Source organism: Pseudomonas sp. P5_109 (assembly GCF_034009455.1).
In the GTDB taxonomy this organism is placed as follows: Bacteria; Pseudomonadota; Gammaproteobacteria; order Pseudomonadales; family Pseudomonadaceae; genus Aquipseudomonas.
In genome coordinates this window covers 5,982,501-6,038,989 of the sequence record NZ_CP125380.1, presented here as the reverse complement: position 1 = coordinate 6,038,989, position 56,489 = coordinate 5,982,501, and the positions used below count along the sequence as shown (strand labels likewise).

52 protein-coding genes and 4 tRNA genes (2 of these 56 cut by a window edge) are annotated in these 56,489 nt (G+C 59.5%); 25 read left to right on the top strand and 31 right to left on the bottom strand.

What is annotated here, in order from left to right; all coding sequences use genetic code 11:
• Both QMK54_RS26805 and QMK54_RS26800 read right to left on the bottom strand, forming a co-directional pair.
• Positions 1-94 carry the start of a PP0621 family protein gene (locus tag QMK54_RS26805; protein WP_110657271.1) on the bottom strand. 140 nt of this gene lie to the left of the window's left edge, so the window shows 94 of its 234 coding nt (coding positions 1-94); it begins with the start codon at positions 92-94; its stop codon lies off the left edge, out of view.
• A gap of 200 nt (positions 95-294) precedes the next feature.
• Positions 295-1,317, bottom strand: coding sequence for an outer membrane protein assembly factor BamD (locus QMK54_RS26800; RefSeq protein WP_110657273.1), 1,023 nt, complete (start codon positions 1,315-1,317; stop codon positions 295-297).
• Positions 1,318-1,468: 151 nt separating this feature from the next.
• Between QMK54_RS26800 and rluD the strand changes: the two genes are divergently transcribed.
• The 7 genes from rluD (at position 1,469) to QMK54_RS26765 (ending at position 6,562) form a co-directional block, all read left to right on the top strand.
• Positions 1,469-2,431: a 23S rRNA pseudouridine(1911/1915/1917) synthase RluD gene (gene rluD, locus QMK54_RS26795; RefSeq protein WP_008052092.1), complete on the top strand. Its 963-nt coding sequence runs from the start codon at positions 1,469-1,471 to the stop codon at positions 2,429-2,431.
• Entirely contained in the window at positions 2,428-3,153 is a 726-nt protein-coding gene (gene pgeF / locus QMK54_RS26790) for a peptidoglycan editing factor PgeF (protein ID WP_320401602.1), read from the top strand. The genes rluD and pgeF overlap by 4 nt, the downstream gene beginning before the upstream one ends.
• A gap of 130 nt (positions 3,154-3,283) precedes the next feature.
• Positions 3,284-5,848: an ATP-dependent chaperone ClpB gene (clpB, locus tag QMK54_RS26785; RefSeq protein WP_320401601.1), complete on the top strand. Its 2,565-nt coding sequence runs from the start codon at positions 3,284-3,286 to the stop codon at positions 5,846-5,848.
• A gap of 300 nt (positions 5,849-6,148) precedes the next feature.
• A tRNA-Asn gene (locus tag QMK54_RS26780) sits at positions 6,149-6,224 on the top strand.
• Between the two features lie 9 nt (positions 6,225-6,233).
• Positions 6,234-6,310, top strand: a tRNA-Pro gene (locus QMK54_RS26775).
• 5 nt (positions 6,311-6,315) lie between these two features.
• Positions 6,316-6,391, top strand: a tRNA-Lys gene (locus QMK54_RS26770).
• A gap of 94 nt (positions 6,392-6,485) precedes the next feature.
• Positions 6,486-6,562: transfer RNA gene (locus QMK54_RS26765), tRNA-Pro, on the top strand.
• Positions 6,563-6,734: 172 nt separating this feature from the next.
• On the opposite strand, the gene QMK54_RS26760 is transcribed toward QMK54_RS26765, so the two are convergent.
• From QMK54_RS26760 to QMK54_RS26745, 4 genes are read right to left on the bottom strand one after another with little or no spacing between them, the layout of a single operon-like run.
• Positions 6,735-8,033 carry an NAD(P)/FAD-dependent oxidoreductase gene (locus QMK54_RS26760; protein WP_223594588.1) on the bottom strand — a complete coding sequence of 433 codons (1,299 nt, stop codon included), beginning with the start codon at positions 8,031-8,033 and terminating at the stop codon, positions 6,735-6,737.
• A 60-nt stretch (positions 8,034-8,093) separates the two neighbouring features.
• Positions 8,094-8,267, bottom strand: a complete 174-nt coding sequence (locus tag QMK54_RS26755) for a DUF3094 domain-containing protein (protein WP_007970531.1) — start codon at positions 8,265-8,267, stop codon at positions 8,094-8,096.
• A 53-nt stretch (positions 8,268-8,320) separates the two neighbouring features.
• Positions 8,321-8,848 (bottom strand): MOSC domain-containing protein, encoded by a 528-nt coding sequence (locus tag QMK54_RS26750; protein WP_110657281.1) that lies wholly within the window; start codon positions 8,846-8,848, stop codon positions 8,321-8,323.
• The gene (locus QMK54_RS26745) at positions 8,845-9,471 is read right to left on the bottom strand and encodes a DUF1780 domain-containing protein (protein ID WP_007970534.1); all 627 of its coding nucleotides are present in this window, start codon (positions 9,469-9,471) and stop codon (positions 8,845-8,847) included. Before QMK54_RS26745 ends, QMK54_RS26750 begins: the two co-directional genes overlap by 4 nt.
• Before the next feature lie 219 nt (positions 9,472-9,690).
• Between QMK54_RS26745 and QMK54_RS26740 the strand changes: the two genes are divergently transcribed.
• Genes QMK54_RS26740 through QMK54_RS26730 form a run of 3 tightly spaced genes read left to right on the top strand, consistent with a single transcriptional unit; the run spans position 9,691 to position 13,543 of the window.
• Complete coding sequence (locus QMK54_RS26740; protein ID WP_223594584.1) at positions 9,691-11,034, top strand: aromatic acid/H+ symport family MFS transporter; 1,344 nt, start codon at positions 9,691-9,693, stop codon at positions 11,032-11,034.
• Between the two features lie 3 nt (positions 11,035-11,037).
• Positions 11,038-12,264 carry a benzoate/H(+) symporter BenE family transporter gene (locus QMK54_RS26735; protein ID WP_223594582.1) on the top strand — a complete coding sequence of 409 codons (1,227 nt, stop codon included), beginning with the start codon at positions 11,038-11,040 and terminating at the stop codon, positions 12,262-12,264.
• Positions 12,265-12,274: 10 nt separating this feature from the next.
• On the top strand, positions 12,275-13,543 hold the full coding sequence (locus QMK54_RS26730) for an OprD family porin (RefSeq protein ID WP_110657287.1): 1,269 nt from the start codon (positions 12,275-12,277) through the stop codon (positions 13,541-13,543).
• Between the two features lie 8 nt (positions 13,544-13,551).
• Here QMK54_RS26730 and QMK54_RS26725 read toward each other — a convergent pair whose 3' ends face one another.
• On the bottom strand, positions 13,552-13,794 hold the full coding sequence (locus tag QMK54_RS26725; RefSeq protein ID WP_223594580.1) for a DUF2790 domain-containing protein: 243 nt from the start codon (positions 13,792-13,794) through the stop codon (positions 13,552-13,554).
• 121 nt (positions 13,795-13,915) lie between these two features.
• On the opposite strand from QMK54_RS26725, the gene QMK54_RS26720 reads away from it, so the two are divergent.
• Positions 13,916-14,848: a LysR family transcriptional regulator gene (locus QMK54_RS26720; RefSeq protein WP_110657291.1), complete on the top strand. Its 933-nt coding sequence runs from the start codon at positions 13,916-13,918 to the stop codon at positions 14,846-14,848.
• A gap of 71 nt (positions 14,849-14,919) precedes the next feature.
• A complete protein-coding gene (locus QMK54_RS26715) occupies positions 14,920-15,609 on the top strand; it encodes an energy-coupling factor ABC transporter permease (protein ID WP_223594705.1) in 690 nt (229 codons plus the stop codon).
• A gap of 34 nt (positions 15,610-15,643) precedes the next feature.
• Here QMK54_RS26715 and yacG read toward each other — a convergent pair whose 3' ends face one another.
• The 4 genes from yacG to QMK54_RS26695 are packed head-to-tail and all read right to left on the bottom strand — an operon-like array spanning position 15,644 to position 18,552.
• On the bottom strand, positions 15,644-15,844 hold the full coding sequence (yacG, locus tag QMK54_RS26710; protein ID WP_007970539.1) for a DNA gyrase inhibitor YacG: 201 nt from the start codon (positions 15,842-15,844) through the stop codon (positions 15,644-15,646).
• Positions 15,841-16,464 (bottom strand): dephospho-CoA kinase, encoded by a 624-nt coding sequence (coaE, locus tag QMK54_RS26705; protein WP_223594578.1) that lies wholly within the window; start codon positions 16,462-16,464, stop codon positions 15,841-15,843. Before coaE ends, yacG begins: the two co-directional genes overlap by 4 nt.
• Positions 16,461-17,333, bottom strand: coding sequence for an A24 family peptidase (locus tag QMK54_RS26700; protein ID WP_320401600.1), 873 nt, complete (start codon positions 17,331-17,333; stop codon positions 16,461-16,463). Before QMK54_RS26700 ends, coaE begins: the two co-directional genes overlap by 4 nt.
• A 1-nt stretch (position 17,334) precedes the next feature.
• The gene (locus QMK54_RS26695) at positions 17,335-18,552 is read right to left on the bottom strand and encodes a type II secretion system F family protein (protein ID WP_110657299.1); all 1,218 of its coding nucleotides are present in this window, start codon (positions 18,550-18,552) and stop codon (positions 17,335-17,337) included.
• 227 nt (positions 18,553-18,779) lie between these two features.
• Between QMK54_RS26695 and QMK54_RS26690 the strand changes: the two genes are divergently transcribed.
• Together QMK54_RS26690 and QMK54_RS26685 are read left to right on the top strand one after the other, a co-directional pair.
• Complete coding sequence (locus tag QMK54_RS26690; RefSeq protein WP_320401599.1) at positions 18,780-19,199, top strand: pilin; 420 nt, start codon at positions 18,780-18,782, stop codon at positions 19,197-19,199.
• Between the two features lie 301 nt (positions 19,200-19,500).
• Positions 19,501-19,857, top strand: a complete 357-nt coding sequence (locus QMK54_RS26685; protein ID WP_223594573.1) for a BON domain-containing protein — start codon at positions 19,501-19,503, stop codon at positions 19,855-19,857.
• Between the two features lie 268 nt (positions 19,858-20,125).
• On the opposite strand, the gene QMK54_RS26680 is transcribed toward QMK54_RS26685, so the two are convergent.
• The 16 genes from QMK54_RS26680 to dksA form a co-directional block, all read right to left on the bottom strand.
• Positions 20,126-20,422: a DUF2845 domain-containing protein gene (locus tag QMK54_RS26680; protein ID WP_223594571.1), complete on the bottom strand. Its 297-nt coding sequence runs from the start codon at positions 20,420-20,422 to the stop codon at positions 20,126-20,128.
• Positions 20,422-23,385: a DUF748 domain-containing protein gene (locus QMK54_RS26675; protein ID WP_320401598.1), complete on the bottom strand. Its 2,964-nt coding sequence runs from the start codon at positions 23,383-23,385 to the stop codon at positions 20,422-20,424. The genes QMK54_RS26680 and QMK54_RS26675 overlap by 1 nt, the downstream gene beginning before the upstream one ends.
• A gap of 93 nt (positions 23,386-23,478) precedes the next feature.
• The gene (locus tag QMK54_RS26670; protein ID WP_320401597.1) at positions 23,479-24,495 is read right to left on the bottom strand and encodes a class I SAM-dependent rRNA methyltransferase; all 1,017 of its coding nucleotides are present in this window, start codon (positions 24,493-24,495) and stop codon (positions 23,479-23,481) included.
• A gap of 180 nt (positions 24,496-24,675) precedes the next feature.
• A complete protein-coding gene (locus QMK54_RS26665; RefSeq protein WP_320401596.1) occupies positions 24,676-25,545 on the bottom strand; it encodes an oxygenase MpaB family protein in 870 nt (289 codons plus the stop codon).
• Between the two features lie 116 nt (positions 25,546-25,661).
• On the bottom strand, positions 25,662-27,599 hold the full coding sequence (gene acs, locus QMK54_RS26660; RefSeq protein ID WP_110662500.1) for an acetate--CoA ligase: 1,938 nt from the start codon (positions 27,597-27,599) through the stop codon (positions 25,662-25,664).
• Positions 27,600-27,783: 184 nt separating this feature from the next.
• The gene (pgi, locus tag QMK54_RS26655) at positions 27,784-29,448 is read right to left on the bottom strand and encodes a glucose-6-phosphate isomerase (protein ID WP_223594561.1); all 1,665 of its coding nucleotides are present in this window, start codon (positions 29,446-29,448) and stop codon (positions 27,784-27,786) included.
• A gap of 224 nt (positions 29,449-29,672) precedes the next feature.
• Complete coding sequence (panD, locus tag QMK54_RS26650; protein ID WP_008153310.1) at positions 29,673-30,053, bottom strand: aspartate 1-decarboxylase; 381 nt, start codon at positions 30,051-30,053, stop codon at positions 29,673-29,675.
• A 177-nt stretch (positions 30,054-30,230) separates the two neighbouring features.
• Positions 30,231-31,091 (bottom strand): pantoate--beta-alanine ligase, encoded by an 861-nt coding sequence (gene panC / locus QMK54_RS26645; RefSeq protein WP_110661772.1) that lies wholly within the window; start codon positions 31,089-31,091, stop codon positions 30,231-30,233.
• Positions 31,088-31,888 (bottom strand): 3-methyl-2-oxobutanoate hydroxymethyltransferase, encoded by an 801-nt coding sequence (panB, locus tag QMK54_RS26640; protein ID WP_110661771.1) that lies wholly within the window; start codon positions 31,886-31,888, stop codon positions 31,088-31,090. Before panB ends, panC begins: the two co-directional genes overlap by 4 nt.
• 365 nt (positions 31,889-32,253) lie before the next feature.
• Complete coding sequence (folK, locus tag QMK54_RS26635; RefSeq protein ID WP_110661770.1) at positions 32,254-32,739, bottom strand: 2-amino-4-hydroxy-6-hydroxymethyldihydropteridine diphosphokinase; 486 nt, start codon at positions 32,737-32,739, stop codon at positions 32,254-32,256.
• A gap of 3 nt (positions 32,740-32,742) precedes the next feature.
• Complete coding sequence (locus QMK54_RS26630) at positions 32,743-34,143, bottom strand: polynucleotide adenylyltransferase PcnB (protein ID WP_223594559.1); 1,401 nt, start codon at positions 34,141-34,143, stop codon at positions 32,743-32,745.
• A gap of 804 nt (positions 34,144-34,947) precedes the next feature.
• A complete protein-coding gene (locus tag QMK54_RS26625) occupies positions 34,948-36,387 on the bottom strand; it encodes a sigma-54-dependent transcriptional regulator (RefSeq protein WP_223594558.1) in 1,440 nt (479 codons plus the stop codon).
• Between the two features lie 22 nt (positions 36,388-36,409).
• Positions 36,410-39,364, bottom strand: coding sequence for a sensor histidine kinase (locus QMK54_RS26620; RefSeq protein WP_165798740.1), 2,955 nt, complete (start codon positions 39,362-39,364; stop codon positions 36,410-36,412).
• Entirely contained in the window at positions 39,348-39,524 is a 177-nt protein-coding gene (locus QMK54_RS26615; RefSeq protein WP_003176118.1) for a hypothetical protein, read from the bottom strand. Before QMK54_RS26615 ends, QMK54_RS26620 begins: the two co-directional genes overlap by 17 nt.
• A gap of 76 nt (positions 39,525-39,600) precedes the next feature.
• Entirely contained in the window at positions 39,601-40,494 is an 894-nt protein-coding gene (gene gluQRS, locus QMK54_RS26610) for a tRNA glutamyl-Q(34) synthetase GluQRS (protein WP_320401595.1), read from the bottom strand.
• A gap of 216 nt (positions 40,495-40,710) precedes the next feature.
• Complete coding sequence (gene dksA / locus QMK54_RS26605; protein ID WP_110658678.1) at positions 40,711-41,151, bottom strand: RNA polymerase-binding protein DksA; 441 nt, start codon at positions 41,149-41,151, stop codon at positions 40,711-40,713.
• Between the two features lie 333 nt (positions 41,152-41,484).
• On the opposite strand from dksA, the gene QMK54_RS26600 reads away from it, so the two are divergent.
• Positions 41,485-42,657 (top strand): pyridoxal phosphate-dependent aminotransferase, encoded by a 1,173-nt coding sequence (locus tag QMK54_RS26600; protein ID WP_320401594.1) that lies wholly within the window; start codon positions 41,485-41,487, stop codon positions 42,655-42,657.
• Entirely contained in the window at positions 42,657-43,370 is a 714-nt protein-coding gene (gene sfsA / locus QMK54_RS26595; RefSeq protein ID WP_110658674.1) for a DNA/RNA nuclease SfsA, read from the top strand. The genes QMK54_RS26600 and sfsA overlap by 1 nt, the downstream gene beginning before the upstream one ends.
• Here the strand turns inward: sfsA and QMK54_RS26590 are convergent.
• The 4 genes from QMK54_RS26590 to QMK54_RS26575 all read right to left on the bottom strand — a co-directional run bounded on the left by QMK54_RS26590 (position 43,367) and on the right by QMK54_RS26575 (position 46,656).
• Positions 43,367-43,684 (bottom strand): Rieske (2Fe-2S) protein, encoded by a 318-nt coding sequence (locus QMK54_RS26590; RefSeq protein WP_223594553.1) that lies wholly within the window; start codon positions 43,682-43,684, stop codon positions 43,367-43,369. The two genes, sfsA and QMK54_RS26590, sit on opposite strands and share 4 nt — an antisense overlap.
• 468 nt (positions 43,685-44,152) lie before the next feature.
• Entirely contained in the window at positions 44,153-44,425 is a 273-nt protein-coding gene (locus tag QMK54_RS26585) for a TfoX/Sxy family protein (protein ID WP_007971093.1), read from the bottom strand.
• A 239-nt stretch (positions 44,426-44,664) separates the two neighbouring features.
• The gene (locus QMK54_RS26580) at positions 44,665-45,009 is read right to left on the bottom strand and encodes a pentapeptide repeat-containing protein (protein ID WP_110658670.1); all 345 of its coding nucleotides are present in this window, start codon (positions 45,007-45,009) and stop codon (positions 44,665-44,667) included.
• Between the two features lie 90 nt (positions 45,010-45,099).
• Positions 45,100-46,656, bottom strand: coding sequence for a bifunctional aminoglycoside phosphotransferase/ATP-binding protein (locus QMK54_RS26575; RefSeq protein WP_320401593.1), 1,557 nt, complete (start codon positions 46,654-46,656; stop codon positions 45,100-45,102).
• 116 nt (positions 46,657-46,772) lie between these two features.
• Between QMK54_RS26575 and mrcB the strand changes: the two genes are divergently transcribed.
• The 9 genes from mrcB to msrQ all read left to right on the top strand — a co-directional run.
• Positions 46,773-49,091 (top strand): penicillin-binding protein 1B, encoded by a 2,319-nt coding sequence (gene mrcB, locus QMK54_RS26570; protein WP_110658666.1) that lies wholly within the window; start codon positions 46,773-46,775, stop codon positions 49,089-49,091.
• 16 nt (positions 49,092-49,107) lie between these two features.
• The gene (locus QMK54_RS26565) at positions 49,108-49,845 is read left to right on the top strand and encodes a tetratricopeptide repeat protein (protein WP_110658664.1); all 738 of its coding nucleotides are present in this window, start codon (positions 49,108-49,110) and stop codon (positions 49,843-49,845) included.
• On the top strand, positions 49,845-50,180 hold the full coding sequence (locus QMK54_RS26560) for a YqcC family protein (protein WP_104451440.1): 336 nt from the start codon (positions 49,845-49,847) through the stop codon (positions 50,178-50,180). The genes QMK54_RS26565 and QMK54_RS26560 overlap by 1 nt, the downstream gene beginning before the upstream one ends.
• Positions 50,181-50,663: 483 nt before the next feature.
• Entirely contained in the window at positions 50,664-52,388 is a 1,725-nt protein-coding gene (locus QMK54_RS26555; protein ID WP_110658681.1) for an acetolactate synthase 3 large subunit, read from the top strand.
• A gap of 2 nt (positions 52,389-52,390) precedes the next feature.
• The gene (gene ilvN, locus QMK54_RS26550) at positions 52,391-52,882 is read left to right on the top strand and encodes an acetolactate synthase small subunit (protein WP_003176102.1); all 492 of its coding nucleotides are present in this window, start codon (positions 52,391-52,393) and stop codon (positions 52,880-52,882) included.
• A 45-nt stretch (positions 52,883-52,927) separates the two neighbouring features.
• Positions 52,928-53,944, top strand: a complete 1,017-nt coding sequence (gene ilvC / locus QMK54_RS26545) for a ketol-acid reductoisomerase (protein ID WP_003228216.1) — start codon at positions 52,928-52,930, stop codon at positions 53,942-53,944.
• Positions 53,945-54,089: 145 nt separating this feature from the next.
• Positions 54,090-54,944 (top strand): CDP-diacylglycerol--serine O-phosphatidyltransferase, encoded by an 855-nt coding sequence (gene pssA / locus QMK54_RS26540; RefSeq protein WP_320401592.1) that lies wholly within the window; start codon positions 54,090-54,092, stop codon positions 54,942-54,944.
• Between the two features lie 58 nt (positions 54,945-55,002).
• Positions 55,003-56,016 (top strand): protein-methionine-sulfoxide reductase catalytic subunit MsrP, encoded by a 1,014-nt coding sequence (gene msrP / locus QMK54_RS26535; protein WP_223594550.1) that lies wholly within the window; start codon positions 55,003-55,005, stop codon positions 56,014-56,016.
• Positions 56,016-56,489, top strand: partial view of a protein-methionine-sulfoxide reductase heme-binding subunit MsrQ gene (gene msrQ / locus QMK54_RS26530; RefSeq protein ID WP_223594542.1) — the 5' portion only. The gene runs 147 nt beyond the window's last position; 474 of the gene's 621 nt are visible here — the first part of the coding sequence; it begins with the start codon at positions 56,016-56,018; its stop codon lies beyond the right edge, outside the window. Before msrP ends, msrQ begins: the two co-directional genes overlap by 1 nt.

Genomic DNA, 56,489 nt, shown 5'->3' with positions numbered 1-56,489 from the left:
CAGGGGACCTGGGGTTGGAAGCCTGACCCTTGAATTTGCGCCAGAACCATACTGCAGCGGCAATCAGGGCAATCCAGAACAATAGACGAAGCATGGTGAGCTGCTTTTTGATTGATGAAGCGGCAGTTTAGCCAAGGACATGGCCAGCGCACAGTCTAATAGCTTATGTAGGAGCGAGCTTGCCCGCGATGGTCTCAAGGACGACGCGTTTATTCAGACAAAGCGCGTTAACGTTGACGTCCATCGCGAGCAAGCTCGCTCCTACAAGTCACCCTTTTTGCACAACCCGATGTGTCAGTCGAACACACCGAAGGTCATGTAGCTGAACCACGAGCGGTCACTGTTGTTGCCTTCCGCTTCGTGATTTTCTTCTTCGATCGCGTCGCCATTGCCGTCTTTAGGCTTGAGCTCGGCCGGGATTGCGTCCTTGGCGTCCTGGAACTGCTTCTGTACGTCCTGGTTGGCGCGGGTTTCGCCCGGTGGCAGTGGCGGACTGGACTCGATCAGGCCCAGGGTCGCCTTGCTCAGCCACGAACGGTTGTCGGCTTCGGCCACGGTCGGTACGAACTGACCGTCCACCAGCGTCGGGTGGTTCGGGTAGTTGAGCTTCAGGGTTTCCAGGCTGGTGGCAGCCAGTTCATCCAAGTGCAGGCGCTGGTAGGCCTCGGTCATCACCGCCAGGCCGTCGCCGACCGAAGGGGTTTCCTGGAAGTTTTCCACCACGTAACGACCACGGTTCGCCGCGGCGACATAGGCCTGACGGGTCAGGTAGTAGTCGGCTACGTGAATTTCATAGGCCGCCAACAGGTTGCGCAGATAAATCATGCGCTGCTTGGCGTCTGGCGCGTAGCGGCTGTTCGGGAAGCGGCTGGTCAGCTGGGCGAACTCGTTATAGGAGTCGCGGGCGGCGCCCGGGTCACGCTTGGTCATGTCCAGCGGCAGGAAGCGAGCGAGCAGGCCGACGTCCTGGTCGAAAGAAGTCAGGCCCTTGAGGTAGTAGGCGTAATCGACGTTCGGATGCTGTGGGTGCAGGCGAATGAAACGCTCCGCAGCGGACTTTGCAGCCTCTGGCTCGGTGTTCTTGTAGTTGGCGTAGATGAGCTCGAGTTGTGCCTGATCGGCATAACGACCGAACGGATAACGCGATTCCAGAGCCTTCAGCTTGGCGATGGCACTGGTGTAGCTACTGTTGTCCAGGTCATTTTGAGCCTGTTGGTACAGCTCGACTTCACTGAGGTTTTCGTCTACGACTTCCTTCGATGAGCAAGCAGCGGTCAATGCGAGGATGGCGATCAGCAGCAGGTGTTTCACTTGCATGGCGGCTTGCGTCCCTATGACGGCCGCTGTCTTGGGCGTGGCCGTCCTGTTATGATGAGCGCCCCGTTGAATAGCCTCGGGGCAAAAGACGCCGTATTTAACCACAAGCGCGCAGCCGAAACCAAAGGCTGTGCCGACGCCTAGTCTGAGCATGTCCGATAAAATTGAACTTCGCGCAGAGGTGCCGTCCGAATTGGGCGGCCAACGCCTCGATCAAGTCGCCGCACAATTATTCGCTGAGCACTCGCGCTCGCGCCTTTCCGCCTGGATCAAAGACGGCCGCCTGACTGTGGATGGGGCGGTTATCCGCCCGCGAGACATCGTCCATGGCGGCGCCATCCTTGAGTTGACTGCCGAGCAGGAAGCTCAGGGCGAATGGGTCGCTCAAGACATTGCCCTGGACATCGTCTACGAAGACGACGACATCCTGGTGATCAACAAGCCTGCGGGCCTGGTGGTGCACCCGGCTGCCGGTCATGCCGACGGCACCTTGCTCAACGCCTTGCTGCACCACGTGCCGGACATCATCAATGTGCCCCGCGCCGGTATCGTGCATCGCCTGGACAAGGACACCACCGGTCTGATGGTGGTGGCCAAGACCATTCAAGCGCAGACGCAGCTGGTTACACAGTTGCAGAGCCGCAGCGTCAGCCGGATCTACGAGTGCATCGTGATCGGTGTGGTGACAGCCGGTGGCAAGATCAACGCGCCGATCGGTCGTCATGGCCAGCAACGCCAGCGCATGGCCGTGATGGAAGGTGGCAAGCAAGCCGTCAGCCATTACCGCGTGCTCGAGCGTTTCCGCTCCCACACCCATGTGCGGGTGAAGCTGGAAACCGGCCGTACGCACCAGATTCGCGTGCACATGGCGCACATCAACTACCCGTTGGTCGGAGATCCTGCCTACGGTGGTCGTTTCCGTATCCCGCCGGCAGCCAACCCAACCATGGTCGAGTCGCTGAAAAACTTCCCGCGTCAGGCGCTGCATGCGCGTTTCCTGGAACTGGATCATCCGACCACCGGTCAGCGCATGAGCTGGGAGTCGCCATTGCCGGAAGATTTCGTCTGGTTGCTGACCCTGCTCAAGCAAGACCGTGAGGCGTTCATCGGATGAATGACTGGCTGATTCCTGACTGGCCCGCGCCGGCCGGGGTCAAAGCCTGCGTCACCACCCGTGCGGGCGGCGTCAGTGTGGCGCCGTTCGACAGCCTCAACCTCGGTGATCACGTCGACGACAGCCCTGAAGCTGTTGCCGAGAATCGCCGTCGTCTTACCGATCATTTCTCGATTCAACCGGCCTGGCTGCAGCAGGTCCACGGCATCGTCGTGGCCCATGCCGACCCTGGCCGGGTGGATACGGCTGATGCCAGCTGGACATCAACGCCAGGCGTCGCCTGTGCGGCGATGACCGCCGATTGCCTGCCTGCGCTGTTTTGCGACCGTGCCGGCACCCGCGTCGCTGCAGCTCATGCCGGTTGGCGCGGGTTGGCGGCTGGTGTGCTGGAAGCCACCCTCGACAGTCTGGTGGTGCCACCTGCCGAGGTATTGGTCTGGCTCGGCCCGGCCATCGGTCCGCAAGCCTTCGAAGTCGGCCCGGAAGTTCGCGAAACCTTCGTGCAGCAGTTGCCGCAAGCGGCTGAAGCCTTCGTGCCGAGTCAAAACCCCGGCAAGTTCATGGCCGACATCTATATGCTGGCGCGTCTGCGCCTGGCAGCTCGTGGCGTCACAGCTGTCTACGGTGGCGGTTTCTGCACCGTGACCGATCCACGTTTCTTTTCCTATCGCCGCGCCCCTCGCACTGGCCGATTTGCCTCTCTTATCTGGCTCGCCCGCTAAGCTTCCCTGACCTGCATCAACGTCACGACGCTTGAAACTCCCAGAATCGACCACATCTATTGTGGTATCTGGCAGGTTTCTTCATTCAGGATGTTTTATAGGTCCGGCCTGCTCAAAAGGAAGGTGACCCATGCGTATAGACCGTTTAACCAGCAAATTGCAGTTAGCGTTGTCCGATGCCCAATCCCTGGCTGTCGGCCTCGATCATCCGGCCATTGAACCGGCGCACTTGATGCAAGCCTTGCTCGAACAGCAGGGCGGCTCGATCAAGCCCCTGCTGATGCAGGTGGGCTTCGACGTCAACAGCCTGCGTAAAGAGCTGACCAAAGAGCTCGACCAGCTACCGAAAATCCAGAATCCGACCGGTGACGTGAACATGTCGCAGGATCTGGCGCGGCTGCTCAACCAGGCCGACCGTCTGGCCCAGCAAAAGGGCGACCAGTTCATCTCCAGTGAGCTGGTGCTGCTCGCGGCCATGGACGAGAACAGCAAGCTCGGCAAGCTGTTGCTCGGCCAGGGTGTGAGCAAGAAAGCCCTGGAAAATGCGATCAACAACCTGCGTGGTGGCGAGGCCGTCAATGATCCGAACCACGAAGAAGCGCGACAGGCGCTGGATAAGTACACCGTCGACCTGACCAAGCGCGCCGAAGACGGCAAGCTCGATCCGGTGATCGGCCGTGACGACGAAATTCGCCGGACCATCCAAGTGCTGCAACGTCGCACCAAGAACAACCCGGTGCTGATCGGTGAGCCTGGCGTGGGTAAAACCGCCATCGCCGAAGGCCTGGCCCAGCGCATCATCAATGGTGAAGTGCCGGACGGCCTCAAGGGCAAGCGCCTGTTGTCCCTGGACATGGGGGCGCTGATCGCCGGTGCCAAGTATCGCGGTGAGTTCGAGGAGCGCCTGAAATCCCTGCTCAATGAACTGTCGAAGCAGGAAGGGCAGATCATCCTGTTCATCGACGAACTGCACACCATGGTCGGCGCCGGTAAGGGCGAAGGCTCGATGGATGCGGGCAACATGCTCAAGCCGGCATTGGCGCGCGGAGAGCTGCATTGCGTTGGTGCGACCACGCTCAACGAGTACCGCCAATATATAGAGAAGGACGCCGCTCTCGAGCGACGCTTCCAGAAAGTGCTGGTGGATGAGCCTAGCGAAGAGGACACCATCGCCATCCTGCGTGGCCTCAAAGAGCGCTATGAGGTTCACCACAAGGTGGCGATCACCGACGGCGCGATCATTGCCGCGGCCAAGCTCAGTCATCGTTACATCACTGACCGGCAGCTGCCCGACAAGGCCATCGACCTGATCGACGAGGCCGCCAGCCGCATCCGCATGGAGATCGACTCCAAGCCGGAAGTGCTGGACCGTCTGGAGCGTCGCCTGATTCAGTTGAAGGTGGAATCCCAGGCGCTGAAGAAAGAAAGCGACGACGCGGCGAAGAAGCGTCTGGAAAAATTGCAGGAAGAAATCGCTCGTCATGAGCGTGAGTACTCGGATCTCGAAGAAATCTGGAACTCGGAAAAAGCCGAAGTCCAGGGTTCTGCGCAGATCCAGCAGAAAATCGAACAGTCCCGTCAGGAGCTGGAAGCGGCCCGTCGCAAAGGCGACCTGAACCGCATGGCCGAGTTGCAGTACGGGGTCATCCCGGACCTGGAGCGCAGCCTGCAAATGGTCGACCAGCATGGCAAAGCCGAAAACCAGTTGCTGCGCAGCAAGGTGACTGAAGAAGAGATCGCCGAAGTGGTGTCGAAGTGGACCGGTATTCCGGTGTCGAAGATGCTCGAAGGCGAGCGCGACAAGCTGATGAAGATGGAAAGCCTGTTGCACCAGCGTGTGATTGGCCAGGATGAAGCGGTCGTGGCGGTCTCCAACGCGGTGCGGCGTTCCCGCGCCGGGTTGTCCGACCCGAACCGGCCGAGCGGCTCTTTCATGTTCCTCGGCCCGACCGGTGTCGGTAAAACCGAGCTGTGCAAGGCCCTGGCCGAATTCCTCTTTGATACTGAAGAGGCGATGGTGCGGATCGACATGTCCGAGTTCATGGAGAAACACTCCGTGGCTCGCTTGATCGGTGCGCCACCAGGCTACGTGGGGTATGAAGAGGGCGGTTACCTGACCGAGGCCGTACGTCGCAAGCCGTATTCGGTGATCCTCATGGACGAAGTCGAGAAGGCGCACCCGGATGTGTTCAACATCTTGCTGCAAGTGCTCGAGGATGGTCGTCTGACCGACAGCCATGGCCGCACGGTGGATTTCAAGAATACCGTGATTGTCATGACTTCCAACCTGGGGTCGGTGCAGATCCAGGAGCTGGTCGGTGACCGTGAGGCGCAGCGTGCAGCGGTGATGGATGCGATCTCCACGCACTTCCGGCCGGAGTTCATTAACCGGGTCGACGAAGTGGTGATCTTCGAGCGGTTGGCGCGGGATCAGATTGCCGGTATCACCGAAATCCAGCTGGGTCGTCTGCGCAGCCGCCTGACCGAGCGCGAGCTGAAGCTCGATCTCAGCCCTGAGGCGATGGACAAGCTGATCGCGGTCGGTTACGACCCGGTATACGGCGCACGGCCGCTCAAGCGAGCGATCCAGCGCTGGATCGAGAACCCGCTGGCGCAGTTGATCCTGTCCGGTCGATTCATGCCGGGCGATACCGCTCACGGTGTGGTGGAAAACGACGAAATCGTCTTCGTCTGATCCATTACGGCGGCAAAATCGAAAAGGCCTCGCATAACGAGGCCTTTTTTTCGTTAGGCTGTTGAACTCAAAGGAAAAGGCTTGTAAAGTGCGCCCCGCAGTAAGTCACCCGCCAGGGTTTCCGCTCCCCAAGCAGGAATCCAAAATAAGTTGCAAATCATTAACTTGAAAGCAATTTAGGGGGTTGACAGAGGTGCTGAAGATTGTAGAATAGCGCGCCTCAGACACACGAACGCAGCGATGCGAACGGGTCGAAGAGAACGCAGTAAAGCTTCAAAGTTGTAAATTGAAATGTGTAGTTCCGTGATAGCTCAGTCGGTAGAGCAAATGACTGTTAATCATTGGGTCCCAGGTTCGAGTCCTGGTCACGGAGCCAATTTCAAACCGGGGTATAGCGCAGTCCGGTAGCGCGCCTGCTTTGGGAGCAGGATGTCAGGAGTTCGAATCCCCTTACCCCGACCATTTTTGGGTCGTTAGCTCAGTTGGTAGAGCAGTTGGCTTTTAACCAATTGGTCGTAGGTTCGAATCCCACACGACCCACCATTTTTGAAACCAGTTAACGCTGGAATCGAATCTTAAGATCAGAGGCCAAAAGCGCTGATCGAAGAAGGCGCCTTCAAGGGTGCCTTTTTTTTACCGGGGTATAGCGCAGTCCGGTAGCGCGCCTGCTTTGGGAGCAGGATGTCAGGAGTTCGAATCCCCTTACCCCGACCATATTAAAAATCCTCGTATCGAAAGATACGGGGATTTTTTTTGTCCATAGGAAACTCAAGAACGCCGCAAAGCCAATGTGGGAGCGGGCTTGCTCGCGAAGGCAGTGTGTCAGTCGACATAAAGTTGAATGACACGGCCTCTTCGCGAGCAAGCCCGCTCCCACAAGGTTCGTTTAGTGCAGTTTCAAGCGTGGCTCAGTCCCGCGCCCAATCTTGCTGCCCAGCATCAGCATTGCCGTGCGGAACGGCCCGTACAACGCCATCTGGTGCATGCGGTACAGCGACACGTAGAACATCCGCGCCAGCCAGCCTTCGAGCATCACGCTGCCGGTGAGGTTGCCCATCAAGTTACCCACAGCCGAAAAACGCGACAGCGAGATCAGCGAGCCGTAGTCGGTGTATTTGTACTCCGGCAGTGCCTTGCCTTCGATGCGCAGTTTCAGCGATTTGGCCAGCAACGACGCCTGTTGATGCGCGGCCTGGGCACGTGGCGGCACATTGCGGTCGGTGCCTGGTTGCGGGCAGGCGGCGCAGTCACCGAATGCAAAGATATTTTCGTCACGGGTGGTTTGCAGGGTCGGCAGCACCTGCAGCTGATTGATGCGGTTGGTTTCCAGGCCATCGATGTCCTTGAGGAAACCCGGTGCGCGAATCCCCGCGGCCCAGACCTTCAGGCTAGCGTTGATCACTTTGCCATCGGCGGTGATCAGGCTGTCGGCCGTCACTTCGCTGACCGCAGCATTGGTCATGACGTTGACCCCGAGTTTCTCCAGGGTTTTATGCACAGGTCCGCCAATCCGCTCGGGCAGCGCCGGCAGGACGCGTGGACCGGCTTCGATCAGGGTGATGTGCATGTTTTCCGGTTTGATCCGGTCCAGGCCATAGGCTGCCAATTCATGGGCGGCGTTGTGCAGTTCGGCGGCCAGTTCGACCCCGGTGGCGCCGGCGCCGACGATGGCCACGCTGATTTGCTCGATCGTGTCGGTCTGACCAGCGTGAGCGCGTAAATAGTGATTGAGCAGTTGCTGGTGGAAGCGCTCGGCCTGTTTGCGGGTGTCGAGGAACAGGCAGTGCTGCGCCGCGCCCTGGGTGCCGAAATCGTTGGTGGTGCTGCCGACGGAGATCACCAGCGAGTCGTAAGGCACTTCACGGGCCGGCACCAGTTCCAGGCCGGCTTCGTCATAGGTTGCGGCCAGCTGGATTTTTTTCTTCGCGCGATCGAGCCCGCTCATGCGCCCCAGCTGGAACTCGAAGTGGTTCCATTTGGCCTGGGCCACATAGTTGAGTTCGTCTTCGGAAGAGTTCAGGGAACCGGCCGCCACTTCGTGCAACAACGGTTTCCAGATGTGGGTCAGGTTCGCGTCGACCAGCATCACACTGGCCGTGCCGCGTTTGCCCAGAGTCTTACCCAGACGGGTAGCCAACTCCAGACCGCCGGCGCCGCCGCCGACAATGACAATACGATGGGACATGGGGATAACTCGCAAGGCTAAAGGAAATCGGTACAGTTACCCAAGCGAGCGCAAGGCAGCTCATAGCGTCAGGTAACTGATAAGTCGGCTCAACAGGCCCAGACCAATGGTCACTGCCAATACCAGTACAAGGAGCATCCACGGCCGGAAAGGCCGGCGCTCGACTTGGTGCTGGGACAACTGCAGGTACTCTTCGACATGCTTTTGGTCGTCGGGGTTCAGGCGGCTGGTCATATCGGGCCTCGTCAGGGGTAGACGTTGCTGAATGTGTAGAAGCTACAGTGTTTTTATCCGGGGTTGAACGCAGCATAGCCGCTGTCCGCAATGGGTTCGACGCTGACGATATCGTCCAGGCGAATGATTCCACTTTGTAACACCCGGGCGGTGATTCCGCCATGTCCGCGCACGGCCTGAAAGGTGCCGATGCCCAGGTTGCTTTCAAGGCGTGCACAGGGTTGGCACCAGCCAGTGGTTTCGAACGTTGCCTGGCCAATCCGGAAGCGACGGCCCTTGAGGCTGAATAGATTGATGCCACTGATAACGAGATTGCGCCGCAGATCTTCAGGCCGGACCGGATGATCCTGCGCTCGCCCCATCAATGAGCTGATCACGGCCAGGTGCTCCCACTGAATCAGCGTCACCTGCCGCGCATTGCGCACGCCGGCGCGGGCGTGGTCGCCGGTCAGGCCGGCCTCCAGGCGCGCTTCCACGGCATCGAGTTCAAGCATCTGCGAACGTGATTGCGGGCGCACGCCGATCCAGCGCACACGGCCTTGTTGCGGCACCTCGGCGATCAGTTCCTGCAGCGGGCTCACAAACTGATCCCGACGTCGAACACAATGCTGCGCCCCAGGTTGCTGCGCAAGAAGTCCGGTGCATCCGGGTGGGCGAACAGCACGCGGGCGAAGGTCGGTCCGACCAATGACAACGAACGCCAGCCCTGGCGCAGGTATTCGGTCGGCGGCGGGAAATGGCTGTTGAGATCCAGCACTTCGCGTTTGAGGCTGGCGAAGGCAATGATGTCCAGCTCACCCAGATCCATGCCGCGTTCTTTGTAGTTGTGCGCTTTTTTGCGCAAGGTCGGCGCCAATCGCAGCAAGAACTCGTTGGCGGGGATGCGTCGGGGCTTGGCCTCTCGGCGCACCAGCTGGCTCAGGGAAAAGGCGCTGCGGCGGCGCTGCAGTTCGTCGCGCCATTCGTCGTTGAGGCGCCGGCCTTCGTCGAGGACGAAGAACACCTCGAAACTGGCATCGCGAAACAGTACGTCCGGTGGCTCCCCGGCGGGGGCGAACTCATCGGCACGGTAGGGGATGTTCAAGCCTTGCAGCAGGCGCTGGCACACCCAACGCTCCCGCTCCCATTTGCGGGCATTGGACAGGAAGGCGTTGGCTTGCTCGGCCGCGATGGTCAGCAGGCGTAAGTAATCTGAGTCATCCATAGGCCCAAGCTTAGCGTTCAAATGTGATCGCAAAGAAGACAATTTGTCGGAGAGGCTCATGGCCTTCCGTTCCCATGCCCGTTCCAGGGCCCTGCACAAAACGGATAGTGATCTGCGCGCACTGGCTATTGCCACGTGTCGGGCGGCTCTACCCTCGGCTGTACGGACGTAAGCCGTGTTACCGACGCTCTAAAAAAACAACAACAAGAGATATATGCCATGCGCAAGATCGACGTACATGAGGTTATCGATAACGCTCGTTTCAACCGCTTTCACTGGATGGTGCTGTTCTGGTGTGCCCTGATCATCATCTTCGACGGTTACGATCTGGTGATCTACGGCGTGGTCCTGCCGATGCTGATGAAAGAGTGGGGGCTCAGTCCTTTGCAAGCGGGTGCATTGGGCAGCTATGCACTGTTCGGCATGATGTTCGGCGCGCTGTTCTTCGGCCCGTTGTCGGACAGGATCGGTCGCAAAAAAGCCATCACGATCTGCGTGATGCTCTTCAGTGGCTTCACCGTGCTCAACGGTTTCGCCCGCAACCCCACCGAGTTCGGACTGTGTCGCTTCATTGCCGGGCTCGGCATTGGCGGCGTGATGCCTAACGTCGTGGCACTGATGAACGAGTACGCGCCGAAAAAAATCCGCAGCACGCTGGTCGCGATCATGTTCAGCGGTTACTCGGTGGGCGGCATGCTGTCCGCCGGCCTGGGCATTGTGCTGATCCCGAGTTTCGGCTGGCAGTCGGTGTTTTACGTGGCGATCCTGCCGTTGCTGTTGTTGCCTCTGATCATGTATTTCCTGCCCGAATCGGTGGGCTTCATGTTGCGTCAGGGGCGTAATGAAGAGGCGCGCAACATTCTTCAGCGCATCGATCCGGCCTACGTCGCGCAAACCTCTGATCAATTGCACATGGCCGAAGTGAAAGGCACCGGCACACCAGTGTTGCAGCTGTTCCGTGAAGGCCGTGCGCTGCGCACGCTGATGTTGTGGCTGGCGTTTTTCTGCTGCCTGTTGATGGTGTACGCGCTGAGTTCCTGGTTGCCGAAACTGATGGCCAACGCCGGTTACAGCCTGGGTTCGAGCCTGTCGTTCCTGCTGGTGTTGAACTTCGGGGCGATCTTCGGCGCGGTCGGTGGCGGGGTGCTGGGTGACAAACTCAATCTGCCGCGGGTGCTGTCGGTGTTTTTCGCCATGGCAGCGGTGTCGATCACGCTGTTGGGCTTCAACAGCCCGATGCCGGTGTTGTACCTGCTGATCGCCATTGCGGGTGCCACCACCATTGGCTCGCAGATTCTTTTGTACGCCTGCGCCGCGCAGTTTTATTCCATGACGATTCGTTCTACCGGCCTGGGCTGGGCGTCGGGCATTGGGCGCAACGGGGCCATCGTCGGTCCGCTGCTCGGTGGTGCCTTGCTCGGGATCAGCTTGCCCTTGCAACTGAACTTCATGGCGTTTGCCTTGCCCGGTGCGGTGGCGGCCCTGGCCATGACCGTGTTCACCATCAGCAGCCGACGCAGCGCTGCTGGCGTCAACCCAGCGTTGTCAGCGACCGGTGCCTGAATCATGAAAGCGTTTTTCCAGGACTTCTCGTTGTCAGCCGCCGTGGCTGGATTGATTGCCGCGGTGATTTCCTATGCCGGCCCGTTGGTGATCATCTTTCAGGCGGCAGAAGCGGCACATTTTTCGCGGGAAGTGTTGTCGTCCTGGATCTGGGCGATCTCCATTGGCAGCGCCGTGCTCGGTATTGGTTTGAGCCTGCGCTACCGCGTTCCGGTGATCATCGCCTGGTCGGCACCGGGCTCGGCGTTGCTGGTGACGCTGTTGCCGGACATCTCCATGGCAGAGGCGGTGGGGGCATATCTGGTCAGCAGCCTGATCATTTTCGTGGTTGGCGTCTCGGGGGCCTTCGACCGGATCATCAGCAAGCTGCCCGCCGCCATCGCGGCGGCGATGCTGGCGGGGATCCTGTTCAGTTTCGGCAGCGGCTTGTTCGTGTCGATGCAGCACAAGCCGTTGCTGGTCCTGGCGATGTTTGCCTGCTACCTGATCTGCAAGCGTGTGATGCCACGTTATGCAGTGATGATGGTGCTGCTGGTGGGGTGTTCGATTGCCGCGTTCACCGGTGAATTGCATCGTGAAGCGCTGGTGATCGGCCTGGCCACGCCGGTGTGGATCGCGCCCGAGTTCAGCCTGGGTGCGATCCTGAACATCGCCTTGCCGCTGGTGATGGTGGCGCTGACCGGTCAGTTCGTGCCCGGCATGGCGGTGCTGCGCGCCAGTGGATATCCAACGCCGGCGAGCCCGATCATCGCCAGTAGCGCGCTGGGCACGGCACTGCTGGCACCGTTCGGGTGCCATGGACTGAATCTGGCGGCCATCACCGCTGCGATCTGCACCGGTCGCGAAGCCCACGAAGATCCTCGCAAACGCTACGTGGCCGGAGTTGTCGGTGGCCTGTGCTATCTGCTGTTGGGGATCTTCGGCGCCACGCTAGTCTCGCTGTTTTCAGCGTTCCCCAAGGAGTTGATCGCGGCGCTGGCCGGGCTGGCCTTGTTCGCCGCCATTGCTGGCGCGTTGACGGGCGCGATGGCGGTGCCGAGCGATCGCGAAGCCGCGCTGGTGACCTTCCTGGTCACGGCTTCGGGCATGTCGTTGTTCGGTTTGTCCGCAGCGTTCTGGGGGCTGATTTTCGGCATGGTCACCCATGTGCTGTTGAGCGCCCGTCGTCCCGTTCCCCTTCGAAAATCCACTGCAACTGAAGTCCTTCAACCCGTCGATCAAAAACAATAAGAGAAAAACGATGAAACAGATTCTCCCAACAACCGGTTCGGTGTTGTCCCTGGCTGTCGTCTCGAGTTTATCCACAGGCACGATGGCCGCTGAAAAAGGCTTTGTCGAAGACACCACCGCGACGTTGCAGGCGCGCAATTACTACTTCAGCCGCGACTATTCCGACATCGTCGGTGCCAACCAGCAATCGAAGGCTGAAGAGTGGGCCCAGGGTTTCATCCTCAACGTGAAGTCCGGATACACCCCGGGCACCGTTGGGTTTGGAGTGGACGTCATCGGCTTGCTCGGCCTTAAGCTCGACAGCGCTCCGGACCGGACCAATACCGGTTTGCTGCCGGTGCAGGACGACGGCCGCGCGGCGGACAACTACAGCCGCCTGGAAGGCGCGTTGAAGATGCGCTACTCCAAAACCGAGCTGAAAGTCGGTGAGCTGCAACCCAACCTGCCAGTGTTGGCCTTCAGCGATATTCGCTTGCTGCCACCGAGTTATCAGGGCGCAAGCATCACCTCCAACGAGATCAATGGCCTGACGCTGCAGGGTGGTCACTTGAGTTCGACCAGCCTGCGCAACGAGGCTGGCGACGAAAAGATGCAAGCGATGTTGGGCCATGTGCCGCAGCGCCAGGTCAGCAGTGACGGTTTCAATTTTGCCGGCGCTGATTATGTCTTCAACGACAAGCGCAGCTCGGTCAGCGCCTGGTACGGGCAACTGGAAGATATCTACAACCAGCGTTTTCTGGGTTTAAAACACAGTGAGCCGGTGGGCGACTGGGTCCTCGGTGCCAACCTCGGTTACTACGATTCGCGCGAGGACGGCAAGAAACTGCTGGGCAACATCGACAACCAGGCGTTCTTCTCGTTGCTGTCGGCCAAGCGTGGCGGCCATACGTTTTACGTCGGCTATCAGGGCATGTTCGGTGACAGTGCGTTCCCACGGGTGTTTGCCAACATCTCGCCACTGGGCAACGAAGTGCCGACCTACGAGTTCGCCTTCACCGATGAACGTTCCTGGCAGGCGCGCTACGACTACGACTTCGCGGCGCTCGGCGTACCTGGGCTGACCAGCACCGTGCGCTACATCAGCGGCAATAACGTCGATACCGGCAAGGGCTATGAAGGCAAGGACCGCGAGCGAGACCTGGACATCGGCTATGTGTTGCAGAGCGGCAGCCTCAAAGGCCTGGGCATCCGTGTGCGCAACGCGATGGCGCGTTCAAACTATCGCAGTGATATCGACGAGAACCGCTTGATCCTCAGCTACACGTGGACCTTGCTGTGAGCCATTGATCACAGGTTGCTGGTGCAATCACCCATGACGTTGTAGGTCACGCGGTGGGTCTGGCCCTGATGATCGACATACACCATGGTTGCCGGCACGACTCCGCACGCGGTCGCGGTGTCCGACACAGAAACCACGCTGGCGATGTCCAGTGGCTGCTCCGGGTTGTACAGGACCGCGAGGGGTTCGTTGTCGGCGGCCATGGCCGAGGTGGCGATAACGGTCAGCAACAGACTGATCAACGTTTTCATGTTGGCGTGCTCCGTGTCGGTTTTGATGTCTGAATTTTAGTCTTTGCCACCGAGGGATAAAGGGGCGAACGGCGGATGCAGCCTTACATAAAACGTAACAGTGATCGCCCGAGGGGGGCTTATGGACGTGCTTAATAACTTGCGCGTATTCATCCGCGTGGTGGACTGCGCCAGTTTCACCGGGGCTGCCGATGCGCTGGATCTGTCGACCGCGCAGGTCTCCCGATTGGTCGCGGATCTGGAGGAGCATGTTCAGGCGCGTCTGCTGCAACGCACCACGCGGCGCTTGAGCCTGACCGACGCCGGCGAGCGCTTCCTGCTGCGCAGCCGGCAAATCGTCGACGCCATGGATGAGGCGACGGCCGAGGCCCGTGGTGCTCATATCAATCCGGCCGGACGCCTGCGGGTGCACAGCATGAACGGCCTGGGTGTGCTGCTCACGCCCTTGATCGCCCGCTACAGCGAGCTTTATCCCGATGTGGTGTTCGAGCTGACCTTGTCGCAGCGCAATCCCGACCCGCTGGAAGAGGGGCACGATGTGGTGATTTCGATCGCTCCCGAACTGGCCGACTCGCAAATGGTTGCGCAAGCCGTCGGGCAGATCTACAGCGTGCCCTGTGCCTCCCCGGACTATCTGCAGCGTCGGGGCGTGCCGCAGCAGCCGCTGGCGCTGAGCGATCATCAATGCCTGCGCATGCTCGACCCGTTGTACAGCGATCAATGGCTTTTCCAGGACGAGCACGGCGAGCACGCCGTCTGCCCGGCCAAGACCTTTCAGTGCAATGTTGCCGAGTCGATGGTCAAGGCTTCGGAAGCGGGCATGGGCATCAGCCTGCTGCCGTTCTACACCGCGACGCGGCCCTTGAGCGACGGCACTTTGCTGCGCGTGTTACCAGCATGGCGCCTGCGCGAACGCAATGTGTATGCGCTGTATCCTTCGCGACGCTTTCTCGATGCCAAGGTGCGCACCTGGGTGGACTTTCTCAAGTCAGAGCTACCGAAGCTGTTCGCCGAACATGACGCGGTGATGAACGATTCGCGGCATTGGGCTTGAAGTCGAAGGGCAGGCGAGCGGCGGTGTAGACTGAGTGCCTGTTGTCTTTCGCCAAGGAGTCGCGCGTAGCCATGATCGGTGCAGAGTTGCTGTCATCGCAAACCCTTGCGGTCGGCTGGCTGATCTATGTGCCGGTGTTGATCTGGGCGATCTGTCGCGCGCCGTGGGTTGAACTGTTCACCGACAGCCGCCGTCAGCATCTGCTGTTCGGAACGGTGTTTGCGCTGTTTTTGCTGTGGCTGGTGCGGCGCGACTTTGATACCGGCGTGTCTTACCACTTCATCGGCATGACAGCGGTAACGCTGTTGCTGGACTGGCCGCTGGCGCTGATGGGCGGCTTGGTGGCGCAGATGGGGCTGGTGTTGCTCGGCCGACAGGATCTGGCGGCGGTCGGGGTCAATGGCGCGCTGTTGATTGCCCTGCCGGTGCTGGTTACCGAGTGCTGCGCCATTCTGGTGGAGCGCGCGCAACCGCGAAATCCCTTCGTGTATATCTTCGTTTCCGGATTTTTCGCCGCCGCGCTGTCGGCGCTGCTGTGCCTGCTGCTGGCACTGTGGTTGCTGTGGTTCGATGAGCGTTTCGAGATGCCGTATTGGCTGGAGGATTTTGTCGGTTACCTGTGGCTGATCATTTTCCCCGAAGCGTTTATCAACGGCATGATCGTCAGTGCGCTGGTGGTGTTCTGCCCGGAATGGCTGGAGACGTTCAACCGCACCCGCTACCTCTCGGCCCCCTGGAAAGATGACGATCCCAAGCCTTGATTCGCATCAAGGCCTGGCATCGCCATGATCGGGATCAGTGACGCGGGTCGAAGTCACCGCTGAACATCTCGTCCTCGGCATCGGGAGCCACTGGAATCTTGTGTTCTTCGGACGCCCAGGCGCCCAGGTCGATCAGTTTGCAGCGGTCGGAGCAGAAGGGCCGGAATTTGCTCTCGGCGGTCCATTCCACGGGGGCGCCACAGGTAGGGCATTCGACGGTTGTTGGTTGGCTCATGACTGGCCTCCACGCAAAGTAAGATAAAAGTGATGCAGGCGTTCGACCTCGCTGTGCAGCCAGGCAAGGTCGCGGTCATTGACCACGACGTCGTCGGCATGGCTCACGCGATCCTGGCGGCTGGACTGGGCCTTGAGGATCGCCTGGACTTGCTGTTCGCTGGTCTGGTCTCGTTGCAGGGTGCGTTCAATCTGCAATTGTTCCGGGGCATCGATCACCAGCACCCGTTGGGTCATGGCGTATTGTCCGGACTCGATCAGCAGCGGCGAAACCAGAATCGCATAAGGCGATTTTGCCAGCGCCAGGTGGTGAGCGATTTCCTCGCCGATCAGTGGATGCAGGAGGGCCTCCAGCCAGCGGCGCTCTTCAGGCACTTCGAAGATCAATTTGCGTAGCGCGGCGCGGTCCAGTTGCCCGTCGACCTGCAACACGCCTGGGCCGAAGTGCCCGGCGATTTGTGCCAGTGCCGGGCGACCAGGTTCAACTACCCAGCGCGCGGCATGGTCGGCGTCGACCACATGCACGCCCAGGTCGATGAAGTGTTGGGCGGCGGCACTTTTGCCGCTGCCGATGCCGCCGGTCAGGCCGAGAATCCAGGGTTTTTCCACAGGGGTATTCATTTCAAACCGACAAACTGCCAATAGAGATCGGTTATTTGACCACCCCAGAGCAACGCAATCCAGCCGGCAATGGCCAGATAGGGACCGAAAGGGATCGGCGTCGAGGTTTTTGCATTGCGCCAGCGCAGCATCATCAAGCCGATAATGGCACCCACCAGCGAAGACAGCAGGATGGTCAGCGGCAAAATCTGCCAGCCACCCCAGGCGCCCAGCATCGCCAGCAGCTTGAAATCACCGTAGCCCATGCCGTCCTTGCCCGTGATCAGCTTGAACAGCCAGAACACCGCCCACAGCACGCTGTAGCCGGCAATCGCCCCCCAAAGCGCCTCGTGCAACGACGCGAATAGGCCGAAACTGTTGATGATCAACCCCAGCCATAGCAATGGCAGCACCAGCACGTCTGGCAATATCTGATGTTCGGCGTCGATCAGGCTCATCGCCAGCAAACCCCAGCTCAGGACCATCACCAGGCAGGCTGGCCAACCGAAGCCGAAGTGCCAGGCGACAAACGCCGATAGCGCGCCACAAGCCAGTTCGGTTAACGGATAGCGCGGGCTGATCGCCGCCGCGCAGGCTGAACAGCGGCCGCGCAAAAACACATAACTGAGCAGCGGAATGTTTTCCCAGGCGCGGATCCGGTGAGCGCAGTGCGGGCATTGGGAATGGGGCAGCAGCAGGTTGTAGGTGGGCACCGGCGTTTCGCCAGACAGCCCGAGAATGTCATGAGCCTGCTCACGCCAGTCGCGTTCGAGCATTTTCGGCAGGCGCCAGATCACGACATTGAGGAAACTGCCGACCAGCAGGCCGGTGATGCCTGCGAGAAGGACAAAGGCCAGCGGAAAGTGGGTCAGAATTTCATTCAAGGGCATGTCAGATCGCTGAGCCAAGTTGGAAGATGGGCAGGTACATGGCAACTACCAGTCCACCGACGATAACACCCAGCACCACCATGATGAACGGTTCCATCAGGCTGGTGAGGTTATCGACCATGTTATCGACGTTGTCTTCGTAGAACCCCGCGACTTTGTCGAGCATAGCGTCCAGGGCGCCTGACTCTTCGCCGATGGCGGTCATCTGTATCGCCATGTTCGGAAAGACGCCGGAGGTACGCATGGCGAAATTCAATTGCATGCCGGTCGAAACGTCCTGGCGGATGCGCAATACCGCACGCTTGAAAACGATGTTGCCGGTCGCGCCGGCCACTGATTCCAGGGCCTCTACCAGTGGCACGCCGGCCGCGAAAGTAGTCGACAGCGTACGGGCGAATCGGGCCACGGCGGACTTGTACATCAATGTGCCAACCAGCGGCAGTTTAAGCAGCCAGGTGTCCGTCCGGTCACGGCAGGCCGGGGATGTCCTGAGGGCGTGACGCATGCCGAAGGCCATCGTTACCAGCGCGCCGAGGACCACCCACCACCAGGCCTGCATGAATTGCGACAGGCCAATGACCATCACGGTGAAGGCCGGCAGTTCGGCGCCGAAGCCTTTGAACACCGACTCGAACTGCGGCACGACATTGACCAGCAGAATCCCGGTGACAATCGCCGCGACGAACACCACCACCAGCGGGTAGGTCATGGCTTTCCTGATCCTGGCCTTGAGACTTTCGCTTTTTTCCTTGTAGGTCGCGACCCGCTCCAAAAGGGTATCGAGGGCACCGGCCTGCTCGCCGGCATCCACCAGGTTGCAATACAGTTCATCGAAATACCGGGGTTTCTTGCGCAGGGCGGCGGCGAAACTGCTGCCTGCCGCGACTTCCTGTTTCAGTTCGTCCACCAGCGTGCGCATGGCCGGATTGTCAAAGCCTTCGCCGATGATGTCGAACGACTGCAGCAACGGCACGCCGGCCTTCATCATCGTCGCCATTTGCCGGGTGAACAGGGCAATGTCCTGGGCCTTGATGCGCTTGCCCATGTTGAAAACCGACTGGTTCTTTTTGCGAACCTTGCCGGGACTGATGCCTTGCCTGCGCAGTTTCGCCTTGATCAGCGCGGGGTTTTGAGCGCTGAGCTCACCGGTTACCTTTGTGCCTTTGCGGTCAATGCCTTCCCATGCATACACGCTGATTTTCGCTGCCTTGACCGCCATGTTCAGTCCTGGGTAATCCGCTTGAGTGGGTCTTATAGCCTAGTCAAACGATGGAGCCAAACCGGCAAGGGTGAGGTGACAAAAAACGTCAGATAGTGCTGATCCTAGTTGTGGGAAAGGGCTTTGCAGCCGCCCAGCCCCCTGCCAACAGGGGCTTCTGGCCTTGGCACAGGCTGTGCTGCCATGGGGCAGGTCATGAGCCTTCGACTCATGCATGGAGTCTGTATATGAATCAAAAAGGTTTTACCCTGATCGAGTTGCTCGTCGTGGTGGCGATCATCGGGATCCTGGCCACGCTGGGTTTGCCGATGTATTCCAAATACCAGGCTCGGGCCAAGGTCACTGCGGCGCTGGCCGAGCTGACGGCGATGAAGGTGCCGTTCGAGGATGTGATCAATCAGGGGGACACTCCGACAATTGCCAACGTGGCGCCTGCCGGCGAGACCTCAACCAACCACTGCGCCCTCGCTGTCACGGCTACAACTGCGGCCGGAGGGGGATCAATCGTTTGTACGTTGCACAATGCCCCGGGGGTGGTCCAGGGCAAAACCGTCACCCTGACACGGGACGAAACCAAAGGCTGGTCATGCAAGAGCAGCGTTTCCGTGGATTACTTGCCTAAAGGGTGTTCCGGTTCTGCGGCATGAATGGCTGAATCAAATCCCCGCTTTGGCGGGGTTTTTCCTGTTTGTCGACCCATCGTCAAATGCCGCAGACAAAGCTCAGAAATTTCAGCATCTTAGGAACTTTCCATAAACCCGCAACTTGCATGCAGTGTTTGTGCTTCTCGTGCATTTTGCATGATTTCGAAAATTGACTGATTTTATAACTTATTGATTTATAAGGCTTTATCTTTTGTTTCAAAGTTGGCACAGCGTTCGCAATATCCCTGGTAACCCTGCCGACATGACACCCGGCAGACTTTTCAGAAAAACAGGAGTTACTCGTATGAAGAAGTTCGCTATCGCTGCCGCTACTGCTACCGCGCTGACCCTGACCATGGCAAACGCGGCATTCGCCCAGACCACTCAAGCCACCCAGGCTCCAATGACCCTGGCGGCGGGTGAAATGACCAAGGCTGAAGAAGCTACTTCCGATACCTGGATCACCACCAAAGTCAAAAGTGACCTGATGACCGAAAAAGGCATTCCAGGCACCGACATCAAAGTCGAAACCAACAAAGGCGTCGTATCGCTGTCCTCCACCGTGGCGGTCACCGAAGCGCAGAAAACCACCGCCGTGGCCATCACCAAGAAAATCAAAGGCGTCAAAGCGGTTTCCGCTGACGGCCTGAAAGCCGAGTAAGGCTAAGGCTTCTCGCCTGGACCGGGAGAAGGTGCGACAGACGGGCAGAGTCATACGTCTGTTGCAACCTGAGTGTTCATGCGAAAGGCCAAAAGGAGTTTGGCCAGCACAGGCCCCGCGCATTTTTGCCGGGGCCTGTTCTATGTGGGACGCTGAAAACCCAATGTGGGAGCGGGCTTGCTCGCGAAAGCGGTGTGCCATTCAACCAACAAGTTGACTGATCTATCGCCTTCGCGAGCAAGCCCGCTCCCACATTGGATAGTGCTAATCAATTGCCGCGCTTGCTGGTGATCTGTTTCAGCCGGTTGCCTTCAAATCGCAAGTATTGATACATGCCACCCTTCGGTCCGTAGGTCCATTCCTCGACCTGAAACTCCTCGCGCCGATCTGCACTGCGCTTGTAACCCAGCAGGTCGCGACTGATCGGCTCGCCGCATTTCTGCAGGACCTCACTCGAGCGGTCGCCGATGCTGATCAATTGGCTGCCACAGCGCAGGGTATCGGTCGCCCAGGCCTGACTGGCCGACAGCGCCAGAACCAGGCCTGTCAGCCACCACCGGATCATCACTCGGCATCCAGATGCATCGGCGTTACCACGCGGCCGTCACTTTCTGCCTCGCCCAGATTGGCGTCGATGAAGTACACCCGGTCGTCTTCCAGCTGGGCCTTGTCGACCAGGTAATCCTTGATGCTGCTGGCGCGCTCCTGGCCCAGTTGGCGTAACAACACGTCACTGGAGCTCCAGAACTTGATCACCTCGGCCCGCATTTTCGCGGTGCGATCTTCCTTGCCCAGATCCTTCCATTCGGCAGGGGGCTGGGCTTTCAGACGGGTGCGGTAGATACCTTCGAGCAGCGGGCCTTTTTCCCCGTCCGGCACTTCCAGCAACGAAGCCTGGGCCGGGACCTTGTCACCGCGGCGCTGGAGCATTTTGTAGTAGTTGTACTGGTATTCACGTTCCAGGCGTTGTTCGGCGATCAGCGGGCCATCACTGCTCTGGGCGGCGGTGCCTTCGATTTCCAGGCGCAGGGCCGGGCGTTCCTTGAGCGCCTTGGAGAGTTTGTCCAGAGCGCCTTCGGCGTCCTTGCTCAGGTCGCTGGAACCCGCTGCGAAGGAAACACTGCCCAGGTCTTCCGCCCCACCACCGTTGACCAGCCCACCAATGAGCTTGAACGGCGCTGCCGCGGCTTTGACGATCAGGTTACGCAGGGTCTGCCAGACAATCGGCATGATGCTGAATTGCGGGTTGTTCAGGTCGCCGGTGACCGGCAGTTCGATGGAAATCTTGCCGTCGACGTCCTTGAGCAAGGCAATGGCCAGTTTTAGCGGCAAGCTCACGGCATCCGGGCTGTCTACTTTTTCACCCAGTTGCAACTGTTCAACCACCACTTTGTTTTCAGCTTTGAGTTGGCCCTTGGTGATCTGGTAGTGCAGGTCGAGATTGAGCCGGCCCTTGCGGATACGGTAGCCGGCGAACTTGCCGGAGTAGGGCGTCAGCGTGGTCAGTTCCACGCGTTTGAAGCTGGTGGCGATGTCGAGGCTGGCCATCGGGTCGAACGGATTGACGGCGCCCTTGATGGTCACCGGCGCGTAGCGATCGACCTTGCCCTTGATGTCGACACCGGCCGGTTTTGGCTGGCGGCTGTCGATGGTGCCGATCTGCCCGTTGAGTTGCTGGATGGCGGTGGCGAAGTTCGGCGTCAGGCTGAAGTCGGCGAAGTTGGCCGAACCGTCATTGATGAAAATGCCGCCGATGTGGATGCCCAGCGGCTTTTCCTTGCTGGCCGGTTTGCTCGCCGCGGTTTTTGCTCCGGAGTCCGCCGGCTGCGGAATCAGCAGGTCATCGATATTGGTGGTGCGATCATCGTTGATCATGAAGCGCGCATAGGGCTGGAACAGGTTGATCTTGTCGATCGACAGGCTGTCCCCATGCTGATAGTTCAGGCCTTCGACCACGACCTGTTGCCACTTGAGGAAGTCGCGGGTCTTCAGGGTGTCCAGGGTGTGCAACTGATCGACCTGGGCGCGGCCGGTGACGTTGAAGGCCAGGGGCTCGGTGCTTTTCAGGTTGACCGCCAGGTCACTGCCGAGCATGCCGCTGCGCAGTTCCAGGCGAATGAACGGCGTGATGTAGGACTGGGCAACCCGCAGGTCGATGTCCTTGGTCTGTACCTTCAGCGTGGCGCTGACAGGGGCCAGGTTAACCTCGCCATCGGCCATGATCTTGCCTTGCTTGCCCACGCCGGTATCGAGCTTGAGGGTAAAGGGCGAGCCGTTGAGGCTGTCGAAGTTTTGCAGGTCGAGGTTCAGCGGGCTCAAGTCGAGGGCGACGGCGGGTTGTGCCTTGCGGTCAGCCAGATGCACCGTGTAATCGCGCAACTGCACATCCTTGAGCAGCACCTGCCAGGGTTTGTCTGGCGCGGCCGGTTCAGGTTTCGGCGAGTCTGCCGCTGCCGGAGCACTGGCCGGTTCGGCATCCGCCTTGGCCTTGGCTTTGGCTGCGGGTTTGGATGGCTGGCTGGCGAACAGTTTCTGCCAGTCGAGCTGGCCGTCCGATTCCAGTGCGGCCCAGGTCTCCAGTTTGTTGCTGCGGATCTTGCCGACCACCACTTTCTGTTTGGCCAGATCCACCGTGGTTTCGCTGATGTCCAGGCGCTCAAGTTTCACCAGTGGCCGGCCATCCGGGGCCTTGATCGCGAAGGGGGCGATGTTGACCGCTACATTGTTCAGCAGCAGCTCGGTTTCCTTGGCCAGGTTGAGTTTGTAGTCGGTACTGATGCTCATCACGCCATGTTCGAGGTCCAGTGGTACGGCATCGCGCACATAGGGCCAAAAGGCTTTCATCTTGCCATCAGTGATTTTCAGCTTACCTTCGGAGGCAATCGGGATCAGGCTGAAGTTGCCGGTCCAGTCGATTTGTCCGCCGTTGGGACCGATGGCCACCAGGGTCATGTCGGCGCTGTCTTCGGGCAGGGTGCTGAGGTTTTTCAGCTCGAAATCGAGTGTGTCGTAGAGAAACTCGATGGGCTCGCTGGGCCGGGCGTCTTCAAAGTGTACGGCGCCGCCGGCCAGTTTGATCCGCTCGATGCGCAGCGGAAATGGCTTGGCATCCGGGTCGGCCGGTGTGGGTTCGCTCTCTGGCAGTTTGAACAGCCCAAGCAGATTGAGTTTGCCGTCCTTGCTGAAGAGGATCTCGGTCTTGGGCTTGTCCAGTTCGATATCGGCCAGGTGCACCGCCTTGGTCCACAGACTGTCGAGTTGCAGGTTGGCGTACAGGCGTTCGAAAGCGACCTGCTCCTTGCCGGGCTCGCCGATGTTCAGGCCCCAGAGGGTCAGTTCGAGGCTGAACGGATTGAACTCGATCCGCTGGATTGTGGCGGGGGTGGTGGCGTAGTTGGCCAGTTGCTGGTTGGCAACACGCAACGCGACCCCCGGTAAAATCAGAAAGCCCAGCAAGCTGTAGAGGGCCAGAGCAGTCAACAAGGCGCCGATGGCGCGTATCAATCCTTTGTACATGTGTGGCTTCATCTGTCTGAATCGGAGTGCCTTGGAGTATGGCACGCGTTTCCGGTTCCGAAGTGATCGGCCTGTTCAGGAATTTTCAGATTTCTCCGACCACGGTCAGAGCTGCAGGATCAGGGTTTTCAGTGGTGGTTGCTGATCCATCGACGGAAAGTCGCCGCCTGGCTTCATCACGGTGCACTCACGCACTGGTCGTCCGGCTTTCTCTGCACAACGCAACACCTGCTCGCGCCAGTCGTCCATGCTGACTTTCGCCAGGTTGTTGCAGCAGATCAACACGCCGTTGTCGGCGGTGGTCAGCAAGGCTGGCTTGAGCAGGCTCTGGTAGTCGCGTAGCAGGTCGACGGTGCCGAATGCGCTCTTGGCCCAGGCCGGTGGGTCGAGCAGCACCAGATCGTACTGGCGCTGTTCCAGGCGCTGATAACTTGGCAGTTTTTGCCCGCGGCGCTGGCTGACCGGCAAGCCGGCCAGTTGGCGTATGGCCGGGAAGTAGTCGGACTGGATAAATTCCATGGTCGGCAACTGCGGGTTGAGCAAACCGTTCTCCCGACCGACCGCCAGGTTGCCTTCGGCGAAGTCCAGGTTACAGACCTCGCGCGCTCCGCCCGCAGCCGCACTGAGGCCGACACCACAGGTGTAGGCGAACAGGTTCAGTACGCTTTTGTTCTTGCTGTGATCCTTGACCCAGCCACGGGTGTTGCGCAGGTCGAGGAACAGCAGCGGGTCTTGTCCGGCATGGCGGCCACGGACCCGATAGTTCAGGCCCCATTCGTGGCCGACCAGGTCTTGCAGGGCGGCTTCGTCGGCACGGTAGACGATGTCTTCGCGGTCGATGCGCGAGTTGCCCCGGGAGCGGTCGTTGTAGACCAGCAGGGTTGCAAAACCCAGATGTTGATTGATCGTTTCGTGCAGTTGCAGCAGCGTCTCGCGCTCCAGCGCCTGGTGGAAACTTTGCACCAGCAACTGCGGGCCGTAACGGTCGATGGTCAGGCCACCGGCACCTTCCTGGCTGCCGTGGAACAGGCGATAGCAATCGGTGCCTTGCTGGTGCAGTTCGGCGAGCAGGTCCTGGCGTTGATCGAGGGCGGCGCGCAGCGCCTGATTCAAGGAAGACATGCTGGGCGCCTTGCAGGAGAGAATTGGGCGCGGGAGTTTAACAGTTTTGGCGCGGGACCGAGGCGCTGCCTTCGCGAGCAAGCCCGCTCCCACAGGGGACTTAGGCAGAACACACATTTTGTGTACGGCATAAAACCTGTGGGAGCGGGCTTGCTCGCGAAGCTTTTGACTTTGTTCTGCCTAAGTAATCCCCATCCGTCGCTTGGCCCGCTGCACCGAGCCATTACGCACCGCCCAGCGCAGCATAGGCGCGCTGCGATTGACGCTGGCGCGGATCAGCTTGCGTTGCAACGGGCTCTGGCTGACGCCGAGCATGTCGCTGGCCCAGTCCGGCAGCAGATCGATTCCAGCCTGCATCATCAACCCGCCGAATGGCTTGGCCAAACGACTGGGGGAGGGAGCGTTCAGCAACAGGCGCAGGACTTCCCGGCTGCGTTCGTCGCATAGTAACTGTGGGCGCATGCGCTCAAGGTAGTCGGCAATTTCCTGCCGCGAACGGGGCACATCCCGGGCGCCGAGGCGCTCGGCGATCATGGCAATTTCAGCGTAATAGCGATCCTGGTCGGCCGGGGACAGGTGCGGATTGCGATAGCGCAAATGCCCGGCGAGGAAGTTGCTGACTTCCGCCACATGCACCCACGTCAGCAATTGGGGATCGCTGGCGGCGTAGGGGCGTCCATCCGGCGCCGTGCCGGTAATCTGCAAATGAATGGTGCGGACTTTTTCGATCAGCCAGTCGGCGTCCTGCCGCGAACCGAAAGTGGTACCGGAGATGAACTGCCCGGTGCGGCGCAGGCGACCGAGCATGTCTTCACGAAAGTTCGAATGGTCCCAGACCCCGGCCAATGCCAGCGGGTGCAGGGCTTGCAGCATCAAGGCGCTGATGCCACCTATCAGCATGCTGCTGAAATCACCATGGACTTGCCAACTCACCGAGTCCGGCCCGAACAGGCCGGGGTCGCCCTTGGGGTTTTCCAGGTCGAGCTTGCCCAGGGACAGGCCGGTCAGGCTCATGATCTGGGTTTCGATGCGGGTGCGAATGAATTCCATGGCCACTCTGTAGGCGCGAGCTTGCTCGCGATGGTCGTTAACGGTAACGCGTTTCTCCTGAATACACGCGGCGCGCTTGAGTTCATCGCGAGCGAGTTCGCTCCTACAAAGGCACGTTATTGATTCAGGCGTTTATCGATCAAGCCTTGTACCACGCTTGGATCGGCCAGGGTCGAAGTGTCGCCCAGGCTGTCGAGTTCATTGCAGGCGATCTTGCGCAGAATGCGTCGCATGATCTTGCCTGAGCGGGTTTTCGGCAAGGCCGGCGCCCACTGGATCAAGTCCGGCTTGGCGAAACTGCCGATTTCCTGGCTGACAAGGGCCAGCAATTCTTTCTTCAGTTCATCATTGGTTTCGACGCCGTTCATGGGCGTGACAAAGACATAGATGCCCTGGCCCTTGATGTCGTGGGGATAACCGACCGCAGCGGCCTCGGCGATGCTCTCGTGCAGCACCAGGGCGCTTTCCACTTCGGCGGTGCCGATGCGGTGGCCGGAAACGTTGATCACATCGTCGATGCGCCCGGTGATCCAGTAATCACCATCCTCATCGCGCCGCGCGCCATCGCCGGTGAAGTAGTAGCCGGGGTAGGGCTTGAAGTAGGTGTCGATCATGCGCTGCGGATCGCCGTAGACACTGCGGATCTGTGCTGGCCAACTGGACTTGATGGCCAGTACGCCACTGCCGGCGCCTTTGATTTCCTTGCCCTGCTCGTCGAGCAGTACCGGCTGCACGCCGAACATCGGTTGTGTCGCACAACCAGGCTTGATCCGCTGCGCACTGACCAAAGGGCTGAGCATGATGCCGCCGGTTTCGGTCTGCCACCAGGTATCGACGATCGGGCAGCGCTCTTCTCCGACCTCATGGAAGTACCACTCCCACGCTTCCGGGTTGATCGGCTCACCCACCGTACCGAGTAGCCTGATGCTGGCGCGGGATGTTTGCTGCAACGGTCCGGGGCCTTCGCGCATTAACGAGCGCAGGGCCGTCGGGGCGGTATAGAAAATGTTTACCTTGTGCTTGTCGATCACCTGCCAGAAACGCGAGGTAGTCGGGTAGCTTGGCACGCCTTCGAAGATCAGCGTGGTCGCGCCGTTGGCCAGCGGGCCGTAGACGATGTAGCTGTGGCCTGTGACCCAGCCGACATCGGCGGTGCACCAGAAGACTTCGCCGTCGCGGTAGTCCAGCACGTACTTGAAGGTCATTGCGGCTTGCAGCAGGTAGCCGCCAGTGGTGTGCAACACGCCCTTGGGTTTGCCGGTGCTGCCGGAGGTGTAGAGGATGAACAACGGGTCCTCGGCGTCCATCGGCTCGGGCGGGCAATCGGCGCTGGCATCGCGCAGGGCCTGCTGATACTTGATGTCCCGGCCTTCGACCCAGTCCACCTCACTCTTGGAGTGTTCGACCACGATGACGGTGCTGACATTCGGACAACTCTGTAGGGCCTTGTCGACCTTTTCCTTGAGCGGTACGGCCTTGCCGCCGCGTACTCCCGCGTCGGCAGTGATCACGGTTTGGCAGTCGGCGTCGAGAATCCGGTCGCGTACGGAGTCCGGGGAGAAGCCGCCAAATACGACTGAGTGCACTGCGCCGATACGGGTACAGGCCAGCATGGCGTAGGCGGCTTCGGGAATCATCGGCATGTAGATGCACACGCGGTCGCCTTTTTTCACGCCACGGCTTTTCAGCACGTTGGCCAGGCGGCAGACGTTTTCATGCAGTTGTTTGTAGGTGATCGAGGTCGAGTCGGCAGGGTCGTCGCCTTCCCAGATGATGGCGACCTGATCGCCGCGTTTTTCCAGGTGCCGGTCGATGCAGTTGTAGCTGACGTTCAGCTTTCCACCGGCAAACCAGCTGGCTTCTCCGGTTTTCAGGTTGTAGCGCTGGACGGTTTCCCAGGGCGTGCTCCAGTCGAGAAAACGCGTGGCCTGTTCGGCCCAGAACGTACTGGGGTGTTCAATGGATTCGCGGTACAGGCGCTGATAGTCGTCTTGACTCAATTGTGCAGCCCGGCGGACGGCATCGGCTTTGGGGAACGTGCTGATATCGAACATGACGGTTCCTTATTCTTGTTTTGCGACAAAGATAAAGATGCGCCAGGAGGTCAATGGGTTCAAGAGGGGAGCGGTGCGACCCTCGTAGGAGCTGGCTTGCCAGCGAAAGCGGTGGATCAGTCAAAATTTATTGGACTGACACACCGTCATCGCTGGCAAGCTGCTCCTACAGGGGGCCATCAAATCACCCGCGGTGACGACCACGGAAGTAATTGATCAGCCCTTGGGTCGAAGCGTCCTCGGCCGGCGCCTCTTCGCTGCCGACCAGGCGGTTGTAGACGCCCTTGCCCAGCTCTTTGCCCAGCTCCACACCCCACTGGTCGAAGGCGTTGATGCCCCAGATCACGCTCTGCACGAAAACTTTGTGTTCGTACATCGCCACCAGAGCGCCGAGACGACGAGGGCTGATGCGCTCCACAACCAGGGTGTTGCTCGGACGGTTGCCCGGGATCACCTTGTGTGGCGCGAGTTTCTGCACTTCGTCTTCGCTCAGGCCCTTGTCACGCAGCTCGGTTTCGGCCTCGGCCAAGGTCTTGCCGAGCATCAGCGCCTGGCTTTGCGACAGGCAGTTGGCGTACAGCCACTGGTGGTGGTCGGACACCGGGTTGAAGCTGACGATCGGCACGATGAAGTCGGCCGGGATCAACTGGGTGCCCTGGTGCAGCAACTGGTGGTAGGCGTGCTGACCGTTGCAGCCGACGCCGCCCCAGATCACCGGCCCGGTGTCGGTGGACACTGGTTTGCCGTCCTGGCGCACGCTCTTGCCGTTGGATTCCATGTCCAGCTGTTGCAAGTGCTTGGTGATGTTACGCAGGTAGTGATCGTACGGCAGGATCGCGTGGCTTTGCGCGCCCCAGAAGTTGCCGTACCACACGCCGAGCAAGGCCAGCAGCACCGGCATGTTCTGTTCGAACGGCGCGGTCAGGAAGTGCTGGTCCATGGTGTAGGCACCGGACAGCAATTCCTTGAAGTTGGACATGCCGATGGCCAGGGCAATCGGCAAACCGATGGCCGACCACAGCGAGTAGCGGCCGCCGACCCAGTCCCACATCGGGAAGATGTTTTCTTCGCGGATGCCGAACGCTACCGCGGCGGCGTTATTGCTCGATACCGCGATGAAATGGCGATACAGCTCGGCTTCCGAACCACCCTGGGCCAGGTACCAGGCACGGGCGGCTTGGGCGTTCTTCAGGGTTTCGAGGGTGTTGAAGGATTTCGACGAGACGATGAACAGCGTGGTCTCGGCGCGCAGCTTCATGGTCAATTCGTGGAATTCGCTGCCGTCGATGTTTGCCAGGTAATGGCAACGCACGCCTTTCTGGGCGTAGGACAGCAAGGCTTCGGACACCAGTTCCGGGCCGAGGAAGGAGCCACCGATGCCGATGTTGACCACGTCAGTGATCGGCTTCTCGGTGTAACCGCGCCACAGACCATCGTGGATACGGCCCACGAGGTCGGTGATCTGGTTCAGCACCTTGTGCACTTCCGGCATCACGTTGACGCCGTTGACCGACAGCTTGTCGCCTACCGGGCGACGCAGGGCGGTGTGCAGGGCTGGACGACCTTCGGAAGCGTTGACGATTTCGCCGTCGAACAGCGATTTGATCGCGCCCTTGAGATCGACTTCGTTGGCCAGGCCCACCAGCAGATTGCGGGTCTCGGCGTTGATCAGGTTCTTCGAGTAGTCGAGAAACAGACCGCAGCTGCTGAGGGTGAATTGAGTAAAACGCTGCGGATCGGCATTGAAGGCTTCGCGCATGCTGAAATCCTGCATGGCTTGGCGGTGGTCATTCAGCGCTTGCCAGGCAGGCAGAGCGGTAACGTCGTGAGGAGTGCGGTAATACGCCATCGCTGCGGGTTTCCTTATTACTTGAACGGCCTTTTGAACACTAAAAATCCCGGAGCGCTATGGATGGGCGTTCCGGTCAACTGCGTCGACACGATTTCATGGCGCAGGGCGACTACAGTAAACCCCGCGCAATGATCTGTCTTGACTTTGTCTGACCTGTTTCCGGTACTTTTTTAACATCGAAGTTAGGAATAGTCCGACAAACGGAAGAGACAGGACTCGGATCAGGCGACCTGGACCGGAATGGCGTTGCTGGTGTGACTCAATTCATTGCCCGGTGCCATGTAGAGCATGCGTGGCTTGAAGTTGAGCAGTTCGGCTTCGCTGTAATGGGCGTAAGCGCAGATGATCACGCGATCGCCGACCTTGGCCTTGTGTGCCGCGGCGCCGTTGACCGAGATCATGCGCGAACCTTCTTCGCCACGGATGGCGTAGGTGGTGAAGCGCTCGCCGTTGTCGATGTTGTAGATCTGGATCTGTTCGTACTCACGGATACCGGACAGGTCCAGCCATTCGCCGTCGATGGCGCAGGAACCTTCGTAATCGAGTACGGCGTGGGTGACTTCGGCGCGATGCAGCTTGGCTTTGAGCATGATGGCGTGCATGAGTATTTCCCAGGTCGGCGGGCAAATGGCCCGAAGGGTTTGTGGGGGACGAGCAGATCTGACTGTGGGAGCGGGCTTGCTCGCGATGGACGTTAACGATTACGCGTATTTCCTGAATGTACGCGGCGCGTCGGAGTTCATCGCGAGCAAGCTCGCTCCTACAGGTTTTTTCGGTGTTTAGATTGGCGCGTCGAGGTTCAGGTGCAGGTTGTCGATCAACCGCGTAGTCCCGAGGAACGCCGCCACCAGAATCACCAGGTCACGATCCTGCGCATTTGCCGGGCGCAAGGTCAGGGCGTGGCGGATTTCCAGGTAATCCGGGCGCAGGCCGGCAGCTTCGAGCTGTTGCAGCTTCATGCCGATCAACGCAGGAAAGTCGCGCTCACCTTGTTTAATCGCCCCGGCGATCTCGCTCAACGTGCGATACACCACCGGCGCCACGGCCCGCTGCTCTTCGTTGAGGAAGCCGTTGCGCGAGGACAGCGCCAGGCCATCGGCCGCGCGAACGGTCGGCTCTCCGATGATCTGGATCGGCATGTTCAGGTCATGTACCAGCGCGCGAATCACCGCCAGTTGCTGGAAGTCTTTCTCGCCGAAAATCGCCAGGTCCGGCTGGACCATGTTGAACAGCTTGCTGACCACCGTCGCCACACCTTCGAAATGCCCCGGACGACTCGCGCCACACAGGCCTTCGGACAATTGCGGGACGCTGACGCGGGTCTGGCCGGCCATGCCGTCGGGGTACATTTCTTCAACAGCGGGGGCAAACAGCAAATGGCAACCGGCCTGGAGCAGTTTTTCCTGGTCGGCGGCGAGAGTGCGCGGGTACTTGTCGAGGTCTTCACCCGCACCGAATTGCAGCGGGTTGACGAAAACGCTCGCGACCACGAAGTCCGCCCGCTGGGAGGCTTTGGTCACCAGTGCAACGTGGCCGCTGTGCAGGTTGCCCATGGTTGGCACAAAGGCGATGCGCTTGCCTTCGCTACGGGCACGGGCCACGGCGGCCCGCAGTTCGCGTACGGTTTTTACGGTGTTCATGCAGAGAATCCGTGTTCGATCCCAGGGAAGGTCGCCGCTTTGACTTCAGTCACGTAGGCATTCAGTGCAGCTTCAATGCTGGTCTGGCCAGTCATGAAGTTTTTCACGAACTTTGGCACGCGGCCGGTAATGGACAACCCCAGCATGTCATGCAGGACCAGCACCTGGCCGTCGGTACGATTGCCAGCGCCAATACCGATCACCGGAATCTTCACCGCCTGGGTGATTTCTTCTGCCAGTTCGCTCGGGACGCATTCGAGCAGCAGCATTGCCGCGCCAGCCTGTTCCAGGGAAATCGCGTCGGCACGCATTTGCCGCGCCTGGTTTTCATTGCGACCCTGGACCTTGTAGCCGCCAAGGATGTTCACCGATTGCGGCGTCAGGCCCATGTGCGCGCAGACAGGGATGCCACGTTCGGCCAGCAGGCGGATCGAATCGGCCAGCCACAATGCACCTTCAACCTTGACCATGTGCGCGCCGGCCTGCATCAACAGGGCGCTGTTGGTCATGGCTTGCTCGGTGGTGGCGTAGGCCATGAAAGGCAGGTCGGCGAGGATCAGGGCATCGCTGTTACCGCGTTTGACGGCAGCCACGTGGTAAGCCATTTCCGCGGTGGTGACAGGCAAGGTGCTGTCGTGGCCCTGCAAAACCATGCCGAGGGAGTCGCCCACCAGCAGCACTTCGACGCCAGCCTGATTGCAGGCATGGGCGAAGGTCGCGTCGTAGCAGGTCAGCATGGTGATCTTTTCACCTTTTTGCTTCAGACCTTGCAGGGTGGTCAGGGTGATGGCTGGCATGAAAAGTTCCTCATTCAGGCGCTGTGGAAACTACTGCGAGTAACGCGCGTGATTCTTCGTTGAATACAGGCGCACGCTCTTTTGTCGTGCTTTTAAGGCCTGGATTGCGCCCTTGAACGCCGTGTTGGCGGCAGCGGGACGCCTATAGTCGTGAGGAGAACGAGGGAAGTCAATTGCGTGTGTTACCGCATTGTTACGGGTGGGGTGTTACCGGGGTAACTGATGCGATTCAGCAGCAGATCTTGTGCGCGACACAAAACCAATGTGGGAGCGGGCTTGCTCGCGAAGGGGGCATCACATTCAACATTAATGTTGATTGATACACCGCTTTCGCGAGCAAGCCCGCTCCCACAGGGGGATTTGTGTCACGTCGGGGGCAGGCGTTCCAGGCCGACGAACGGGCAGGCGGCGAGTAATTCACTTAGCTCGCGGCCATCGGCCAGGCGCAGATCCGCAGGTGCCAGTTCCGCCAGTGGGTACAGCACGAAGGCCCGTTCCTGCATGTGGTAGTGGGGAACCTTCAGGCGCGGTTCGTCGATCAGGCGGTCACCGAACAGCAAGATGTCGAGGTCCAGCGTGCGCGGTCCCCAGCGCTCAAGACGTTCGCGACCCTGGCCGTTTTCAATGGCCTGCAAGGCATCCAGCAGTTCCAGCGGCGTCAGCGTGCTGTCGAGGGCCGCCACCGCGTTGGTATAGCGCGGTTGCCCGGGTAGCAGCGAGTCGCTTTGGTAAAACGCGGACACCCCGACCAGTCGTGATTGCGGCAAGTCCGACAGCGCCTCGACGGCGCTGCGCAATTGTTCGGCGGGGTCAGCCAGATTGCTGCCCATGCCGATGTAGATGCGTTCCATGGATTACTCGCCCGTGGTGCTCGAAGCGCCGGCGGCGCGTTTGCGCTTGGAACCACCGCTGCGGCGACGCTTGCGCGGGGCGCCGGTACCTTCTTCCTTGCCGCTGAGGTCGCGGATCATGTCGCGACGCTCGCTTTCGTTGGCGTCCTGATAATCGGTCCACCATTCGCCCAGGCCATCGGTCTGCTCACCGGCGCTTTCACGCAGCAGCAGGAAGTCGTAGCCAGCACGGAAACGCGGATTGTCCAGCAGCAGGTCGGCACGTTTGCCGCTGCGGCGAGGCAGGCGTTCCTGCATGTCCCAGATCTCGCGGATCGGCATGGTGAAGCGTTTTGGAATCGCGATGCGCTGGCACTGTTCGGCAATCAGCTCGTGCGCCGCTTCCTGCATTGCCGGAATCGGCGGCATGCCACGCTCCTGCAGGCGCAGGACGCGGGCCGGCAGGGCAGGCCAGAGCAGGGCCGCAAACAGGAACGCCGGGGTGACCGGTTTGTTCTGCTTGATCCGCAGGTCGGTGTTGATCAGGGCTTCGCTGATCAGGGTGTGGGTGTATGTCGGGTTGTACTCCAGTGCTTCGGCGCTGGCCGGGAACAGTGGATCGAACAATTGCAGGTCGACCAGCATTTCAAACGTATCGGCGGCGTGGCCGGAGAGGAACAGCTTGAGCACCTCTTCGAACAGGCGGGCCGACGGGATCTCGCGCAACATCGGCGCCAGGTCGCGGATCGGCATGGCGCTGTGTTTTTCGATGCCGAAGTTCAGCTTGGCGGCGAAACGCACGGCCCGCAGCATGCGTACCGGATCTTCCTGGTAGCGTTGCTTCGGATCGCCGATCAGGCGGATCAGGTGATTGCGGATGTCGTGTACGCCGTTGGCGTAGTCGAGGATGCGTTCACTGACCGGATCGTAATACAGGGCATTGATGGTGAAGTCACGACGTTGCGCGTCTTCTTCCAGGGTGCCATAGACGTTATCGCGCAGGATGCGCCCGCTTTCGTTTCGAGAAGACTGGTTGCTGTCTTCCTCGTCTTCGTTTTGCGGGTGGTTGGCGCGGAAGGTCGCGACTTCGATGATTTCGCGACCGAAGTGGATATGCACCAGTTTGAATCGACGCCCGATGATTCGCGCGTTACGGAATTCGGCCCGCACCTGCTCGGGTGTGGCGCTGGTGGCAACGTCGAAATCTTTCGGTGTGATGCCCAGCAACATATCGCGCACGCAACCGCCAACCAGGTAAGCCTGATAACCGGCGCTCTGCAGGCGTTCAACGATATTCACCGCATAACGGCTGAATTGCGCCTTTTGCAGCGAATGTTGGCCGCTGTTGAGCACTTCAGGCGTGCTGCGAATGTGTTGCGTAGGACGCTTGGGAGAACGGAATGACTGGAACAGCTTCTTCAGCATGGGATGCACTGTTTGAAGGAATATTCGGCCATAACAGAAGAATGACCGCATGATGGGCGGGGATTCTAGCATTTAGTCGGGGGATGGTGTAGGACACTGTAGGAGCGAGCTTGCTCGCGATGGTCGCGATGGTCGCGATGGTCGCGAACGATAACTCGTACATCCAGATACCCAACGACGTCCTCAGGTTCTTCGCGAGCAAGCTCGCTCCTACAGGAAGCGGGGGGATGGGGGGGTAGAAACTACAAGGGGAGCCGAAGCTCCCCAAGAAGTAGTTGCATGCTCTATTTTTATTTTTGGTTTCGGGCTTTTTGTTTTTGTTGAGTGCCCTCGCCATGAAGCTTCCTTCATGACCCTCCCAATCGGGAGCCAAGAGCAAACGGATTGCTTTGGTCGCTGAATTGCAGTGATCTTTCGATCCAACCAGTACAGGCTCTGTCTTAGGACAGTTTTTGTTGTTCTCGGCCTGGTCGTGGGGCTAGCCCCAAATACAACGCCTCTCCAAAAGAATCAGTTAGCTGCGCCTCTCGCCGTCTTGTTTTTATTGTGCGTGAGTCGATTCGTCTTATTTTTATTGTCTTGTGCATTGCTTGTTATTGTTCTTGTACCAAACATATAGCAGGGTGCGTGCCAACTTTTGCGAAACCCAATAAAACAAGGGGTTAGGCCGGCTGGCAGGTATTTCGAGGGCCAAAAAAAGCCGGGGCTTCGTTACCGTAAGCCCCGGCTTCTGTTACGTGAAAACGCTGAGGTAACAGTTTTTTCACAAAGTCATGTGTTACCCGCACATGTGACAGGTGCGGTTCAGCTTTCGCTGGCCACCCCGGTCTTGCGCCGCGGAATGCCCAGGCGTTGACGGCGCTCCCACAAGCATTTGCGGCTGACCCCGAGTTTGCGGGCCAGTTCGGTTTCGGTCATGTGGTCCTGATGCTCAAGGACGAAATGCTGGAAGTAGTCTTCCAGGGAGAGGTCTTCGGTCGGCTCGTGGTTGTTGTTACTGGCGTTGCCGTTGCCCTGTTGTGGGGGCAGGCCAATGAACTCGTCGTCGTCCAGGTCGCCCAGCTCGATGTCGATGCCCAGCAGCTCGGCGGAGATTTCCGGGCTTTCGCACAGGATAACGGCGCGCTCGACGGCGTTTTCCAGTTCACGAACGTTGCCCGGCCAGGAGTAGTGACGAATGGCTTGCTCGGCATCCGCGGCGAATTTCAGGTCGGTGCGGTTGACTCGCGCACTTTGCCGCGCCAGGAAGGCGTTGGCGATTTCGTTGACGTCCGCACCGCGTTCGCGCAGGGCTGGCAGCTTCAGCGCGATAACGTGGAGTCGGTAATACAAGTCTTCGCGGAACTGGCCGATCTTCGCCAGGCTCTTGAGGTCGCGGTGAGTCGCGGCGATCAGGCGCACATCGACTTTCTGCGACTGCACGGAACCTACACGACGAATTTCGCCTTCCTGCAATACGCGCAGCAGGCGAGCCTGGGCTTCCAGTGGCAGTTCGCCGATTTCGTCGAGGAACAAGGTGCCGCCGTCCGCCGCTTCCACCAGGCCGGCGCGCCCGGCGCTGGCGCCGGTGAATGCGCCTTTTTCGTGGCCGAACAGTTCGGACTCGATCAGGCTTTCCGGAATGGCCGCGCAGTTCACTGAAATCATCGGTGCCTTGGCGCGCCTGGACAGGTTGTGCAGGGCGCGCGCCACCAGTTCTTTACCGGTACCCGATTCGCCCTGGATCAGAACGTTGGAGTCGGTCGGTGCCACTTTGCGAATCTTGCCGTACAGGTCCTGCATCGGCGGGCACGAGCCGATAATGCCGATTTCACCGTTGCTGTTGTCGGCACCGGATTTCGCCGCACCGTTGGTGGCTTTGCCGGTAACCACTTCACCACCGGTTTGTGCCGTTTGCCGGTCACGCAGGATTCGCGCGGCGGCTTGCAGCATTTCGTCGTGGTCGAATGGCTTGGCAATGTAATCAACCGCACCCATTTTCATCGAGTCAACCGCCGAGCGCAGGCTGGCGTAGCTGGTCATGATCAGCACCGGCGTGCCCTGGGCGAGCTTGATCAGCTCGGTGCCAGGCGCGCCCGGCAGACGCAGGTCACTGACGATCAGATCGAACGAGGGAATGGTGAAGCGTTCTTGTGCTTCCTGCACTGAACCGGCTTCGCTGACCTGGTACTGGTTACGTTCCAGCAGGCGGCGCAAGGCGGAGCGGATAATGGTTTCGTCTTCGACGATCAAAATGTGCGGCATTGATTCGATACTCTCGACGGTCTCAGTTCACAGCGGACGTCGCTTCGACATGACGCGGCAAGGTAACCCTGATTCGGGTGCCGCGTTGGCTTTGAACATCAGCCGGGCTGTCGATGGTGATTTGTCCATAATGCTCTTCAACGATGGAATAGACCAGTGCAAGGCCCAGACCGGTGCCTTCGCCAGGATCCTTGGTGGTGAAGAAAGGTTCGAACAATCGGTCCATGATGCTCGACGGAATACCGCTGCCTTCGTCCTCCACGATCAGGTCGACCGTGTGTTCGCCGGCTTCGCTCTTGACCCGTACCGCACTGCCGGGAGGCGAGGCGTCACGGGCGTTTGAAAGCAGGTTGATCAATACCTGGGCCAGCCGTTGCGGGTCGCCTTCGACCCAGTGTTCGGGGTCGCACAGGTTGTAGAACTGCACTTCGAAATTGCGTCGGTTCAAGGCCAGCAGGCCGATGGCATCCTGAGCCACTTCGGCCAGACAGACGGGCTCGTCGCTGTGCTGGTGACTGCCGGCATGGGCAAAGCTCATCAGCGACTGGACGATGCGCGACACACGTTTGGTCTGCTCGAGGATCTGCCCGCTGATTTCCTTCAGCTCGCCGTCTTCTTCCCGCTCTTCGCGCAGGTTCTGCGCCAGGCACGCGATACCGGTAATCGGGTTGCCGATTTCATGGGCCACGCCGGCCGCCAGTCGACCGATGCTGGCCAGGCGCTCGGAGTGCACCAGTTTGTCTTCGAGCATCTGGGTTTCAGTCAGGTCTTCCACCAGCAGAACCAGGCCACTGTTGCCCGGCGCGAGCGGTTCGTCGATCGCCGCCTTGTGCAGGTTCAGCCAGCGGGTCTGGCCGTCGAGGGCCAGGTGCTGCTTGTGCAAGTGCTCGTCCGGCAGATTGATGAAGCCTTGCAGCAGTTCTTTCCATGGGTCGGCAATGGTACTCAGGCGCGAACCGACCACGCGCTGCGCGGCGATGCCGGTCAACTCCTCCATGGCCTTGTTCCACATGAGGATTTCCTGGTCCTTGGCCAGTGAGCAAACGCCCATCGGCAATTCCTGCAGGGTCTGGCGGTGATAGCGGCGCAGGGCGTCGAGTTCAGCGGCCAGGCCGGTCAGGCGCGAGTGGTAATCCTCGAGGCGGCTTTCGATGAAGTGAATGTCTTCGGTGACGTAGTTTTCACCGCCAGCCTTGTACGGCAGGAAGGTCTCGACCATGTCCTGGGCCACGCTTGGGCCCATCAGGCCGGAGAGGTTGGCCTCGATGCGGTCGCGCAGACGGCGCAGGGCATAAGGCCTTCGTTCATCGAAAGGCAGGTAGAGATCGCGCAGCGCTTGCTCGACTTCCTTCTGCGCAGCCTTGGCGCCCAAGGGTTTTGCCAGCTGCGTAGCGAATTCCTGAGGCGAGGCAGCGTGCAGTTCCCGGCGCTGCGGGCGGCGCACGTTATCCACGGCGCAGGCTTCGGCGGCGCTGGCCTCTTCGGTGCTGGCGTTGGTGAACAGCGAGATCAGGGTGAACATCAGTACGTTGGCTGCCAGCGAGGCAATCGCAGCCATGTGCCAACTGGTGTCGTCCAGCACGTAGATCATGTTCAGCAGCGGAATATAGAAGCCCTGGAGGTTGCCAACCAGTGGCAACAGCATGGTCACCAGCCACACCAGGATCCCCGCCAGCAAGCCGGCGATGAAGCCGCGACGGTTGGCGGTCGGCCAATACAGGACAGAAAGCACGCCCGGCAGGAACTGCAACGTGGCGACGAACGCGACAATACCGAGGTTGGCCAGGTCCTGCTCGGCACCGAGCATCAGGTAGAAGCCGTAGCCGGCCATGATGATCGCGACAATCAGCGCCCGGCGGGTCCACTTCAGCCAGCGGTAGATGTTGCCTTCGGCCGGTGGCTGATAAAGCGGCAGCACCAGGTGGTTCAAGGCCATCCCGGACAGCGCCAGCGTGGTGACGATGATCAGGCCGCTGGCGGCGGACAGTCCGCCGACATAGGCCAGCAACGCCAAAGCCTTGCTGTTGGCGGCGATGCCGATGCCCAGGGTGAAGTATTCCGGATTGGTGGTGGCGCCGAGCTTCAGGCCAGCCCAGAGAATCAGCGGCACCGCCAGGCTCATCAACAGCAGGAACAGCGGCAGGCCCCAGCTCGCACTGACCAGCGAGCGCGGATTGAGGTTCTCGGTAAAGGTCATGTGATACATGTGCGGCATCACGATCGCCGAGGCGAAGAACACCAGCAGCAGCGTACGCCACGGGCCTTCCTGCAAAGGCGTGTGCAGGGCAGCAAGGGCGGTCTGGTTTTGCAGCAGCCACAGTTCAAGCTGTTGCGGACCGTCGAACACGCCGTACAGCGCATACAGCCCGACACCGCCGAGGGCGATCAGCTTGATCACCGACTCGAAGGCAATCGCGAACACCAGGCCTTCATGCTTTTCGCGGGTGGCGATGTGGCGGGAGCCGAAGAAAATCGTGAACAACGTAATCAGGGCGCAGAAGCTCAGGGCCACGCGATGCTGCACCGGTTCGCGGGTGAGGATGCCGATGGAGTCGGCCACCGCCTGAATCTGCAGCGCGAGAAGCGGCAACACGCCGATCAGCATGAAAATCGTGGTCAGCGCACCGGCCCAGGTGCTGCGGAAGCGGAAGGCAAACAGATCCGCCAGCGAAGACAGTTGATAAGTGCGGGTGATCTTCAGGATCGGGTAGAGCAGCACCGGCGCCAGCAGAAATGCCCCGGAAACACCGAGGTAGCTGGACAAAAAGCCGTAGCCGTACTGATAGGCCAGGCCCACGGTGCCGTAAAACGCCCAGGCACTGGCATAGACGCCCAGTGACAGGGTGTAAGTCAGCGGGTGGCGAATTATCGCCCGGGGAATCATGCCCCGTTCACTGATCCAGGCCACACCGAACAGCACCGCCAGGTAGGCGGCGCTGATCAGGATCATCTGGGTCAGGCTAAAGCTCATCGGCATCTTTTTGGCTCTGCAGGATGAAGGTCACGACGATCAGAATCAGCCAGAGCAGATAAGGGCGATACCAGGCGCCAGTGGCGTCGATCCACCAATCCATGATGGCTGGGGAAAACAGGTAAATCCCCACTACCAAAAGCAGGACCAAGCGATAAATGTACATCCCGGCCTCTCTTTTTATGCGCGTGCCCGAAAACGTGCGGCGATGGTAACGGATGGGTGCGCCACTGCAAGTGCGATCACAATAGCTGTGCCTCGGGCAGGCTCAGTGTGCGCGGGATCAGCGAGGCATCCCAGTGGGCAATGCCCCAATTGAGCACTTCCCGTGGCGTTGCGTAAGTCAGTTCGGTTCCAGGGTTCTGCCCCAGCGCCCGCAGCGCCCGCAGCAATAGCGGCGTTGCCTGATCCTCGGTCAATGGCGGCGAACGGTAGGATTTACCGAGTTTATTGCCATCTGGCTGAGTGATCAGCGGGATATGCAGATAACGTGGCTGCGGCAGGCCGAGCAATTCCTGCAGGTAGAGCTGGCGGGGCGTGGAATCCAGCAGGTCGGCACCGCGAACGATATCGGTGATGCCCTGCCAGGCATCGTCCAGGACCACAGCCAATTGATAGGCGTAGAGCCCGTCCCGGCGGCGAATCACAAAATCGCCAACTTCCCGGCCCAGGTGCTGGCGGTATTCGCCCTGCACCCGATCGATGAAGTGGTATTCCAGTTCCGGTACGCGCACGCGGATGGCAGCATCATCGGTGCCATGGCCGGCATTGCGGCACAGCCCCGGATAAATCCCGTGATATGGCTCCAGCTGTTTGCGCGAGCAGGTGCAGGCGTAGGCCAGGCCGTGACTGAACAGGCGATTGAGCACCTCGGCGTAGGCATCGTGCCGCTCGCTTTGGCGCACCAGGTCGCCATCCCACTCGAAGCCATAGCTTTCCAGAGCCTTGAGAATGGCGGCCTGGGCGCCAGGTTCCTCGCGGGGCGGATCAAGGTCTTCCATGCGCATCAGCCAGCGTCCGCCGACCGAGCGTGCGTCGAGGTAGGAGGCCAGTGCGGCGACCAGCGAGCCGAAGTGCAGATGGCCGCTGGGCGTGGGGGCGAAGCGTCCGATGTAGGTGGGGGAGGTGGCGGTCATGAATGCAATGTCACTTGTTCCGGGCTTGCGCACCCCTCCTGTGGGAGCGGGCTTGCTCGCGAAGGCGGTGTGTCAGCTAACGCTAATGTTGAACCACATGGCCCCTTCGTCGGAACGCCGCCCGGAGCAAGTCCGCTCCCACAGGTTTGCCGCCGGGGCGAATATCAGAAACAAAAACGGAGCGTTCGCACGCTCCGTTCTTCATTCAAGTCGCAATTATTTGCCGACTTGCTTTTCCTTGATTTCCGCCAGGGTCTTGCAGTCGATGCACAGGTCAGCGGTAGGACGCGCTTCGAGGCGTTTGACGCCGATCTCGATGCCGCAGGATTCACACCAGCCGTATTCTTCGTCTTCGATCAACTGAAGTGTCTTGTCGATCTTCTTGATCAACTTGCGTTCACGATCGCGGGCACGCAGTTCGAGGGCGAATTCCTCTTCCTGGCTGGCACGGTCTGCCGGGTCAGGAAAGTTGGCCGCTTCGTCCTTCATGTGGTCCACGGTCTTGTCGACCCCTTCCATCAGCTCTTTTTTCCACTGATTCAGGACCTTGGTGAAGTGCTTGCGCATGGGCTCGCCCATGTACTCTTCACCGACTTTCTGAACATAGGGCTCGAAGCCGCTGATCGTCTGGTTTTGCTGCTTTGCTTGGGTGGACATGAAATAGACCGCCTCTACTCTTGTAATCCATCTGCGCAGGATTGCTCCATCACCGACACCTGCCGGCCCTGCGGCTGCAAGCGGGCGAACTTACCAGATCAACTCGGGCCGCGCTACTCCCGGATGTCGAGCTCACGGCGCATGATGCTTGCAAATGATGGCAAACCGTTGTCTGGCGGCTCTGGAGTCCTGCTCAATTATTGATTTTAGTCAAACCTTGCGCGCGCGCTTGAGTCGTTTGTGTTCGGGGTTACAAGGCCTCTGACCGCTTTAGGTTCTCGCTCGTTCCTGCGCTTGGGTAGAATCGGTTCTTTTTCCGTTGAAGGAAGGCCAATGGCTCAGCCCTACAGTGCCCGCAGTCGTGCAATCGAACCTTTCCATGTCATGGCGCTGTTGGCGCGGGCCAATGAATTGCAGGCCGCCGGGCACGATGTGATCCACCTGGAAATCGGCGAGCCGGACTTCACCACCGCCGAACCTATCATCCAGGCCGGCCAGGCTGCACTGACAGCGGGGAAGACCCGTTACACCGCCGCGCGCGGCATTCCGGAGCTGCGCGAGGCTATTTCGGGCTTTTATCAGCAGCGTTATGGTTTGAACATCGACCCTCGACGCATTCTCATCACGCCCGGCGGGTCCGGCGCGTTGCTGCTGGCCAGCGCTTTGCTGGTCGACCCCGGTAAACACTGGCTGCTGGCGGACCCGGGCTATCCGTGCAACCGGCATTTCCTGCGGTTGGTCGAGGGTGCGGCGCAATTGGTGCCGGTCGGTCCGGATGTGCGGTATCAATTGACGCCAGGCCTGATCGAGCGTCATTGGGATCACGACAGCGTCGGTGCATTGGTGGCGTCGCCAGCCAATCCGACCGGCACGATCCTGACTCGCGACGAGCTGGCGAAGCTGTCTGTCGCGATCAAGGAGCGCCACGGTCATCTGGTGGTCGACGAGATTTACCACGGCCTGACTTACGGCGCTGATGCGGCCAGCGTGCTGGAAGTCGACGACAGTGCATTCGTCCTGAACAGTTTTTCGAAGTATTTCGGGATGACCGGGTGGCGGCTCGGATGGCTGGTGGCCCCTGACGCTGCCGTCGGTGAGCTGGAAAAACTCGCGCAGAATCTCTACATCAGTGCTCCAAGCATGGCGCAGTACGCGGCACTGGCCTGTTTCGAGCCGGCGACCATCAGCATTCTCGAAGAGCGTCGCGCCGAATTTGGCCGGCGTCGGGACTATCTGCTGCCGGCCTTGCGTGAGTTGGGCTTCGGCATTGCCGTGGAGCCGGAAGGGGCTTTCTACTTGTATGCCGATATCAGCAAGTTCGGCGGCGATGCCTTCGCGTTCTGTAAGCATTTTCTCGAAACCGAACATGTGGCATTCACCCCAGGGCTGGATTTCGGGCGTTATCAGGCCGGGCATCATGTGCGGTTCGCCTATACGCAAAATCTCGAGCGTTTGCAGGAGGCAGTCGAGCGCATTGCCCGTGGGTTGCGGAGCTGGCAAGGCTGATGCGATTCCATCCTCCCCTCGAAGAAGGGCGCCTGATTCGACGTTACAAGCGCTTTCTCGCCGATATCGAAACCGTTGGCGGCGAGTTGCTGACGATTCACTGCCCGAACACCGGCTCGATGCTCAATTGCCAGGTCGAAGGCGGGCAGGTCTGGTTCAGTCGCTCCAACGACCCTAAACGCAAGTTGCCTGGCACCTGGGAGATCGGTGAAACCCCGCAAGGGCGGCTGTTTTGCGTGAACACCGCCCGGGCCAATGGATTGGTCGAAGAGGCGCTGCGAGCGGGCGTCATCACCGAACTTAACGGTTTTACCGGGCTCAAGCGCGAAGTGGCTTATGGCCAGGAAAACAGCCGCATCGATTTCCGCCTTGATTATCCCGATGGGCCGGCCTACGTCGAAGTCAAAAGCGTGACCCTGGGCTTTGACGGTACGGCGGTGGCGGCGTTTCCCGATGCGGTCACCCAGCGTGGCGCCAAGCATCTGCGGGAACTGGCCCACTTGGCCAGGGACGGTATTCGCGCGGTGCAGTTGTACTGTGTGTGTTTGACCGACATCGAGGCCGTGCGCCCGGCGCAGGAAATCGATGCGGTTTATGCACAGGCCTTGCGTGAGGCTATCGCCTGTGGGGTCGAGGTATTGGCTTACGGTGTGCGGTTGAGCCACGAAGAGATGTCGGTCGATCGGCGCCTGGATGTGTTGCCGGGTGTCTAAAGGCTGATCCAGATCCCTTGTTCATCCTCGCGGCAAGCCACGCTGCTCAAGGATTGCCCCGCGCAAGGGCCGGCGACGCATTCGCCGTCTTCGATCAGGAACAGTGCGCCATGGGTGGCGCACTGGATCAGGCTGTTACTGGGGTCGAGAAATTGGTCGGGATGCCACTCCAGGGCGACGCCCCGGTGCGGGCAGCGATTGATGTAGACATATACCTGGCCGCTGCGGCGCACCGCAAAAAGCTTTTGGCCATCAATGTCGAAACCGCGGCTGCTGTCATTGACCAGCTCGGCACCTTTGCAAAGCAACTTCATGTCTATCCTCGGTCCCGCCGCTCGTGACCGGATATGTCCAAGCTTGACGGTTAAATACTTTCAATTGGCCGTCTTGCCCGCCGGGGACAAGTGCCTGTCGTCGAGGATACTTGGCCTGATCATTCGATGCCCGGGAAACCTTCAAGGGAAGCTGTTTATGCGCCTGGCCAGCGTGTCAGCGTGATCGGCATGGAGCATCCCGCCAGTACTTTCCACAGGCAAAAAAAGACCCGGCAAGAGCCGGGTCAAATAACCGTGATTAGCCTGATGAGGAGATAATCTGAGAGTCCGAACCAAGGGCTTTTCAGAAGATCTGACCAGTCTCGCGACCAGTTGTGATAATCATAGCGATTCTCATTACCAAGTCAACCGCTGTTTTCCGGTTTCTTTGCGATATGTCGATTTTTCGCCTGCAGGCCCTGTATTCATTGGGTTACAGGTTGAAAAGCTTCAGCGTTATTTGTCGGATCAGTTTTTGTGGCGTGAAGAGATGGCTTCCAGTTGTTTGTTTAGCGCTTCCTTGCGCTCTGCGGGAATGTCATTCCAGTGAACATCCATCAGGGCACCTTCAATTGCGTACAACAACACCTTGGACGCCCGGAAACCGCGCGTGCGCACGGCCCGATAAGCATCCACCGCCCCGAGGCGACGCAAGTCCGAAGCGCTATGGATGCCCACGGCATGCAGCCATTGCGCTGACGTCTTGCCAAGATTCTTCAGGTGTTGCAGTTCATCATTCATCAAGCCTCCTTGCGATGGCCGAATGGAGAGCGCGGGCAATCTTCTGAGGAGTGTAGCCATCAGTAGGAAAAGCGTGTTTGTTTGCTCGATTACGACGCAAATGCTTCTAAGAAACGAGTATTGGCAGCGTGTGAAAAGTCTGCGAACGCGGGAGGAGGCGGGGAAGAGCAAGGAATTATGGGTGAACATCCCTGTAGTCCAGCGCAAGGGGCGCTGGACGTGTCAGTCATCGATGATGATCAGCGGGTGCGATAACGCAATCGCGTGCCGAAGTTCATCGACATCAGGATTTCGTCGGCACTGAGTTCCACCGGAAAGTACGTACCGGAGATTTGCGCGTGGGCCAGGCTCGCGCCTTCAAGGTTCGCCTTGCGAAAATCGATGCCGCGCAGGTCGGCGGAGCGGAAGTAGGCGTCGCTGAAATCCACACCGTCGGCATTCAGCTCGCGCAGGTCCAGCCCCCGGAAGTCTCCACCCACCATATCGATGGGGGCATCCTTGGGGCGTTCACTGTTGAAGCCTCTGATGTCGTCTTTGTGCAGCAGGGCATAAAGCGGAGTGTCGAGAAGTTTCGGCTGGCTCATGTCGCATCACCTGATGGTTTTATGACGCCAGTATAGTGCCACTATTTGACGGACGTGAAGCCAGTGCGGCTTCACGACTGAAATAGTTTTTTACAGGCCTGGCAGGCGCTGGCGAATTTGCTCCACAACTGTATCGAGCGTTCCGCTTTCATTGGTCTGGACGCGCTTGCTGCAGAGGATTTCCGTGGGTGTCAGCGCTTCGCGGCTGGCTTGTTGGGCTGCGATAACAGCCAGGGTGGCGTCGGATGGGTCCTTTTTGTCTGCCTGGCGCGTGGCCAGCCAGCTTTCGATGACGGCTTGTGGCGCATTGCAATCGAGGATCAGGAAGGGTGCACCTGTGGCCTCGGCCACCTTCGCGGCACTGTCACGCTGATCATGCTTGAGGTAAGTGGCGTCGACCACTACCGGAAAGCCCGCACGCAGGATGACGTCGGCGATTTCGTGCAGGCGGGCATAGGTCGCCGCGCTGGCGTCGGCACTATAGATTCCGGCCTTTACGTCATTTTCGACGGTTTGTTCGCCGAACAGACGCTTGCGCTCGACATCGGAGCGCAGGCGAATCGCTCCCAGGGCTTCGACCAGGCGCATGGCGACATGGCTCTTGCCGACGGCGGAAACACCGTGGGTAATGGCCATGAAGCGCGAAGGAATAGTGCTGTAGCTTTCCGCCAGGTTGGCGTAGTTGCGGTACTGACGCAGGGTCGTGGCGCGCTGCACTGCAGTGGCGTCGGCCGGCATGCTGAACAGGGCAACCTTGGCGCGAACCAGTGCGCGGTAGGCTTTATAGAAGTTCAGCAGTTCGAGGCCGCGATAGTCACCGGTCAGCTCCAGGTACTGGCTGATGAAACGACGGGCGAGGCACTTCAGGCCGCGATCTTCCAGGTCCATCGCCAGGAAGCCGGTGTCGGCATAAACGTCGGTGAAGCGAAACGGTTCATTGAATTCGATGCAGTCGAAGATCACGACCTTGCCGTCGATCACTGTGGCGTTACCCAGGTGGATGTCACCGTGGCATTCACGAGTGAAGCCTTCGGCCTTGCGCTGGGCGAGCAGCGGCTTGAGGCGTTCGAAACTGCTTTCGGCCCAGGCTTGCAGGGCGTCGAGTTGCAGCAGGTCGGCTTTGTCGCTGAGGAACGGACGGATCTGTTCGAAGTTCTGCCGCACCGGTGCCATGACGCTGTCCGGTGTGCCGGCTTCGTGCCCGGCCGGCACTTTCGGTGCGCTGAGGTGGAAGCGGGCGATTTGCTCGGCCATCTCGTCGATGTGTGCGGTGGTCAGTTCGCCATTGGCTTGAAGGGTGCTGAGCAGACCGGTTTGCGGGAACTGGCGCATCTTCAGTACGTATTCGATGGCGGGGCCTTCGCCGCCCAGTTGCGGAGCCTCGGCGCTGCCGGTGACGGGCAGTACTTCGATGTACAAGTCGTCGGTCAGGCGCTGGTTCAGGCGCAGCTCTTCAGCGCAAAAGTGTTCGCGCGCCTCAAGGCTGGTGAAGTCGAGAAAACCGAAATTGACCGGCTTCTTCACTTTATAGGCATAGGGGCCGGTGAGCAGTACCCAGGAAATATGGGTCTCGATGACCTGGAATCCCTCTACAGGATGCGGGTAGAGGGCAGGGTTTTGCAGGGCAGCGATCAGGGACTGGCTCACAGGCGATCCTTCAGAGTCTGGGAAATTCAAGGCCGTCATTATGGCCGCAAGTCCGCTCGACGCAAACCTCGGAGCGCTCCTGTTGAGTATGAATAAAGTGCGTATAATCCGCCGCCATGACTCGTACCCGAACTCCCCGTACCCCAAAAAAACCACCCTCCAGAGGCCTGCGCCCTTGGTTGGGCTGGGCCATTAAACTCAGTCTGGTCGGCCTGGTAGTGCTGGCCGGATTCGCCGTTTACCTTGATGCGATCGTCCAGGAGAAGTTTTCCGGCAAGCGCTGGACCATTCCGGCCAAGGTTTACGCGCGCCCGCTCGAACTGTTCGTCGGACAAAAGCTGAGCAGGGACGATTTCCTGACCGAGCTCGATGCCCTGGGCTATCGCCGTGAAAGCGTGGCCAATGGTCCGGGTGCGGCGTCGGTCAACGGCAATACCGTTGATCTGAATACCCGTGGCTTCCAGTTCTATGAAGGCATGGAGCAAGCGCAACCGGTGCGGGTGCGTTTCTCCGGCGATTACGTGGCCGAGTTGGCGGGGGCAAAAGGTTCGAAACTTTCGGTAGTGCGCCTGGAGCCGTTGCTGATCGGCGGCCTGTACCCGAAAAACCTCGAAGACCGGATCCTGATCAAGATCGATCAGGTGCCGCCGTACTTGCTGGAAACGCTGGTGGCTGTCGAGGACCGCGATTTTTATCATCACTTTGGTGTTTCGCCGAAGTCGATCGCCCGTGCAATCTGGGTCAACGGTTCGTCCGGCCGCATGCGTCAGGGCGGCAGTACCCTGACTCAGCAGTTGGTCAAGAACTTCTACCTGACCAACGAGCGCAGCCTGAGCCGCAAACTCACCGAAGCGATGATGGCGCTGTTGCTTGAGCTGCATTACGACAAGCGTGAAATCCTCGAGGCTTACCTCAACGAAGTGTTTATCGGGCAGGACGGTCAACGCGCGGTGCACGGTTTCGGCCTCGCCAGCCAGTTCTTCTTCAGCCAGCCGCTGGCCGAGCTCAAGCTGCACCAGGTCGCTCTGCTGGTGGGAATGGTCAAGGGGCCTTCCTCCTATAACCCGCGTCGTTATCCGGAGCGTGCCCTCGAGCGGCGCAACCTGGTGCTCGATGTCCTGCAAGAGCAGGGCGTCGCAACTGCCGAGCAGGTTGAAGCCGCGAAGAAAATGCCACTGGGTGTGACCAAGCGCGGCAGTCTGGCGGACAGCTCGTTCCCCGGCTTCCTCGATCTGGTCAAGCGTCAGTTGCGCGAAGACTATCGCGACGAAGACTTGACCGAAGAAGGTCTGCGCATCTTCACCAGTTTCGACCCGATCCTGCAGATGAAGGCTGAGGCCTCGGTCAACGACACCTTCAAGCGTCTGGCGGGGCGCAAGGGTTCCGATGACGTCGAAGCGGCCATGGTCGTGACCAACCCGGAAACCGGTGAAGTGCAGGCCATGATCGGCAGTCGCCAGGCCAGTTTTGCCGGGTTCAACCGGGCGCTGGACGCTGTGCGACCGATCGGCTCGCTGATCAAGCCGGCGGTTTACTTGACCGCGTTGGAGAAACCAAGCCAGTACACATTGACCAGTTGGCTGTCGGACGAGTCCTTCTCGGTCAAGGGCGCCGACGGCCAAGTCTGGAAACCGCAGAACTATGATCGCCGTTCTCACGGGACCGTCTTCCTCTATCAAGGCCTGGCGCACTCCTACAACCTGTCGACCGCACGGCTCGGGTTGGCGGTCGGTGTGCCGAACGTCCTGAAGACGGTGGAGCGCCTGGGTGTTTCTCGTGAATTCCCGGCCTTCCCGTCGATGTTGCTCGGCGCTGGCGGCATGACGCCCATCGAAGTGGCGACCATGTACCAGACCCTCGCCAACGGCGGCTTCAATACGCCGATGCGCGGGATTCGCAGCGTGCTGACTGCTGAAGGCGAACCGCTCAAGCGTTATCCGTTCCAGATTCAGCAGCGTTTCGATCCGGCCTCCATTTACCTGATCCAGAGCGCCATGCAGCGGGTGATGCGCGAAGGTACCGGCAGCTCGGTTTATAACGTGTTGCCAAGAACCCTGACCCTGGCGGGTAAAACCGGTACCAGTAACGATTCGCGGGACAGTTGGTTTGCCGGTTTCAGCCAGGACTTGCTGGCGGTGGTCTGGCTGGGGCGCGATGACAACGGCAAGACCCCATTCACTGGTGCCACCGGGGCCCTGCAGGTCTGGACCAGCTTCATGCGCAAGGCCGACCCGTTGCCGCTGGACATGCCGCAGCCGGATAATATCGTTCAGGCCTGGGTGGATTCGCGTACCGGGCAAGGTTCTGACGCCGGTTGCCCGGGTGCCGTGCAGATGCCGTATATTCGCGGCAGCGAACCGCCTCCCGGCGCTGCTTGCGGTGGCGAAAGCCCTGCCGAGTCGGTGATGGATTGGGTCAAGGGCTGGATGAATTAAGCAAAGAGGGTTTCAAGTGAACAAGTGGCTGATTCCAGCGATTACCGCCGTGGCTTTGCTCAGCGGTTGCTCCACCGTACAACGTGGCTCGATTCCGGTCGTGGATTCCGGCACCGCCGTGTCCAACAGTGAACGTATCTCGGCCAATGGCGGCTTCCGCCAGACGACCGTCAAGCGCCCTGCGCAAGGTCAGTCGCAGACCCAGGCGATTCCGCAAGGTGACAGCGGCGTCGTGGTGATGGTGCCAGGCGCTGCAACGACTTCAACGCCGATCAGCACCACACCCATTACTCCGGGGCCGATCACGCCGGGGCCGATTGACACGTCGCCGATCCAGTCGGCACCGATCAATCAGGGCAACTACAGCATGCCGTCGTCGCCAAGCGGGATTCCGTCGGCCAGTTCGGGCGGACTGTCTGCCGACGAGCAACTGGACGGCCCGGTACTGGCTTTGCTGACCACTGCTCAGCAGCAACAGGCGAGCGGTGATCTCAACGGTGCCTCCTCCAGCCTCGAACGCGCCCAGCGCGTTGCCCCGCGTGAACCGCAGGTGCTTTACCGCCTGGCACAGGTGCGGATGGCTCAAGGCGATGCGGCCCAGGCCGAGCAGTTCGCTCGCCGTGGCCTGACCTTGGCCAATGGCCGTCCGGCCCTGCAGGCCAATTTGTGGGAACTGATTGCCCAGGCGCGCGAAAAGCAGGGTGACTCCCAGGGCGCGTCGCTGGCGCGCCAGAAGGCCAAGGTAACGCTGTGATGGATGCGCGCTTTCTGAAAATCGCCGATCAACTGCTGTTGATCGAGCGCGAGTTGCGGGTGCAAGGATGGTGGGATGAAGTCTCGCCATCCGCTGAAGCGCTTTCCAGTGTCGAGCCGTTTTCGGTCGATACCCTGGATTTCGAGCAATGGCTGCAGTGGATCTTCCTGCCACGCATGAAGATGATCCTCGAGCAGGATTTGCCGCTACCCAATGCGTCGGGCATTCAGGAAATGGCTGAAATGGTCTTTGCCGGACGCAATGTCCAGGGCAAGGATCGGCAGTTGCAGGTATTGCTCAAACAGTTTGATCAGTTGATCACGGCGTCTCGCTGAGCCAGAAGCTGCCAGCGTCCGCTGGCAGTTGTTCACAATCTCTCTCTATTTTGTCGGCCATTGCAGGGTAAGCGCATGCGCGTGCCAATTTTTTGCCAAAACTTGCGCAATCGAAGCTAACACACGGCGGATTTACAGGTTTTTTCTTGCGTTCTCATGTGCTTACTAGAATAAAGCTCATAGACGACTTGACTTGCGAGGGGCGAAACAGAAGAATCCAAAGTCCGCTGTACAGGGACTGCCAGAAGCAGACCCTCTCAGCAGATCATGAGGCGCATATCCGCGTCGACCTGTTACACCCGCAACGCGTTACCTCGCGCTGGGTGGGAAAGGCCCGCAACACTTGGGACGATCCCAATACTTGCTCAGTCAGTGCTGACGTAGTCGGCGACCACCGTCGCTCATGCTCTGCTGAGAAGTAAACCTATTAAGACCCGTCCCATTTTTCGTGGGCGGTATTCTGGCGTTTTAGAGGTGAGCAACGTGGAGCTTTTATCTGGCGGTGAGATGCTCGTCCGCTTTTTGCGCGACGAAGGCGTCAAATATATCTACGGGTACCCGGGTGGTGCTCTTCTTCATGTATACGATGCCCTGTTCAAAGAACCGGAAGTGACCCACATCCTGGTTCGTCACGAGCAAGCGGCTACCCATATGGCTGACGGCTACGCCCGTGCCACCGGTAAAGCCGGCGTGGTACTGGTGACGTCCGGTCCTGGCGCAACCAACGCCATCACTGGTATCGCCACGGCGTACATGGACTCCATTCCAATGGTGGTCATTTCCGGCCAGGTGCCGAGCACCATGGTTGGCACCGACGCATTCCAGGAAACCGACATGATCGGTATCTCCCGGCCGATCGTGAAGCACAGCTTCATGATCAAGCACGCGTCGGAAATCCCGGAAGTCATGAAGAAAGCCTTCTACCTGGCGCAATCCGGTCGTCCTGGCCCGGTCGTTGTCGATATCCCGAAAGACATGACCAACCCGGCCGAGAAGTTCGAATACGTCTTCCCGAAAAAAGCCAAGCTGCGTTCCTACAGCCCGGCTGTTCGTGGTCACTCCGGTCAAATCCGCAAGGCGGCAGAAATGCTCCTGGCGGCCAAGCGTCCAGTGTTGTATTCGGGCGGCGGCGTGATCCTCGGCGGTGGTTCCGCACCACTGACCGAACTGGCGAAAATGCTCAACCTGCCAGTGACTAATACCCTGATGGGCCTCGGCGGTTTCCCTGGCACCGATCGTCAGTTCATCGGCATGCTCGGCATGCACGGCAGCTACACCGCCAACCTGGCGATGCACCATGCTGACGTGATCCTCGCCGTCGGTGCGCGTTTCGACGACCGTGTCATCAACGGTGCCTCGAAGTTCTGCCCGAACGCCAAGATCATTCACATCGACATCGACCCGGCTTCGATCTCCAAGACCATCAAGGCCGACGTGCCTATCGTTGGTCCGGTCGAGAGTGTCCTGACCGAAATGGTCGCGATCCTCAAGGAAATCGGCGAGACCCCGAACAAGGAGTCCGTTGCCAGTTGGTGGAAGCAGGTTGATGAGTGGCGTGGTGATCGCGGCCTGTTCCCTTATGACAAGGGCGACGGCAGCGTTATCAAGCCGCAGGCCGTGATCGAAACCCTGTGCGAAGTGACCAAGGGCGATGCCTTTGTAGCTTCCGATGTGGGTCAGCATCAGATGTTCGCGGCGCAGTACTACACGTTCAACAAGCCGAACCGCTGGATCAACTCCGGTGGCCTGGGCACCATGGGCTTCGGTTTCCCGGCGGCCATGGGCATCAAGTTGAGCTTCCCGGATGACGACGTCGTTTGTGTCACCGGCGAGGGCAGTATCCAGATGAACATTCAGGAACTGTCGACCTGCCTGCAATACGGTTTGCCGGTAAAAATCGTCATCCTGAACAACGGTGTGTTGGGCATGGTTCGCCAGTGGCAGGACATGAGCTACGGCAGCCGTCACTCTCATTCCTACATGGAATCGCTGCCTGATTTCGTCAAGCTGGCGGAGGCTTATGGTCACGTTGGTGTGCGCATCACCGATTCGAAAGATTTGAAGTCGAAGATGGAAGAAGCGTTCGCCATGAAGGATCGTTTGGTGATCATCGATGTTTCGGTAGACACCAGCGAGCACGTCTACCCGATGCAGATCAAAGACGGCTCCATGCGCGATATGTGGCTGAGCAAGACGGAGCGTACTTAATCATGCGGCACATTATTTCCTTGCTTCTGGAAAACGAACCCGGCGCTCTGTCTCGTGTGGTTGGCCTGTTCTCGCAGCGCAACTACAACATCGAAAGCCTGACCGTGGCCCCGACCGAAGACCCGACCCTGTCGCGTCTGACGCTGACCACCGTTGGTCACGATGAAGTCATCGAGCAGATCACCAAGAACCTGAACAAGCTGATCGAAGTGGTAAAACTGGTCGACCTGTCGGAGAGTGCTCACATCGAGCGCGAACTGATGCTGGTCAAGGTCAAGGCCACCGGCGCCCAGCGCGCCGAGATCAAGCGCACTACCGATATTTACCGTGGACAGATCGTCGATGTCAGCGCCAGCGTGTATACCGTTCAACTGACCGGTACCAGCGACAAGCTCGACAGCTTCATTCAGTCCATTGGCACCGCATCGATTCTGGAAACCGTCCGTAGTGGCGTGACCGGTATTGCCCGCGGCGACAAAGTACTCAGCATCTAAACCAAATTAGCGAACGGCCTGAACGGCCTGATATAGGGGAAATTCATGAAAGTTTTCTACGATAAAGACTGCGACCTGTCGATCATCCAGGGCAAGAAAGTTGCCATCATCGGTTACGGTTCCCAGGGCCACGCTCAAGCGTGCAACCTGAAAGACTCCGGCGTTGACGTTACCGTTGGCCTGCGTAAAGGTTCGGCTACCGTTGCCAAGGCTGAAGCCCACGGCCTGAAAGTGACCGACGTTGCTTCTGCCGTTGCAGCTGCCGACCTGGTCATGATCCTGACCCCGGACGAGTTCCAGTCCTCCCTGTACAAGAACGAAATCGAGCCGAACATCAAGAAAGGCGCCACCCTGGCCTTCTCCCACGGCTTCGCGATCCACTACAACCAGGTAGTGCCGCGCGCTGACCTCGACGTGATCATGATCGCGCCGAAGGCTCCGGGCCACACCGTGCGTTCCGAGTTCGTGAAGGGCGGCGGTATCCCTGACCTGATCGCTATCTACCAGGACGCCTCGGGCAACGCCAAGAACGTCGCTCTGTCCTACGCTGCTGGCGTTGGCGGTGGTCGTACCGGCATCATCGAAACCACTTTCAAGGACGAGACCGAAACCGACCTGTTCGGCGAACAAGCCGTTCTGTGCGGCGGTACCGTTGAACTGGTCAAAGCCGGTTTCGAAACCTTGGTTGAAGCTGGCTACGCGCCGGAAATGGCCTACTTCGAGTGCCTGCACGAACTGAAGCTGATCGTTGACCTCATGTACGAAGGCGGTATCGCCAACATGAACTACTCGATCTCCAACAACGCCGAATACGGCGAGTACGTGACTGGCCCTGAGGTCATCAACGCCGAATCCCGTCAGGCCATGCGCAACGCCCTGAAACGTATTCAGGACGGCGAATACGCCAAGATGTTCATCAGCGAAGGCGCTACCGGCTATCCTTCGATGACCGCCAAGCGTCGTAACAACGCCGCTCACGGTATCGAAATCATCGGCGAGCAACTGCGCTCCATGATGCCGTGGATCGGTGCCAACAAGATCGTCGACAAAGCTAAAAACTAAGTCACGCGCTTGTACGAAAAACGCGGCTTAGGCCGCGTTTTTTCGTTTGGGAGGCCGGTTCTGGTATAAAGCTGCATCGTTTGTGGCCGAACCGTCGTCCCAGACACCTGTCCAAACTTTCCACCCCCGTTGCAAGGTAATGTCCATGAGCGAACGCCCCGAAGAGCCAAACCAGGCTTCTGACGCCGAAAGCCTGCTGCCCATCGATGAACATGTCGAGGAGGGCCATGACGCTGAAGGTCGTAAAGTCCGGCATCGTGGTATCTATCTTCTGCCGAATCTGTTCACCACTGCGAACCTGTTCGCAGGGTTCTATTCCATCATCAACTCGATGAGCGCCCAGGCGGCCTTGAGTGCTGGTGATTCGGCCAATGCGAGCAAGTATTTCGCCTTCGCGGCCATCGCGATCTTCGTCGCCATGGTGCTCGATGGCCTCGATGGTCGCGTGGCCCGCATGACCAATACCCAGAGCGCCTTTGGTGCCGAGTACGACTCGCTGTCCGACATGGTTGCCTTTGGTGTTGCGCCGGCATTGCTCGCATTTGGCTGGGCCTTGGGTGACATGGGCAAGGTTGGCTGGATGGTCGCCTTCATTTATGTCGCGGGTGCGGCATTGCGTCTTGCACGCTTCAACACGCAGATCGGCACCGCGGACAAACGCTACTTCATCGGCCTGGCCAGTCCTGCCGCAGCGGGTGTGGTTGCAGGTATCGTCTGGGCATTCAGCGACTATGGCATTCAGGGTTCCAAGATGTCCTTCCTGGTTGCGCTGATGGTTGCTGCGGCCGGCATGCTGATGGTCAGCAACATCAAGTACAACAGCTTCAAAGAGCTGGACCTGAAGGGGCGGGTGCCTTTCGTGGCGATTCTCGCTGTGGTGCTGGTGTTCGCAGTAGTGTTCAGTGACCCTCCGCGCATCCTGCTGCTGGTGTTTCTCGCCTATGCAGCCTCCGGCCCTGTTCAATACCTGTTACGTCTTCGTCGTAACAAGAGCGCGTAATTTCCCTCATACTCCGCAGTCTATGGGTGCATCTGTCCTCCAAAGCTGCGGAGTAACCATGCTGATCAAAGTCTCCAGAGCGTCCGACTGCCACGAGTCGGACGTCACGCCTGAATCCCTCTATCTTTCTCGACGCAAAGTGCTTGGCGCCACGGTTGCCGGCTTTGCTCTGAGCGGCCTGCCGCAATGGGCTAGCGCTGGCGATGCTGCGCGTTACCCGGATGTCGAGCCTGGCAAGGCGCCTGCCTGGTTCAGCGAAAAACTCCCGGCTACCCAGTGGGGTGTGGTCAGCGTCAAGGATGAGGCGATCACGCCGTTCAAGGATGCGACCCACTACAACAACTTCTATGAGTTCGGCACCGACAAGGGGGATCCAGCTGCCAATGCCGGTGCGCTGAAGACCGAGCCATGGAGCGTAGTCGTGGATGGAGAAGTGGGTAAACCAGGGCGATATGCGCTGGAAGACTTCATGAAGCCTTACCAGCTGGAGGAGCGCATCTACCGACTTCGTTGTGTGGAGGCGTGGTCGATGGTCATTCCCTGGATAGGTTTTCCTCTCTCGGCGTTGCTCAAGGAAGTCGAGCCGACCTCGAAAGCCAGATTCATCCGCTTCGAAACCCTGCAGGATCCCAAAAGCATGCCGGGGCAGCGCTCCGGTTTTGCCTTGATCGACTGGCCTTATATAGAAGGGCTGCGTCTGGACGAGGCGATGAACCCGTTGGCGATTCTTGCGGTGGGTATGTATGGGCGCGAGTTGCCGAATCAGAACGGTGCACCACTGCGTCTGGTGGTGCCCTGGAAGTATGGCTTTAAAAGCATCAAGTCGATCGTGCGGATCAGTTTGGTGAGTGAGCAGCCAAAAACCACTTGGCAGAGTATTGCTTCGGACGAGTACGGCTTCTACGCCAATGTGAATCCGACTGTCGACCATCCGCGCTGGACTCAGGCTCGGGAACGGCGCCTGCCGAGCGGCCTGTTCAAGCCGAATGTGCGTGACACGCAAATGTTCAATGGCTATGCGGATGAAGTCGCTTCTCTATATACAGGGCTCGATCTGCGGAAGAACTACTGATGCGATATCCGCTTTGGCGTGCGGCCGTTTTTGTTGCAACGATGGTGTGGCCGCTGTTGTGGTTGTATCAGGCCTGGGCGGATGTGCTCGGGCCGGACCCCGGCAAGGTGCTGGTTGATCGGTTGGGATTGGGCACACTTGTTCTGTTGCTTATTACATTGAGCATGACGCCGCTGCAGAGGCTTACTGGTTGGGCGGGGTGGATTGTGGTCCGGCGGCAACTGGGGTTGTGGTGCTTCACTTATGTAGTGCTGCACTTGAGCGCCTATCTGGCCTTTATCCTTGGTTTCGATTGGTCGCAGCTTGGGGTGGAGCTGCGCAAGCGTCCGTACATCATTGTCGGGGCGTTGGGATTTTTGTGTTTGCTGGTATTGGCGTGCACTTCCAATCGATACAGTCAGCGACGTTTGGGGGCCCTCTGGAAGAAGCTGCATCGTCTGGCTTATCTGGTTCTCGTGCTTGGGTTGCTGCAT

What these genes read in the sequence shown, in the direction of transcription:
- QMK54_RS26800 (WP_110657273.1), bottom strand. Translation starts at nt 1,317, where the DNA reads ATGCAAGTGAAACACCTGCTGCTGATCGCCATCCTCGCATTGACCGCT.
- rluD (WP_008052092.1), top strand. Translation starts at nt 1,469, where the DNA reads ATGTCCGATAAAATTGAACTTCGCGCAGAGGTGCCGTCCGAATTGGGC.
- pgeF (WP_320401602.1), top strand. Translation starts at nt 2,428, where the DNA reads ATGAATGACTGGCTGATTCCTGACTGGCCCGCGCCGGCCGGGGTCAAA.
- clpB (WP_320401601.1), top strand. Translation starts at nt 3,284, where the DNA reads ATGCGTATAGACCGTTTAACCAGCAAATTGCAGTTAGCGTTGTCCGAT.
- QMK54_RS26760 (WP_223594588.1), bottom strand. Translation starts at nt 8,033, where the DNA reads ATGTCCCATCGTATTGTCATTGTCGGCGGCGGCGCCGGCGGTCTGGAG.
- QMK54_RS26755 (WP_007970531.1), bottom strand. Translation starts at nt 8,267, where the DNA reads ATGACCAGCCGCCTGAACCCCGACGACCAAAAGCATGTCGAAGAGTAC.
- QMK54_RS26745 (WP_007970534.1), bottom strand. Translation starts at nt 9,471, where the DNA reads ATGGATGACTCAGATTACTTACGCCTGCTGACCATCGCGGCCGAGCAA.
- QMK54_RS26740 (WP_223594584.1), top strand. Translation starts at nt 9,691, where the DNA reads ATGCGCAAGATCGACGTACATGAGGTTATCGATAACGCTCGTTTCAAC.
- QMK54_RS26735 (WP_223594582.1), top strand. Translation starts at nt 11,038, where the DNA reads ATGAAAGCGTTTTTCCAGGACTTCTCGTTGTCAGCCGCCGTGGCTGGA.
- QMK54_RS26730 (WP_110657287.1), top strand. Translation starts at nt 12,275, where the DNA reads ATGAAACAGATTCTCCCAACAACCGGTTCGGTGTTGTCCCTGGCTGTC.
- QMK54_RS26725 (WP_223594580.1), bottom strand. Translation starts at nt 13,794, where the DNA reads ATGAAAACGTTGATCAGTCTGTTGCTGACCGTTATCGCCACCTCGGCC.
- QMK54_RS26720 (WP_110657291.1), top strand. Translation starts at nt 13,916, where the DNA reads ATGGACGTGCTTAATAACTTGCGCGTATTCATCCGCGTGGTGGACTGC.
- QMK54_RS26715 (WP_223594705.1), top strand. Translation starts at nt 14,920, where the DNA reads ATGATCGGTGCAGAGTTGCTGTCATCGCAAACCCTTGCGGTCGGCTGG.
- yacG (WP_007970539.1), bottom strand. Translation starts at nt 15,844, where the DNA reads ATGAGCCAACCAACAACCGTCGAATGCCCTACCTGTGGCGCCCCCGTG.
- coaE (WP_223594578.1), bottom strand. Translation starts at nt 16,464, where the DNA reads ATGAATACCCCTGTGGAAAAACCCTGGATTCTCGGCCTGACCGGCGGC.
- QMK54_RS26700 (WP_320401600.1), bottom strand. Translation starts at nt 17,333, where the DNA reads ATGCCCTTGAATGAAATTCTGACCCACTTTCCGCTGGCCTTTGTCCTT.
- QMK54_RS26695 (WP_110657299.1), bottom strand. Translation starts at nt 18,552, where the DNA reads ATGGCGGTCAAGGCAGCGAAAATCAGCGTGTATGCATGGGAAGGCATT.
- QMK54_RS26690 (WP_320401599.1), top strand. Translation starts at nt 18,780, where the DNA reads ATGAATCAAAAAGGTTTTACCCTGATCGAGTTGCTCGTCGTGGTGGCG.
- QMK54_RS26685 (WP_223594573.1), top strand. Translation starts at nt 19,501, where the DNA reads ATGAAGAAGTTCGCTATCGCTGCCGCTACTGCTACCGCGCTGACCCTG.
- QMK54_RS26680 (WP_223594571.1), bottom strand. Translation starts at nt 20,422, where the DNA reads ATGATCCGGTGGTGGCTGACAGGCCTGGTTCTGGCGCTGTCGGCCAGT.
- QMK54_RS26675 (WP_320401598.1), bottom strand. Translation starts at nt 23,385, where the DNA reads ATGAAGCCACACATGTACAAAGGATTGATACGCGCCATCGGCGCCTTG.
- QMK54_RS26670 (WP_320401597.1), bottom strand. Translation starts at nt 24,495, where the DNA reads ATGTCTTCCTTGAATCAGGCGCTGCGCGCCGCCCTCGATCAACGCCAG.
- QMK54_RS26665 (WP_320401596.1), bottom strand. Translation starts at nt 25,545, where the DNA reads ATGGAATTCATTCGCACCCGCATCGAAACCCAGATCATGAGCCTGACC.
- acs (WP_110662500.1), bottom strand. Translation starts at nt 27,599, where the DNA reads ATGTTCGATATCAGCACGTTCCCCAAAGCCGATGCCGTCCGCCGGGCT.
- pgi (WP_223594561.1), bottom strand. Translation starts at nt 29,448, where the DNA reads ATGGCGTATTACCGCACTCCTCACGACGTTACCGCTCTGCCTGCCTGG.
- panD (WP_008153310.1), bottom strand. Translation starts at nt 30,053, where the DNA reads ATGCACGCCATCATGCTCAAAGCCAAGCTGCATCGCGCCGAAGTCACC.
- panC (WP_110661772.1), bottom strand. Translation starts at nt 31,091, where the DNA reads ATGAACACCGTAAAAACCGTACGCGAACTGCGGGCCGCCGTGGCCCGT.
- panB (WP_110661771.1), bottom strand. Translation starts at nt 31,888, where the DNA reads ATGCCAGCCATCACCCTGACCACCCTGCAAGGTCTGAAGCAAAAAGGT.
- folK (WP_110661770.1), bottom strand. Translation starts at nt 32,739, where the DNA reads ATGGAACGCATCTACATCGGCATGGGCAGCAATCTGGCTGACCCCGCC.
- QMK54_RS26630 (WP_223594559.1), bottom strand. Translation starts at nt 34,143, where the DNA reads ATGCTGAAGAAGCTGTTCCAGTCATTCCGTTCTCCCAAGCGTCCTACG.
- QMK54_RS26625 (WP_223594558.1), bottom strand. Translation starts at nt 36,387, where the DNA reads ATGCCGCACATTTTGATCGTCGAAGACGAAACCATTATCCGCTCCGCC.
- QMK54_RS26620 (WP_165798740.1), bottom strand. Translation starts at nt 39,364, where the DNA reads ATGCCGATGAGCTTTAGCCTGACCCAGATGATCCTGATCAGCGCCGCC.
- QMK54_RS26615 (WP_003176118.1), bottom strand. Translation starts at nt 39,524, where the DNA reads ATGTACATTTATCGCTTGGTCCTGCTTTTGGTAGTGGGGATTTACCTG.
- gluQRS (WP_320401595.1), bottom strand. Translation starts at nt 40,494, where the DNA reads ATGACCGCCACCTCCCCCACCTACATCGGACGCTTCGCCCCCACGCCC.
- dksA (WP_110658678.1), bottom strand. Translation starts at nt 41,151, where the DNA reads ATGTCCACCCAAGCAAAGCAGCAAAACCAGACGATCAGCGGCTTCGAG.
- QMK54_RS26600 (WP_320401594.1), top strand. Translation starts at nt 41,485, where the DNA reads ATGGCTCAGCCCTACAGTGCCCGCAGTCGTGCAATCGAACCTTTCCAT.
- sfsA (WP_110658674.1), top strand. Translation starts at nt 42,657, where the DNA reads ATGCGATTCCATCCTCCCCTCGAAGAAGGGCGCCTGATTCGACGTTAC.
- QMK54_RS26590 (WP_223594553.1), bottom strand. Translation starts at nt 43,684, where the DNA reads ATGAAGTTGCTTTGCAAAGGTGCCGAGCTGGTCAATGACAGCAGCCGC.
- QMK54_RS26585 (WP_007971093.1), bottom strand. Translation starts at nt 44,425, where the DNA reads ATGAATGATGAACTGCAACACCTGAAGAATCTTGGCAAGACGTCAGCG.
- QMK54_RS26580 (WP_110658670.1), bottom strand. Translation starts at nt 45,009, where the DNA reads ATGAGCCAGCCGAAACTTCTCGACACTCCGCTTTATGCCCTGCTGCAC.
- mrcB (WP_110658666.1), top strand. Translation starts at nt 46,773, where the DNA reads ATGACTCGTACCCGAACTCCCCGTACCCCAAAAAAACCACCCTCCAGA.
- QMK54_RS26560 (WP_104451440.1), top strand. Translation starts at nt 49,845, where the DNA reads ATGGATGCGCGCTTTCTGAAAATCGCCGATCAACTGCTGTTGATCGAG.
- ilvN (WP_003176102.1), top strand. Translation starts at nt 52,391, where the DNA reads ATGCGGCACATTATTTCCTTGCTTCTGGAAAACGAACCCGGCGCTCTG.
- ilvC (WP_003228216.1), top strand. Translation starts at nt 52,928, where the DNA reads ATGAAAGTTTTCTACGATAAAGACTGCGACCTGTCGATCATCCAGGGC.
- pssA (WP_320401592.1), top strand. Translation starts at nt 54,090, where the DNA reads ATGAGCGAACGCCCCGAAGAGCCAAACCAGGCTTCTGACGCCGAAAGC.
- msrP (WP_223594550.1), top strand. Translation starts at nt 55,003, where the DNA reads ATGCTGATCAAAGTCTCCAGAGCGTCCGACTGCCACGAGTCGGACGTC.